The organism is Oryzomicrobium terrae (assembly GCF_008274805.1).
In the GTDB taxonomy this organism is placed as follows: Bacteria; Pseudomonadota; Gammaproteobacteria; order Burkholderiales; family Rhodocyclaceae; genus Oryzomicrobium; species Oryzomicrobium terrae.
The window spans coordinates 1,574,363-1,631,286 of sequence record NZ_CP022579.1; the positions used below are offsets into that span (position 1 = coordinate 1,574,363).

Sequence of the window (56,924 nt, forward strand, 5' to 3'; positions counted from 1 at the left end):
TCGCCTTGTCCCTGACCCGGAGTATCTCCGGGGCATGGGCGGCCGAACGCCGGGAGGCCGGCGCGCCCCTGGGTATCGCCGGGGCCCGTCACCTGCTGGCCCGCACCGGCTTTGGCGGTCGCCCGGCCGATGTCGCCGCTTACGCCAAGCTGACCCGGTTGGCGGCCGTCGAACGCCTGCTGGCGGATACACCGACGTCGCCGCTGCGTGCTCCGCCGGCCGCGGCGCTGGACTACTTTTCGCCCCAGCGCCTCAAGGAAATGCGCGAGGAAGACCGCAAGGCCTTCCAGCAGGAGCGTTTTCGCGTCGGCGCCGAACTGCGCGCCTGGTGGCTGCAGGAGATGGTCGAGGCCGAAGCCCCCCGGGCCCTGGTCGAGCGGCTGACCCTGTTCTGGCACAACCATTTCGTTTCCAGTGACCAGAAGGTGCATGCCCACGCCCTGATGGCCCGGCAGAACCTGCTGCTGCGCGAGAACGCCCTGGGTAATTTCGCCGACCTGCTCCACGCCGTAGGCAAGGATCCGGCCATGCTGGTGTACCTGGACGGCGCCCAGAATCGGCGCGAAAACCCCAACGAGAATTTCGCCCGGGAGGTGATGGAGCTGTTCACCCTGGGCCGCGGCCACTACCAGGAAACCGACATCCGCGAGGCTGCCCGGGCCTTTACCGGTTGGAGCCTGGAGCCCGACAGCGGTGCCTTCCGCTGGCGCCCCGCCTTTCACGATACGGGTAGCAAGACGGTGCTTGGCCGCAGCGGCAATTTCAACGGCGACCAGGTGCTCGACATCCTGCTCGCCCAGCCGGCTTGTGCCGACTTCATTGCTGCCAAGCTGTGGCAGGAATTCGTGGCGCCGCCCCGGGACGATCCGGCCGAGGCGCGAGAGATCCAGCGTCTTGCCGAGGTGCTGCGCCGCAGCGGCTACGATCTGCGCCAAACCCTGCGCGCGCTGCTCCTCTCCGAGGCTTTCTGGGCACCGCGGAACCGGGGTGTGCTGGTCAAGTCGCCGGTGGACCTGGTGGTGGGCACGGTGCGCAGCCTGGACGTGACCGTACCCGACGCCCTGCCGCTGGCCTTCATCGTGCGCAACCTGGGCCAGGACCTGTTCGCTCCGCCCAACGTGCGCGGCTGGTCCGGCGGCGAGGCCTGGATCAATTCCTCCACCCTGCTGGCGCGCAAGGCCTTTCTTGAGCGGCTGCTGCGCGGCGAGGACTACGTGGAACCCTTGCGCCGCTTCGACGGCCAGGACGCCCGCTTCGACGAGGCGACGCCGCTGATGAAACGGCGCACCGCCCAATTGCGCGAGGCCTTCGGCCAGGTTGGCGGGCGCATGGACGGGGAGGCCCGCTTCCGCCTGGTGGCGGCCTGGTCGGCGATCCGGGTCGATAGCCGCCGCCTGCTCACCCGCTTTCCCGAGCGCGCCCAGCTCGAAGCCGCCCTGCTGGCCTTGCCGCCAGTCAATGCCGCCGCGGCCGGCACCATGACCGGGGATGGCCCAGGGCTGGCCCTGATCCGCACCCTGGCCCTGGATCCGGCCTACCAACTGACCTAGGAAGCCCGCCATGGACCGCCGCACCTTTCTCTTCGGCCTGGGCGCCGCCGGGCTGACCGTCCTGAACGCCACGGCCCATGCGGCTCCCCAGGCAGGCATCGCCAAGAGGGCCGCCAATGCTGGGGCTCTGGGCCTGGTCCCGGGAACGCCGCGCTACGGGCGGCTCCTGGTCCTGGTCGAACTCAAGGGCGGCAACGACGGCCTCAACACCGTGGTGCCCTATGCCGATCCTCGCTACGCCGCCCTGCGCCCCCGGCTCGCCCTCAAGCGCGAGCAGGTGCTGCCCCTGAGCGAGAGCATCGGACTGCACAACGCCCTGGAGGCCCTCCTGCCCCTGTGGCAGGCCCGGCAATTGGCGGTGGTGCAAGGCGTCGGCTACCCGGACCCGGATCTGTCCCACTTCCGCTCCATCGACATCTGGGAAACCGCCTCCAGCGCCCATGAAACCCGCAGCGACGGCTGGCTGGCCCGTACCTTCGCCACGGCGCCGGTGCCTGCCGCCTTCGCCGCCGACGGCGTGGTGCTCGGCGCTGCCGACATGGGGCCGTTCGAGGGGCCGGGCAGCCGGGCCATCGCCCTGGCCAACGCCGACCAGTTTCTGCGCCAGGCCCGTCTTGCTCAGCCCGGTGGCGAGGCTGCCCGGGCCAATCCGGCACTCGCCCACTTGCTCAAGGTCGAGCAGGACGTCAGCGCCGCCGCCAGCCACCTGGCCGGCGCCGTCACGGCCAGCCGCTTGGCTACCGTCTTCCCCGGCGGTCCCTTCGGCCAGGCGGTGAAAACCGCCTGCCAACTGGTTGCCAGCAATGCCGGGGTGGCCTGCCTGCGCCTGACCCTGAACGGCTTCGACACCCACCAGAACCAGCTCGGCGCCCAGGCCGGCCTGCTCAAGCAGCTCGGGGAGGGGCTCGCCGCCTTGCAGGCGGGCCTGAGCGAACTCAACCATTGGAACGATACCCTGGTGCTGACCTACGCCGAATTCGGCCGTCGCCCCAAGGAAAACCAGTCCGGCGGCACCGATCATGGCACCGCCGCGCCCCATTTCGTCCTCGGCGGCCGGGTCGCCGGCGGGCTCTACGGCGCCGCTCCGGCCCTGGATCGCCTCGACGGCAACGGCAACCTGCCGTTCGCCGTGGATTTCCGCCAGCTTTACGCCACCGCCCTGGACAACTGGTGGGGCATTCCCTCCCGGGACATTCTGGGTGGCCGTTTCGCCCCGCTGCCGCTACTCGCCTGAATTGGCGCCGTTCTCCGGGCGGCGCGCCGGAGTGCGGCGGGGGAGGGCACGGGGTACAATCCGCCCCCATGAAACTGCTTGCCCTGGATACCACCACCGAGGCCGGCTCCTGCGCGCTCTGGCTCGATGGCCGGGTGATCGAGCGGGACTGCCCGGCCGGTCGTTCCCATTCCGAAACCCTGCTGCCCCTGGTGCGCGAGTTGCTGGGCGAAGTCGGGGTGGCCTTTGCCGACCTGGATGCGATCGCCTACGGTGCCGGTCCCGGGGCGTTTACCGGTCTGCGCGTGGCCTGTGCCGTGGCCCAGGGGCTGGCGGTGCCCTTCGACCTGCCGGTGGTACCGGTGGGATCCCTGCTCACCCTGGCCACCGCCTGTGCGGCGGCCAGCGGAGCCGGGCAGGTGCTGGCGCTGCTCGATGCGCGCATGAACGAGGTATACGTCGGGCGCTACCGGCGCAATGCGGAGGGCGGGCTCGAACCCCTAAACGACGATCGGGTCTGCGCTCCGGACCAGGTGGCGCTGCCCGACCCGGCGACGGGCTGGGTGAGCACCGGCAACGCGCCGGGCGCCTACCCGGTCCTGGCCGAGCGCCTGGCGGCCCTGGGCATCGTCCATCACGCGGCCTTGCCAGGTGCCGCCACCGTGGCCCGGCTGGCGGCCGCCCGGCTGGCGGCGACGACGCCCGAGCAGTGGCCGTCACTATTCGATGCCGCCCTGGCCGCGCCGGTGTACGTGCGCGACAAGGTGGCCTTTACCGTGGCCGAACGTCTCGCCCAAGGGGGTAAGGCGTGACCGATCGGGCCGCTCTGGCCGCCGAAACCCGGCTGCTCGCGCCGATGGGCGAGGCCGATCTGGACGCGGTGCTGGCCATCGAAACTGCCGCCGCGGCCTTTCCCTGGCTGCGGGGCCATTTTGCCGATTCGCTCAAAGCCGGCTACAGCGGCTGGGTGCTGCGGCTCGGCGGCGAGATTGTCGGCTTTGCCATGGTCATGGCGGCGGTAGACGAGGCCCACCTGCTCAACATTGCCGTTGCTCCGGCACTGCACCGGCGCGGCCTGGGCCGCTGGCTGCTGATCAAGGTGATGGACGCGGCCCGCCAGGCGGGCCTGTTCTCGATGCTGCTCGAAGTGCGCCCCTCCAATCTTGGGGCCGTGGCCCTGTACCAGGACCTGGGATTCGTCGAGATCGGCCGGCGCAAGGGCTACTACCCAGCGGCCGACGGTCGTGAGGATGCCATCGTGATGCAGCGCGCCCTGGTGGAGACCCAGGCATGAAACCCGTTCTGCTCAGCCGCGAGGCCTTGCTTGCCGAAATGGGCATTTCCCCGGTGTGGGTGCCGCGCCAAGGCGACGGCGCCGATACGGCGGCGTCGCCTGCCGACGAGGCCACCCAGGCGGCGCTCCAGGCCACGCCCGAGATGGCCGCTCCCGCCCCGGCGGCGCCCTCGCGCGCCACACCGCCTGCGGCGGCCCGGGGAACTGGAGGACCGGCCACGGTTGCTGAAATTCCGCCGGGCCTGTCCTGGCCCGAACTGCGCCAGACGATTGCCGCCTGCCGGGCCTGCGGCCTGTGCGAACAGCGCACCCAGACCGTACCCGGGGTGGGAGACGAGCAGGCCGACTGGCTGTTCATTGGCGAGGGCCCGGGCGCCGACGAGGACGCCCAGGGCGAGCCCTTCGTCGGCCAGGCCGGCAAGCTGCTCGATGCCATGCTGGCGGCCATCGACCTGAAGCGCGGCGACGACGTCTACATCGCCAACGCGGTGAAGTGCCGTCCGCCCGGCAACCGTACCCCGGAACCGGCGGAAATGGCGGCCTGCCGGCCGTTCCTCACCCGCCAGATCGAGCTGCTCCAGCCCAAGCTGCTGGTGCTGCTCGGCCGTGCCGCCGCCGACAGCGTGCTCGGCCTGGAAAAGCCCCTGGCCGCCCTGCGCGGCCGGGTGCACGAGTACCAGGGCATTCCCGTGGTGGTGACCTATCATCCGGCCTATCTGCTGCGCAACCTGCCGGAAAAGGCCAAGGCCTGGGAAGACCTGCTGTTCGCCCGGCGCACCATGGCCAAGCTGAAATCCGGCGGTTGAACGGCCCGACGGGCGTGCGCAGCGCCTTCCCCCCACTTGCAGGATTGCCATGGCGCCCCTACCTTGGGTGTAGCCTAGGCCGATGTCCTGAGGCGGCTGTGGTTTTGCGTTGTCCTGCCGCCCGCCATTCTTTTCCGGAGGTTCCATGCCTGCTCGCCTGATCGCCCTCATCCTCGTTGCCGTCTCCCTGCTCTCGGGCTGCGGCTACAACCAGTTCCAGACCCTGGACGAGCAGTCCAAGGCCGCCTGGTCCGAAGTCGTCAACCAGTACCAGCGCCGCGCCGACCTGGTGCCCAACCTGGTCAACACGGTGAAGGGCTACGCCTCCCACGAGAAGGAGGTGCTGACCCAGGTGACCGAGGCCCGGGCCAAGGTGGGCAGCCTCCAGGTGACGCCGGAACTGGCCAACAACCCGGAAGCCCTGGCCAAGTTCCAGCAAGCCCAGGGGGAACTGTCCTCGGCCCTGTCGCGCTTGCTGGTGGTGTCCGAGAACTACCCGCAACTGAAGGCCGACGCCGCTTTCCGCGATCTGCAGGCCCAGCTCGAAGGCACCGAGAACCGCATTGCCGTGGCGCGTAACCGCTATATCCAGTCGGTGCAGGCCTACAACACGGCGGTGCGCACCTTCCCCAACAATCTCACCGCCATGGCCTTCGGCTATCAGCCCAAGGCCAATTTCAGCGTCGAGAACGAGAAAGCCATTTCCACGGCGCCGACGGTCAATTTCGGCGCGCCGGCTCCTACTCCCGCTCCGGCGGCCCCGGCCAAGGCGCCGGGAACGGCACCGGCCTCGGGCTACTGAGTTGTCCGCTCCGGCCATGGTCGCTTGCCCCGGCCCTGCAGTGGGTTTTTTGAGAGGGGGGCGCCAAACCCCGCGCCAGTACTTGATCTTGGCGTGGTGCCTTCTGATCGCCGCATTCTGCCTCGCTCTCCCGGCAGGGGCCGTGGAGAACGAGGCGGGGCGCGGCCTTGCGGCCATCCCCCCGTTGACGGCCCGGGTTACCGATACCACCGGCAGCCTGTCGGCGGAGCGCCGCCAGGCCCTGGAAGCCCGGCTGGCCGGTTTCGAGAAGGACAAGGGCGCCCAGATCGCCGTGCTGATCGTGCCCACCACCCAGCCCGAGGCCATCGAGCAATATTCGCTGCGCGTTGCCGAGGCCTGGAAGCTGGGCCGCGTCAAGGTGGATGACGGCCTGTTGCTGGTGGTGGCGAAAAACGACCGGCGCTTGCGCATCGAGGTGGGCTACGGCCTGGAGGGCGTGGTGCCCGATGCCATCGCCAAGCGCATCATCAGCGAGGTGATCGCGCCCAAGCTGGCGGCCGGGGATTTTCCCGGGGGTATCGACGCCGGGGTGGAGGCCCTGATCAAGGCCGTTTCCGGCGAGCCGCTGCCGGCGGTGGCCGCGCCGCAGCCGGGGCCGGGCAGCGAGGGCGATCTGGAATCGCTGTTCGTGCTGGTGATGATCATGGCCCTGGCCGTCGGCCAGGTGCTGCGGGCGATGTTCGGTCGCCTGTTCGGCTCTGCCGCGGTGGGGGGGGTGACCGGGGTGCTGGCCATGCTGATCGCCGGCAGTCTGGGCATCGCGCTGCTGGCCGGCGGGGTGGCCTTCGTCTTTTCCCTGCTGGGCTTGAGCCCGGCCATGCTCGGCGGCCTGGGCGGGGGCGGCTCCCGGGGCGGCGGCAATGGCGGCTTTTCCGGAGGCGGCGGCCGCTTCGGCGGCGGCGGCGCCTCGGGAGGATGGTGAGGTGACGGTGTTGCGCGTACTCAAACATCTGCTCTTGCCCGGTTGGTGGGGCAGGCGCTGTTTTCCCGCTGCCAGCCTGGCGCGCATCGAGGCGGCCATTGCTGATTCCGAAGCCCGGCATGGCGGCGAACTGCGCTTTGTCGTCGAGACGGCCCTGCCGCTGGCCTACCTGCGCCAAGGGGCGGCCGGCAGTCACGAGCGGGCCGTCGATCTGTTTGCCCAGTTGCGGGTGTGGGATACGGAAGCCAATACCGGCATCCTCATCTACGTGCTGCTGGCCGACCGCCGGGTGGAGATCGTGGCCGACCGGGGCATCCACGCCAAGGTCGGCGAAGCCGCCTGGCAGCGCTTGTGCCGGCAGATGAGCGACGACTTTCGCCAGGGCAACTACGAGTCCGGCGCCTTGGCCGCGCTGGCCGAGGTGACCCGCCTGCTCGAAACCCACGTGCCGCCGCCGGCCGACAATCCCAACGAACTGCCGGACCGGCCGTTGCTGCTCGATTAGGCGGGATTAGGTTGGATTAGGCGGCAAACCGGGCATCCAGCTGCCGGGACCCCCGGCCACTGGGTGGGCGGCCTCGCCGCCGGCCGTAATCAGGCCGGGATATCCGCCGGGGTGGTATAGCCCAGAGCTTCTTCCGCCCAGGCCAAGGCCGCCTGATTGGTCGCGCGCAGGGTCGTGGCGTCCAATCCCAGTTGGCCGGCCAGTGTCGTGGCCCGTTCCACCTGGCCCTTTTCCACCGCCAGGGCCAGCATCAGGTAGCGGGCGTAGGGGCCGGTGTTGTGCAGTAGCACCTCGCTCACCGTTTCCGGCAGACGCAGCCGTTCGAGGATCTGGGACAGGGGTGTGGCCAGCAGCAGCTCGAAGAGGGAGAGCAAGCCGACCAGGAACAATTCGTCGCAGACGGCCCGTGCCTGGCTGCCGGCCGCCACGGTTTCGAGGAAACGGGCGCGCACCAGGGCCACCTCGAGCAGGGCTTCGTCCCGGTCCCGGGTCTGGCCGACGCGGAACATGGAAACGCTCAGCCAGCGGTAGAGCCGGTCCCGTCCCAGTACCAGGATGGCTTGCTCCAGGCTGGCCACCGGACTGGACAGCCCGGCCGCCGGCGAATTGGCCAGGCCCAGCAGCTTGAGGGCCACGCCTGGGTCCTTCTTGGCGATGGCGCCCAGTTCGGCCGGGTCGGAATCGCTGCGCAGCAGATTGAGCATCTCGATCAGCACCAGCCGGCTCTGGTCGAGCCGGCTTTGCTGCTCGTCGGCATCCGGGGTGGTGAGGAAATCCCCCAGGCAGTACTCGAAGCCCCACTTGGCGATCATGCGCCGCTCGGGCCAGGAATGGACTGCCTCCGCCGCCAGTTGCAGGCCCGCCCGGCAGGCCTTGAGCCCCCGGGCGAGCTGCTCGAAGGTCTGAAGGGGAAGATCCTGAAGGGAGAGGAAGACCAGGTCCGCATTGGCCGCCAGGGGCAGGGTAGCCGGCTCCAGGTCGAGCCCGGTCAGGGCGATGCGGCTGCCGCTGGCGTGCAACCGGCGAAAAACCTCGCTGGCGGCCGCGCTGGCGAGAAAGCCGCTGGCTTCGGCGCGCAGGTCGAACAAGAAGTAGCTGTGGGGGGCCGCCAGGGGAAGGTATTCGTCCTGTAGTACGGCATCGGCCGTAATCGGAATGACCGCCAGACGGCGCTGGGCGAAGTTGCCGATCTCGGCTGCCGCGAGGGCCGATAGCAAGGCCGAGGAGGCGCCGGGGGCCTGGAGGGAGCGGTAGGAGAAACGGTAGCCGTAGAGCCGGTTGCGGGCATCGACCACTTCTTCCCGGTGCAATAGGGCCTCGGCGGCTTGGCGGCGGGCGAGGGCAGCGTGGTCTGGAGCGGCCGCGGGGGCAGGTTGAGCGGGGGCGGGCGGCGTGACTGGGGTGGTGGCGTCGTTGCTCTGACGCTTGAAAAATCGACTGAAAACCATGGATTCCCTGGGCGAGGTGAATAACGGCCGGCGTCTGGTGCGCCGTATATGATCACCTGCTAATTTTCCAGGAAACATGCCGCTTCCGGGAGGAACTATGACGCACCGGGTGCCACCGTTCCCCCCGGATAGACCCGTGGGCTTAAGCCATCAACTGGCGCAGCACGTAGGGCAGGATGCCGCCGTGGCGGTAGTAGTCCACCTCGATCGGCGTGTCGATGCGGCAGGTGACGGCAATCTCCCGCCCCGTGCCGTCGGCGCAGGTGATGCGCAGGCCCAGGGTCTGCTGGGGCTGGAGGGTGTCGTCCAGGTCAACGATGTCGAAGGTTTCGGTACCGTCTAGGCCCAGGGACTGGATGCTGTCCTGGCCCTGGAATTGCAGCGGCAGCACGCCCATGCCCACCAGGTTGGCCCGGTGGATGCGCTCGAAGCTTCGGGCCACCACCATCTTCACCCCGAGCAGTTGGGTGCCCTTGGCCGCCCAGTCCCGGGACGAGCCGGTGCCGTATTCCTCCCCGGCCAGCACGATGGTCGGGATGCCGCGCTGCAGGTAGGCGCTGGCGGCCTCGAACACCGAGGTCTGCCGGCCGTCGAGCAGGGTGTAGCCCCCTTCGACCCGGCTACCGTCCGCCTTGGGCGGCAGCATCAGGTTCTTCACCCGCACGTTGGCGAAGGTGCCGCGCACCATCACGTCGTGGTTGCCGCGGCGGGAACCGTAGGAGTTGAAGTTGAGGGGCGTCACCCCCTGGCCTTGCAGCCACTGGCCCGCCGGGGTGGCGGCCTTGAACGAGCCGGCCGGCGAGATGTGGTCGGTGGTCACCGAGTCCCCCAGCAGCAGCAAGGGCTTGGCTCCGGCGATGCCCTGGATCGTGCCCGGCTGCATGGAAAAGCCGTCGAAGAAGGGCGGCCGGGCGATGTAGGTGGAGGCCGGCCAGCCATAGACCTGACCGGAGGGGGCGGGCACCGCGTTCCACAGGTCGTGGTCCTTGGTGAAGTCGGCATAGAGCCGCTGGTAGGTGGCCGGGTCCTGGGCGTAGGGCAGCACGGCGTTGATCTCGTCGCTGCTCGGCCAGATGTCGCGCAGGTACACCGGCTGGCCGTCGCGGCCCGTGCCCAGGGGTTCCGCGGTCAGGTCCACGTTGGCCCGCCCGGCGATGGCGAAGGCCACCACCAGGGGCGGCGAGGCCAGGTAGTTGGCGCGGATGCTGGGGTGGATGCGGGCCTCGAAGTTGCGGTTGCCCGAGAGCACGGCGGCGGCCACCACGTCGTTGCCGGCGATGGCCTCATTGAACTCCGGCGCCAGGTCACCGGAGTTGCCGATGCAGGTGGTGCAGCCGTAACCGGCCAGGGCGAAGCCCAGCTTGGCCAGGGGTTCCAGCAGGCCGGCCTTTTCCAGGTACGCGGTGACCACTCGGGAGCCGGGGGCCAGGGAGGTCTTGATGTGGGGCTGGACCGTCAGGCCCTTGTCCACCGCCTTCTTGGCCAGCAGACCGGCGGCGATCAGCACCGCCGGGTTGGAGGTGTTGGTGCAGGAGGTGATGGCGGCGATCAGCACGTCGCCGTGGTGCAGGCTGACGCCGGGCATGGCCGTGGCTACGGTCTCGCCCAGGGCCTGGGCGCTCTTGCCGAAGCCGTTGTCGGCCACCGGGGCGGAAAACAGCCGGTCGAAGGTGCGGCCCATCTCGGGCAGGGGGATGCGGTCCTGGGGCCGCTTGGGCCCGGCCAGGGACGGCACCACGGTGGCCAGGTCCAGGGTGAGCACCTGGGAATAGTCGATCTGGCCGGCCCGGGGAATGCCGAACAGGTCCTGGGCGCGGAAGTAGCCTTCGAACAGGTCGGCTTCCTCGTCGCTGCGGCCGGTGTTGCGCAGGAAGGCCACGGTCTTCTCATCCGGGGGGAAGAAGCCCATGGTGGCGCCGTATTCCGGGGCCATGTTGGCGATGGTGGCCCGGTCGGTGACCGACAGGCTGGCGGTGCCCTCGCCGAAGAATTCGACGAACTTGCCCACCACCTTGGCCCGGCGCAGCAGTTCGGTGAGGGTCAGCACCAGGTCGGTGGCGGTGACGCCTTCGTTGAGCTTGCCTTGCAGTTCCACGCCGACCACATCCGGGGTGAGGAAGTACACCGGCTGGCCGAGCATGGCGGCTTCGGCCTCGATGCCGCCGACGCCCCAGCCGACCACGCCGACGCCGTTGATCATGGTGGTATGGGAATCGGTGCCCACCAGGGTGTCGGGGAAATACACCCCGTCCTTGCCGCGCACGCCGCGGAACAGGTATTCCAGGTTCACCTGGTGCACGATGCCGATGCCGGGGGGCACCACCTTGAAGGTGTCGAAGGCCTGCATGCCCCACTTCATGAACTGGTAGCGCTCGCCGTTGCGCTGGAATTCGTATTGCATGTTGCGCACCAGGGCGTCCGGGGTGCCATAGACGTCCACCTGCACCGAGTGATCCACCACCAGGTCCACCGGCACCAGGGGCTCGATGCGCTTGGGGTCGCGGCCCAGGTCGGCGGCCACGTTGCGCATGGCGGCAAGGTCGCAGAGCAGGGGAACACCGGTGAAGTCCTGCAGAACCACCCGGGCGACGACGAACGGAATCTCGTCGCTGCGGGGCGCATAGGCACCCCAGTTGGCCAGCTGGGCGACGTGCTCGCCGGTCACCTTGTTGCCGTCACACTGGCGCAACACGGCTTCAAGCACGATACGGATCGACACCGGCAAACGGGATATTGCGGGAAATCCGGAGGCGGCCAGGGCGGGGAGAGAGTAAAATTCGCCGCTTCGGCCCGCCGGGGTCGAAAAGCGTTGCCGGGTGGTTGCGTAAGGGTTCGGCTGGGTCATGACAACTCCTTGAGGACTGTCGCAGGATCGGCTCCGTGGCTTGGAGGCACCTGATTGATCTTAGTCCGACCCGGTGTTGCCTGTCGGGTTCCGCCGCTGGTGCGTTGCAACGCACCGGCCGGCTTCGATCTCCCCCAAAGAATGCCAGTGTTTTTTTGCGCTTTTTTGGCGTCCGACGTTCACACCCTAACGCTAAAAAGCTATCATATATAAGACTTGGGTCCGCCTTGGCGGATGCCAGGGAGTTTGGACCTTCTCGTGTGAGGATTGAGCCGTGCTGGAAACCTATCGTGCCCACGTGGCCGAGCGCGCTGCGCTTGGCATTCCGCCCCTGCCGCTGACGGCGAAGCAGACCGAAGAACTGATCGCGCTGCTGAAGAACCCGCCCAAGGGCGAAGAGCAGGCCCTGGTTGAGCTCATCACCCACCGCGTGCCGGCCGGCGTGGATGACGCCGCCAAGGTCAAGGCCGCCTTCCTGGCCAAGGTCGCCAAAGGCGAAGAATCCTGCGCCCTGGTGTCCCGCGCCAAGGCCACCGAACTGCTGGGCACCATGCTCGGCGGCTTCAACATCAAGCCCCTGATCGACCTGCTCGGCGACGCCGAAGTGGGCGGCGTGGCGGCCGAGGGCCTGAAGAAGACCCTGCTGGTGTTCGACTACTTCCACGACGTGGCCGAGCTGGCCAAGTCCGGCAACGCCAACGCCAAGGCCGTGCTGCAGTCCTGGGCCGATGGCGAGTGGTTCACCTCCCGCCCCGAAGTGCCGGCTTCCCAGAAGCTCACCGTTTTCAAGGTCACCGGCGAAACCAACACCGACGACCTGTCCCCGGCCCCGGATGCCTGGTCCCGCCCGGACATCCCGCTGCACGCCCTAGCCATGCTGAAGAACCCGCGCCCGGGCATCACCCCGGAAGAAGCCGGCGTGCGCGGCCCGGTCAAGTTCCTCGAAGAACTGCGCGCCAAGGGCAACCTGGTTGCCTACGTGGGTGACGTGGTCGGCACCGGCTCCTCCCGCAAGTCCGCCACCAACTCGGTGCTGTGGTTCACCGGCGAAGACATCCCCTTCGTCCCGAATAAGCGCTTCGGCGGCGTCTGCCTGGGTTCCAAGATCGCCCCGATCTTCTTCAACACCATGGAAGACGCCGGCGCCCTGCCGATCGAAATCGACGCCGGCCAGATGGACATGGGCGACGAGATCGAGCTGAAGGTCGATCACGCCAGCGGTAAGGTCACCGCCCTCAAGAACGGTGCCGTGATCGCCGAATCCCAGCTCAAGACCCTGGTGATCCTGGACGAAGTGCGCGCCGGCGGCCGCATCCCCCTGATCATCGGCCGTGGCCTCACCGCCAAGGCCCGCGAGGCCCTGGGCCTGGCCCCCTCCACCCTGTTCCGCCTGCCCCAGAACCCGGCCGATTCCGGCAAGGGTTTCTCCCTGGCGCAGAAGATGGTCGGCCGCGCCTGTGGCCTGCCGGAAGGCCAGGGCATCCGCCCGGGTACCTACTGCGAACCGAAGATGACCACCGTCGGTTCCCAGGACACCACCGGCCCCATGACCCGCGACGAACTGAAGGACCTGGCTTGCCTGGGCTTCTCCGCCGACATGGTGATGCAGTCCTTCTGCCACACCGCCGCCTACCCGAAGCTGGTGGACGTGCGCATGCACCGCGAGCTGCCGTCCTTCATCAGCACCCGCGGCGGCGTCGCCCTGCGTCCGGGTGACGGCGTGATCCACTCCTGGCTGAACCGCCTGCTGCTGCCGGACACCGTCGGCACCGGCGGTGACTCCCACACCCGTTTCCCGATCGGCATCTCCTTCCCGGCCGGCTCCGGTCTGGTGGCCTTCGCCGCCGCTACCGGCGTGATGCCCCTGGATATGCCCGAATCCGTGCTGGTGCGCTTCAAGGGCAAGATGCAGCCCGGCGTCACCCTGCGTGACCTGGTCAATGCCATTCCCCTGTACGCCATCCGCCAGGGCCTGCTGACCGTCGAGAAGAAGGGCAAGAAGAACATCTTCTCCGGCCGCATCCTGGAAATCGAAGGTCTGCCCGACCTGAAGGTGGAACAGGCCTTCGAACTGACCGACGCTTCCGCCGAGCGCTCCGCCGCCGGCTGCACGGTGCACCTCAACAAGGAACCGATCGTCGAGTACATGAACTCGAACATCACCTTGATGAAGTGGATGATCGCCAACGGCTACCAGGATGCCCGCACCCTGAAGCGCCGCATCAAGGCCATGGAAGAGTGGATCGCCAAGGGCGAGCTGCTCAAGGCCGACGCCGATGCCGAATACGCCGCCGTGATCGAGATCGACCTGGCCGACATCAAGGAGCCCATCGTCGCCTGCCCGAACGACCCGGACGACGTGAAACTGCTGTCCGAAGTCGCCGGCGACAAGATCGACGAAGTGTTCATCGGCTCGTGCATGACCAACATCGGCCACTTCCGCGCCGCGGGCAAGGTGCTGGATGGCAAGTCCGACATCCCGACCCGTCTGTGGATCGCCCCGCCGACCAAGATGGACGCCATGATCCTCAACGAGGAAGGCTACTACTCGGTTCTCGGCAAGTCCGGCGCCCGCATGGAAATGCCCGGCTGCTCCCTGTGCATGGGCAACCAGGCGCAGATCCGCAAGGGTTCCACCGCCATGTCCACCTCCACCCGGAACTTCCCGAACCGGCTGGGCATCGACACCCGGGTTTACCTGGGTTCCGCCGAACTGGCGGCTGTCTGCGCCCTGCTCGGCAAGATCCCGAGTGTGGCCGAGTACATGGAGCAGGTGAACGTGGTCAACCAGAAGGCTGCCGATATCTACCGCTACATGAACTTCGACCAGATCGCCGAGTTCAAGGACGTGGCCGATACCGTCACGCTCTGACGATGCAGGAATAAAACCAAAGGAAGTAGCGAGGAGGGAACGGCTCCGCCCACAAGGCGGGGCCGTTTTTTTTTGCGCCTGTTGCAGGATGGGGCGGTGGCAGCACATATCCGAACAGGCGCTTCGATGCACGTGCAGCATCGCCAGGCAGCCCCTCAGTTTGCCGTTCTGAGTGGCCGACTTGCCGAATTGCCTGGCATCGATGGGCCGCGGTGTGAATATTTGCCTGGGTGTGTCAATTTATCGTCAGGAATCGCTCAAGTTTCTCCTGCAGCGAACGCTATAACGATAAGAGGCTGGCATAAGGCCGGTTCGATTCTGGAGACTCCCATGACGATTTCCCTTCCTACGGGCAGTGCCGCTGCCGCCACTGCTTCGCAATCGAGCAAAGCGGCCCAGCCGTTACCTGCGGCAGGAGCCGACAAGGCCAAGGCCAGCGGTGACTCCCAGGTGAAAAGTGCTGAAGCGTCTGCCCGCAGCGCCTTGAATGTGCAGATTTTGCAGTCGTCCTTGGAAGTGTCGATCCAGGCAGGGGATAAATCCCAGGCCCTGCTGTTCCGTTCGGCCATCGACAAGATCAATGAAGCGCTTGCTCCGGATCTGGGGCCCGATGCCCTGCAAGGTGCCATGAGCCAGGATAATTCTCCGGAGGCAACCGCCGGCCGTATCGTTGCCTTGTCCACTGGCTTTTTTGACGCCTACGCCGCCCAGCATCCGGGTGAAGATCCCGAGACCTTGGCGCGGAACTTCGTGGACCTGATCCGTGGCGGCTTCGAGAAGGGGTTTGGCGAAGCCAAGGAACTGCTCAAGGGATTGGGGGTGCTGAGCGGCGATATCGAGAGCGGCATCATGAAAACCTACGACCTGGTGCATAAGGGGCTGGACGATTTCCTTGGCGCCAAGCTTGCTCCGCCGGCCGCGAGCGATACCGCGTCCCCGGGTGGCGATAAAGCGACCGCCGCATCGTCCTGAGACGTTCTTATGCCTCATGCCCCCGCAGTGGATAACCGCGGAGGACTGCTGGGGGAGTTAGCCCGCATACATCCAGTTGCGGGTCAGGGGCAGGGAGCTGGCGTGGCCGTAAGGCGTCGCGAGGATCTGGTGGATGGCCATCCAGCCATGGCGAAAGCCGTGGGCACAACCGGCCAGGTAGACGCGCCAGATGCGGTAGCGCTTTTCGCCGGCGATGCGACGGATGGCTTCGGCGTTGGCCTCGAAGCGCTGCGCCCAGTGGTCCAGGGTCAGCGCGTAATGGCGGCGCAGGTTTTCCACGTCTGCAGTTTCCAGGCCGGCGGCTTCCAGTTCGCGCAGTGCCAGTGAGATGTGCGGTAGTTCCCCGTTGGGAAAGACATAGCGGTCGATGAATCGGCCGCCCCCCCAGGGAGTTTCTCCCGATTCGGGATCAGTGGACGTGATGCCGTGGTTGAGCACGATGCCGTCATCCTTGAGCAGATGGCGCAGGGTGGTGAAGTAGCCGCGCAGGTGTTTGAGGCCGACGTGCTCGAACATGCCGATGCTGGTGATGCGGTCGAACTTGCCCGTCATGTCCCGGTAGTCGGTGAGATGCACCTCGCAGCGATTGGCCAGGCCGGCCCTGGCAATGCGCTCCTTGGCTAGCTCGTATTGCTGCTGTGACAGGGTGATGCCCACGGCTGTGGCGCCATATTTTTCCACGGCCCGCAGGATCAGGGCGCCCCAGCCACAACCGATGTCGAGCAGGCGATCGCCGGGACGGAGGCGGATCTTGGTCAGGATGTGGTCGAGCTTGGCGACCTGGGCTGCTTCCAGGGTGTCGTTCGGACGATTGAAATAGGCGCAGGAATAGATCATTTCCTGGTCCAGCCACAGGCGATAGAAGTCGTTGGCCACGTCGTAGTGGTAGGCGATGGCATCGGCGTCGACCTTGCGTGAGTGGCGCACCATGTGGCGGATACGGCCGTAGCGACCGGTCGGTGCAAGGGCATGGCTGGCAAGCCGCGTCGCGCCGTCGATCAGCGTATGGAGTGGGCCTTCCACGTCGATATGGCCCTCGACATAGGCCTCGCCCAAGCGGTCCAGGCTGGGGCGGAGCAGGCGGGTGAGGCCAATGCTGTCGCGGATGTGCAGGGTGACGCCGGGGTCGTGGCCGAGGGCGAAGCGGGTGCCATCCCACAACGAAATCGCCAGAGGCAGATCGTAGCGGGTGAGGCGTTGGACGAAGTCAGGAAGCCGGTTGCGCCAAAACATGGACTGCTACCTCCCCGGAGCGGCAATGGGCAGCCAGCAACTAGCTGCTCAAAAAGGCGGGTAAAAAGCCTATGACGCCTAGTCTGCCGGTGAAGTTGCAACTTCGTCAGGAGCGGGGCTTGGTGTGTACCAGGCGGTGGGCAGGGCATTAGCCCAGCCCCAGCGTTCCACCAGCGCCGCAAATTGACCGTTCACGGGGGCCTGCAACAGCAGGGGGGCTCCGCTGATGGGGTGGTGCAAGCGGGTTTCCACGCAGTGCAGGAGCAGGCGGTGAGCGCCGTAATGCTCCTGGATCATGCGGTTGTGGCGGCCCTTGCCGTAGCGGGAGTCGCCGATGATCGGGTGGGCAATGTGCTTCATGTGGCGGCGCAGTTGGTGGCGCCGCCCGGTTAGCGGAGATAGGGCGACCAAGGCGTAGCGGCTGGTAGGGTAGCGGTCCACTGCAATCGGCACTTCGATAGTCGCCAGGCGTCGGTAGCGCGTGACAGCGGCTTGAACCGTTGCGCCGTTGGCTATGCCGGCTTCGGTATTGCGAGCGGTGTCGGGAGGTGCCTCGCCATCGTCCTGGCGTTCTAGGGGGTGGTCGATTTCCCCGCTTTCGGCGGGGTGGCCGCGCACCACGGCCAGGTAGGTTTTTTCTACGGCTTGGGTAGCGAAAGATTCGCTCATGGTGCGGCAATCCTCTGCCGACAGGGCAAACAGTAAAATTCCCGACGTGCCTTTGTCGAGGCGGTGCACCGGCCAGACTTTGCGGCCGATCTGGTCGCGCAGCATCTGCACGGCGAAGCGGGTTTCGTGAAAGTCGAGGAAGCTGCGGTGGGTGAGCAGGCCGGGGGGCTTGTCGATGGCGACCAGCGCGTCGTCCTGATAGAGGATGGTAAGACTCACGGCAAGGGCTGGTTCAACAGGTGCCGATGCGCTTGCCGGTCATGCGCTGCTGTACTTCGCCCAAGCCTTCTATGCTTGGCGAAAAGCGCATCTTGCTCTGCAGGTCGAAGCTTTCCGCTGCAACCGTACCGGTTGCAGAACCCGTCATGCTCTGGCCCCCTGTCTTGCAGGCCAGGTCGTAGGAAAACTTGCCGCCGCTATTCTTGACGTTACTCACTGTGCACGGGTTCTTGGGGTCGTTGGGCGCAATATGGCGGTTTTCCGCGATGTCCTTGGCCGTCAGGCAGCGCTTCAACGTTTGCGCCGGTATGGCGGTCATGCCCCCGGGGGCGGAAATTTCCATGCGAAATTCCCATAACCCCGGCTGAACCACCGGATCGGCTGCCTGCGCGGAGGCGAATGGAAGCAGGAGCGCTAAAGCCGGCAGGGCAAGGCGGTGAAAGGTAGGGCGGGGCATGGGAGTTTCCTCAGGTGACAGGGGAGGGGCGGGAGGTCCGGTCGGCAATTTTACGACGGGAGGCTTGCCGGTTCGGGCAATAAAAAAGGGCTGCCGGATTTTCCGGCAGCCCTTTTCGCAGTCGCAGGCTCGATTACTTGAGCATGTCGGCCACAGCGGCGCGCTCGCCTTCGAGCTCGTCGAGGGTCTTCTGGATCTTTTCCTTGGAGTAGGCGTCGATTTCCAGGCCTTCGATGACCTTGAAGGAACCGCCCTTGCACTCGCAGGGGAAGCCGAACACCACACCTTCGGGGATACCGTAGCTGTTGCCGGCGGGAGCGGGTACGCCCATGGTGACCCAGTCGTCGGAGCCGAGGGCCCAGTCGTGCATGTGGTCGATGGCGGCGTTGGCGGCAGAGGCGGCAGAAGACAGGCCGCGGGCGTCGATGATGGCGGCGCCGCGCTTGCCCACGGTGGGCAGGAACACATCGTTGTTCCAGACAGCGTCGTTCACCAGGGCCTTGACGTTGTCGCCGTTGGAGGTGGCGAAACGGTAATCGGCGTACATGGTGGGGGAGTGGTTGCCCCAGACCACCATCTGCTTGAAGGAGGACACTGGACGGCCGGTCTTGGCGGACAGCTGGGACAGGGCGCGGTTATGATCCAGGCGCAGCATGCCGTGGTAGTTGTTCGGGTTGGTGCGGCCGACTTTGATGGCGGCGGCGCGGGCGATGTAGGCATTGGTGTTGCAGGGGTTGCCTACCACCAGGACCTTCACGTTTTCATTGGCGTTTTCGGCGATAGCCTTGCCCTGAACGGTGAAGATGGCGCCATTGGCGGTCAACAGATCGGCGCGCTCCATGCCGGGGCCGCGGGGGCGGGCGCCCACGAGCAGGCAGTAGTCGGCGTCCTTGAAGGCCACGTTCGGGTCGTCGGTCGCGACCACACCGGCGAGCAGCGGGAAGGCACAGTCTTCCAGTTCCATGATGACGCCCTGGACGGCCTTCTGAGCCTGGGGCAGATCGAGGAGTTGAAGAATGACGGGTTGGTCCTTACCGAGCATTTCGCCGCTGGCAATGCGGAACAGCAGGCTGTAACCGATCTGGCCGGCGGCGCCAGTGACGGCGACGCGAACGGGGGCTTTGGACATAGTGCGACTCCTGTTAAGGCTGTCTATAAAAAGTACTGCGTACGGTTGCTGTTGCTGCGTCCCTAGCCGGCAGGATGGCTCCTGGAGGGGGCGGGGCATCAGGGGAGGGCATTTTGCACTTCCTGGGGCCGGCCGTCGACCCGGGTACGGTGAGGGCTTTTGAGCCGAACAATATTAGGAATTAAGTGCTGATAAGTCAATGACCTATCATATGTCTTATATAAGATGTAAGAATAAAGTTTTAGAATAGACGTTCCTAACAATTTATGTTCAAATACCCGCCCATGAATCGCACGCCTGCTGCATCTCCGACTTTCTCGCCGCTCTACCGGCAGATCAAGGAGCTGATGATGAAAAGCCTGGAAGCCGGAGAATGGCATCCGGGCGATGCCATCCCCAGCGAAACCGAGCTGGCGTCGCGCTTTAACGTGAGCCAGGGGACGGTGCGCAAGGCTATCGATGAGATGGCAGCAGAGAATCTGCTGGTGCGTCGCCAGGGTAAGGGTACCTTTGTCGCGACCCATGCCGATCCCCGCGCGTTTTTCCGTTTCTTGCGCCTGGTGCCGATCGAGGGGGGCTTGCAGCCCCACGACAGCGAGCCGCTTGACTGCATTCGCGTCAAGGCTGGTGTCGATGCCGCCCGTGTTCTCGATCTCGAACACGGCGCGCCGGTGACCATCGTGCATCGCCTGCTTCGCTTTGAGGGCGAGCCGGTGGTAGTCGATGAAATCTATCTTCCCGGGGAGTTGTTCCCCGATCTCACTCTGGACGTTCTCCAGTCCAGCGATAAATCCCTCTATAGCCTGTTCGAGTCCCGTTACGGGGTACGCATGCTCCGTGCCGAGGAGCGCATCCGCGCTGTGGCTGCCGAGCGTGGCGTGGCTGAGCGGCTTCAGGTTCCGGAGGGTAGCCCCTTGCTTCTGGTCGAGCGCGTCACCTACACCTATGGCAACAAGCCGGTGGAGTGGCGGCGCGGCTTCTATTCGACCCAGAAGCACGTGTACCTCAACGAATTGAATTGATGGGTCGGGTGCAGGCGGGCGGTCGTCAGGACAGAGGTTTGTCGGGAAGGATATAATTTTCGTCTTACCTAAGTCCGGTAGGACGGGTTGGGCCGCTGTTTCAGCGGGGAGTCTAAATGCAGCAAAGCGGGTCGGGCGGTCTGACCCGGAAGTGCCGGAAGTTTCGGTGTTTCAAGATTCGGCCGCGCTTAGTTGAGGGAAGAAGATACATGGCTGAGCTCACCATGAAGAAGAAACGTCCAAAGAACTTGGACCTCCTGTCGATCAAGCAGCCGCTTCCGGCTGTGCTGTCGATTCTCCATCGCGTCAGCGGTGCGGGCCTGTTCCTGTTCCTGCCGGTGCTGCTGTGGTTGTTCCAAAGCAGTCTTGCATCGCCTGATTCCTTCGCCATGGTGAAGGGGTTGGCCGGGAATATCGTCGTCAAGGTGGTGCTGCTCGGTCTGCTGTGGGCCTATTGCCATCATTTCTGCGCCGGTATCCGCTATCTGCTGCTCGACGGTCACATCGGCATCGAGAAGGAAGCCGCTCGGATGACCAGCAAAATCTCTTTTGCCGTCAGCCTCGTGGCCACGGCGATCCTCGGGGGGGCGCTGCTGTGGTAAATCGTATCGTTGTTGGGGCTGGTTACGGCCTGCGCGACTGGATTGCCCAGCGCGCCACTGCGGTCATCATGGCCGTCTATACCGTCATTCTGCTGGTGGCTGTCGTCGCCAATGGCGGTAGCACTTTTGAAGCCTGGCACGCTCTGTTTGCCAACGGTTTCATGAAGTTCGCCACCTTCCTGGCGCTTCTGTCCCTCTTCTACCACGCCTGGATCGGCGTGCGCGACATCTTCATGGACTACATCAAGCCGACCGGTCTGCGCCTCGGTCTGATGGTGGTCTTGATCGCCGCCCTGGTGGGCTATGCCGGCTGGGCCGCCCAGATTCTGTGGAGACTGTAAGTGAATATTCCCGTTCATAAGTACGATGCAGTGATCGTCGGTGCCGGTGGTGCCGGCCTGCGCGCTGCCATCCAGCTGTCCGAAGCCGGTCTCAAAACCGCCGTGCTGTCCAAAGTCTTCCCGACCCGCTCCCACACCGTGGCAGCTCAGGGTGGGGTGGCTGCATCCCTCGGCAACTCCGAGGAAGATCACTGGCACTGGCACATGTACGACACCGTCAAGGGGTCCGACTGGCTCGGCGACCAGGACGCCATCGAGTTCATGTGCCGCAAGGCCAATGAAGTGGTGGTCGAGCTTGAGCACTACGGCATGCCTTTCGACCGTCTGGACAACGGCAAGATCTATCAGCGCCCCTTCGGTGGCCACATGTCCAACTTTGGCGAGCGCCCCGTACGTCGCTCCTGTGCCGCGGCCGACCGTACCGGTCACGCCATGCTGCACGCCATGTACCAGCGCAACGTCAAGGCCAACACCCAGTTCTTCGTCGAATGGATGGCCCTGGACCTGATCCGCGATGTGGATGGCACCGTGCTCGGCGTCACCGCCCTGGAAATGGAAACCGGCGAAGTCCACATCTTCCACGCCAAGGCGACCCTGTTCGCCACCGGCGGCGCCGGCCGTATCTTCTACAGCTCCACCAACGCCTTCATCAACACCGGCGACGGTGTCGGCATGGCGGCGCGTGCCGGCATCCCGCTCGAAGACATGGAGTTCTGGCAGTTCCACCCGACCGGCGTGGCCGGCGCCGGCGTGCTGATCACCGAAGGCGTGCGTGGCGAAGGCGGTATTCTGCGCAACTCCTCCGGCGAGCGTTTCATGGAACGCTACGCACCGAATGCCAAGGATCTGGCCTCCCGCGACGTGGTGTCCCGCGCCATGGCCACGGAAATCAAGGAAGGTCGCGGCTGCGGTCCCAACAAGGATTTCGTGCTGCTCGACATCACTCACCTGGAACCGGCCACTATCATGAAGCGCCTGCCCGGCATTCGTGAAATTGCCATCCAGTTCGCCGGTGTTGATCCGATCAAGACCCCGATTCCGGTGGTGCCGACCTGTCACTACCAGATGGGCGGTATCCCCACCAACTACTCCGGTCGTGTGGTGGTTCCCCAGGGCGGCGACTACAACGTGGCCGTGCCCGGCTTCTATGCTGCTGGCGAATGCGCCTGCGCTTCGGTGCACGGTGCCAACCGCCTCGGTACCAACTCCTTGCTCGACCTGCTGGTGTTCGGCAAGTCCTCCGGCGAGACCATGGTCGAGGACATCAAGGCCATGCCTGCGTCGCACCGCGAACTGCCTAAGGATGCGGCCGACGTGTCCTTGGCCCGGATCGCCCGCCTCGATTCGCAGAAGTCCGGCGAAAACGTGCATGAAGCTCGCCTCGCCATGCAGCGCACCATGCAGGATCACGCCGGTGTGTTCCGCTTCAAGGACATGCTGGCCAAGGGGGTGGAAAAGATCGCCGAGGTGGAAGAGCGGGTCAAACGTACCGAGATCAAGGATAAGTCCAAGGTCTGGAATACCGCCCGTACCGAAGCTCTGGAACTGGAAAACCTGATCGAGGTTGCCAAGGCCACCATGGTCTCCGCCAATGGCCGTACCGAATCCCGCGGCGCCCACGTGCGCGACGACGCAGTGGATACCCCGGAACATCCCGATGGCCGCAACGACCAGGAATGGCTGAAGCACACCCTATGGCATCGCGACGGCAACCGTCTCGACTACAAGCCGGTGAACATGAAGCCCCTGACGGTCGAGACGATCGCCCTGAAGAAGCGCGCCTACTAAGGAGTTCCAGATAAATGGCTACCGTGAAGTTTTCTATCTACCGCTACGATCCGGACAAGGACGACAAGCCGTACATGCAGGACATTTCGGTGGAACTGGATTCCACCGATCGCAAGCTCCTGGATGCCATGGTCAAGCTGAAGGCCCTGGACGATACCCTGGCTTTCCGTCGCTCCTGCCGTGAAGGTGTGTGCGGTTCCGACGCCATGAACATCAATGGCAAGAACGGCCTGGCCTGTCTGACCGATATCGACAGCCTGGCCCAGCCGATCGTGCTGCGGCCGCTGCCGGGTCTGCCGGTGGTTCGCGATCTGATCGTGGACATGACGCAGTTCTTCAAGCAATACCACTCGATCAAGCCCTATCTGATCAACAACGATCCGGCTCCGGAGCGCGAGCGGCTGCAATCCCCGGAAGACCGGGAAGAACTGAACGGGCTGTATGAGTGCATCCTGTGCGCCTGCTGCTCCACGTCCTGCCCGTCGTTCTGGTGGAACCCGGACAAGTTCGTCGGCCCTGCCGGTCTGTTGGCGGCCTACCGCTTCCTGGCCGATACCCGCGACCAGGCAACCAACGAGCGTCTCGACAATCTTGAAGACCCGTACCGTCTGTTCCGCTGCCACACCATCATGAACTGCGTCGATGTCTGCCCGAAGGGTCTCAACCCGACCAAGGCCATCGGCAAGATCAAGGACATGATGGTTCAGCGGATGGTCTGATCGGACGAATCACGTGAGTCTTACGCAAGAGGAACTGAATCGTCTGCGCTGGCGCTGCGTTCGCCGCGGCCTGCTTGAAGTCGACATCACGCTGGAAAGATTTCTCGACGAGAAATTCTCCAGCCTGAACGACGAGCAGGTCCAGGTGTTCGTGGAATTGGCAGACATGGACGATCACGAGCTCTGGGGGCTGATCAACGGCACCCTGGAGCCGGCAACACCGCAAGAGGCCGAAGTACTGGCCATGTTGCGCAAGTAGGAGAAAGCGGAAAGGAGCGGTGCCGTATCGCGGCACCGCTCCCCTTCGCAGGGTGCAGTGCAGACTTCCTAACAGGGACAGAAACATGAGCGAACGCAAGGCTATTCTCACGATTGAAGGCAAGGACCCGGTCGAATTTCCCATCATGTCGCCGACCCACGGCAACGACACGATCGACATTCGCACCCTCGGCGGCAAAACCGGGTTTTTCACCTACGACTCCGGTTTTCTTTCCACTGCTAGCTGCAAATCCAAGATCACCTTCATCGACGGTGACAAGGGTGAGTTGCTGTACCGCGGCTACCCCATCGAGCAGCTGGCCGAAAACTGCAACTTCCTCGAAGTCGCCTATCTGCTGAAGAACGGCGAACTGCCCAACAAGAAAGAAAAGGAACAGTTCGAGTCCACCATCAAGAGCCACACGATGGTGCACGAGCAACTGGCCAAGTTCTTCAGCGGCTTCCGTCGCGATGCACACCCGATGGCCGTGATGGTCGGCGTGGTGGGTGCCCTGTCCGCCTTCTACCACGAAGCAATGGACTTCTCTGACGCCGAGCACCGTAGCATCAGCTTCAACCGCCTGGTCGCCAAGCTGCCCACCATCGTGGCCATGGCGTACAAGTACAACACCGGGCAGCCGTTCATGTATCCCCGCAACGACCTGGGCTACACCGCCAACTTCATGCACATGATGTTCGGTACGCCCTGCGAGGAGTACAAGCCGAACCCCGTGCTGGTCCGCGCTCTGGACATCATCTTCACCCTGCACGCTGACCACGAGCAGAATGCTTCCACCTCCACGGTGCGTCTGGCCGGCTCTTCCGGTGCCAACCCCTTTGCCTGTATCGCCGCTGGTATCGCCTGCCTGTGGGGTCCGGCTCACGGCGGTGCCAACGAGGCCTGCCTGAACATGCTGGAAGAGATCGGCGACGTGTCCCGCGTGCCCGAGTTCATCGCCCGCGCCAAGGACAAGAACGATCCCTTCAAGCTGATGGGCTTCGGTCACCGCGTCTATAAGAACTTCGACCCGCGCGCCAAGCTGATGCGCAAGGTGTGCAACGAAGTGCTGACCGAACTCGGCCTGGAAAACGATCGCCTGTTCAAGCTGGCAATGGAACTGGAAAAGATCGCTCTGGAAGATCCGTACTTCGTCGAGAAGAAGCTCTACCCGAACGTGGACTTCTACTCCGGCATCGTGCAGAAGGCCCTCGGCATCCCGACCTCCATGTTCACCTGCATCTTCGCCCTGGCTCGGACCGTGGGCTGGATGACCCAGTGGGAAGAGATGATCACCGATCCGGAATACAAGATCGGCCGGCCGCGCCAGCTGTACGTCGGCGCTGCCAAGCGCGACGTGGTGCCGCTCGACAAGCGTGCATAACTAAAGGGGCGCCCGTCGCCCCTTTTTTACAAACACTCTGCCCGGCATCCCCCAAGGCACCCGTGTGCTGTGAGGATGGATGAGCGGGACGGAGTGCAAGACTCAAGCAAGACTGACGCACACCAAGGTGATCGCCATGATGATGGAGATGTTTGGCAATTCCTACCTCTTCGGCGGCAATGCGCCGTTCGTCGAGGAACTGTATGAAAACTACCTGGACAATCCGGCGTCCGTGCCCGACGAGTGGCGCGACTACTTCGACAAGCTGGTGCAAATGCCCGGCTTCGTCAGCCGCGATGTCCCCCACGCCCCCGTGCTGGCCGCTTTCGCCGACATGGGCAAGCAAACCTACCAGCGCGCTGGTGGTGCCCAGGTTGATGAGAAGAAGCAGGTCGCTGCACTGCAGCTGATCAATGCCTACCGCTTCCTCGGCAACCGCTGGGCTCAACTCGACCCGCTCAAGCGCCACGAGCGCCCCGAGCTGCAAGAGCTGGAGCCTGCCCACTATGGCTTCACCGAAGGTGACCTGAACAAGAGCTTCAATAGCGGCTCCTTCGCCGCTGTGGGCGATCAGGCCACCCTCAAGGACATTCTCGATGCCGCCAAGGAGACTTATTGTTCTTCCATCGGCGTGGAGTACATGCACCTCACCGCTACCCAGGAAAAGCGTTGGATCCAGGCCCGTCTCGAGCCGATCCGCGGCAAGGGCCAGTATTCCGCCGAGCACAAGAAGCGTCTGCTGGAGCGTCTGACCGCCGCCGAAACCCTGGAGCGCTACCTGCACACCCGCTACGTCGGCCAGAAGCGCTTCTCCCTGGAAGGTGGCGACAGCCTGATCGTGGCTATGGACGAACTGCTCAACGTGGGTGGTTCCAAGGGCGTTGAGGAAATCGTCATCGGCATGGCCCACCGCGGCCGTTTGAACGTGCTGGTGAACACCCTGGGCAAGGCGCCTTCCATGCTCTTCGCCGAGTTCGAAGGCAAGAAGGCTTCCGACCTGTCCTCCGGCGACGTCAAGTACCACAATGGCTTCTCGTCCGACGTCGGCACCCCGGGCGGTCCGGTCCACCTGACCCTGGCCTTCAACCCGTCCCACCTGGAAATCGTGAACCCGGTGGTCGAGGGGTCGGTCTATGCCCGCCAGCGCCGCCGCGGCGCCGAAGGCAAGGACAAGGTCGTGCCGGTGCTGATCCATGGCGATGCCGCCGTGGCTGGCCAGGGCGTGAACCAGGAGATGCTCAACTTCTCCCAGACCCGCGGTTACGGTACGGGCGGCACGGTGCACATCATCGTGAACAACCAGATCGGCTTTACCACCTCCGATCCTCGCGACCTGCGCTCCTCCCTGTACTGCACCGACGTGTTCAAGATGGTCGAATCCCCCATCTTCCACGTCAATGGCGACGACCCCGAGGCCGTGGCCCTGGTGACCCAGCTGGCCCTGGAATTCCGTCAGGAATTCAAGAAGGACGTGGTCATCGACATCATCTGCTTCCGCAAGCTCGGCCACAACGAGCAGGACGAGCCGATGGTGACCCAGCCCCTGATGTACAAGAAGGTCCAGGCGCACCCCGGTACCCGCAAGCTGTATGCCGAAAAGCTGCAGACCCAGGGCGTCATCGCCGAAGGTGATGCGGACCAGATGATCAAGGACTACCGCGCAGCCCTGGACGAAGGCCGTCTGGTGCACAACCCGGTGCTGGCCGACTTCAAGCGCGAGTTCGCCAACGACTGGACCCCTTACCAGACCAAGAAGTACCTGGAAAACGCCGATACCTCGGTGCCCCAGACCGAGCTCAAGCGTCTGGCGAAGGCCCTCACCACCATCCCGGCCAACTTCACCCTGCACTCCCGTGTGCAGAAGATCGTCGAGGATCGTCGCGCCATGGGCGAGGGTAAGCTGCCGGTGGATTGGGGTATGGGTGAAAACCTCGCCTACGCGACCCTGCTTGCCCAGGGCTTCGGCGTGCGCCTGTCCGGCGAGGACGTCGGTCGCGGCACTTTCTTCCACCGTCACGCCGTGTTCCACGACCAGAACCGGGAACGCTGGGACGCCGGCATCTACCTGCCGCTCGCCCACCTGCAGGAAAAGCAGGGCTACTTCCAGTGCTTCGATTCCGTGCTGTCCGAAGAAGCCGTGTTGGCGTTCGAATACGGCTATGCCACTGCTGAACCCAACGAGCTGGTGGTCTGGGAAGGCCAGTTCGGCGACTTCGCCAACGGTGCCCAAGTGGTGATCGACCAGTTCCTCTGCTCCGGCGAGGCTAAGTGGGGTCGTCTGTGCGGTCTGGTGATGCTGCTGCCCCACGGCTATGAAGGCCAGGGTCCGGAGCACTCCTCGGCCCGCCTCGAGCGCTACCTGCAGCTGTCCGCCGAGCAGAACTGGGAAGTCTGCGTGCCCTCCACCCCGGCTCAGATCTTCCACCTGCTGCGTCGCCAGATGGTACGCAAGCAGCGTAAGCCGCTGGTGGTGATGTCGCCCAAGTCTCTGCTGCGCCACAAGGAAGCCATTTCCACTCTGGCCGAGTTGTCCAAGGGCAAGTTCCAGCCGCTCATCGGTGAAACCGACGCCAGCATCGATCCGAAGAAGGTGACCCGCGTGGTGGCCTGCTCCGGCAAGATCTACTACGAACTGCTGGCTGCCCGTCGCGAGCGTAAGCTGAACAACGTCGCCCTGATCCGTGTGGAACAGCTGTACCCGTTCCCCGACGCCCAGTACGCGGCCGAGTTGAAGAAGTACCCCAAGGCCAAAGAAGTGGTGTGGTGCCAGGAAGAGCCCACCAACCAAGGCGCTTGGTACTCCACCCTGCACCACTTCGAGCGCGGCCTGCAGTCCGGCCAATCGTTGTACCTGGCGGCTCGTCCCGCGGCGGCAGCGCCGGCGGTGGGCTACTTGGCCAAGCACAACGAGCAGCAAAAGGCCGTGATCGACGCCGCTCTCGGCAAACTCAAGTAAGCGACAGAACTCTTTCGGGATGACTCGGAGAAAAAAATGATTATTGACGTCAAAGTTCCGCAACTCTCGGAATCCGTTTCCGAAGCGACCCTGGTTTCCTGGCACAAGAAGGAAGGCGAAGCGGTTGCCCGCGACGAGAACCTGATCGACATCGAAACCGACAAGGTCGTGCTCGAACTGCCTGCTCCGGATGCCGGCGTTATCGTGAAACTGATCAAGGGTAACGGCGACACCGTCGTATCCGGTGAAGTGATCGCCCAGATCGACACCGAAGCCAAGGCCGGCGCTGCCGCTCCTGCCGCCAAGGCCGAAGTCCCTGCTGCCAAGGCTGCTCCCGTGGCCGCCGCTCCGGCGGCTTCCGCCCCGGCCGCCGCCGGTGTGGCCATGCCGGCCGCACGCAAGATCCTTGACGAGAAGGGCATCGCCGCCGGCGACGTGACCGGCACCGGCCGTGGTGGCCGTGTCACCAAGGAAGACGCCCTGGGCGCCCAGGCCAAGCCTGCCGCTGGCCCGGTGGTCGCGGCTGCTGCCAAGTCTGCGCTGCCGACCCCGCCGGTGGCTGTGAACCTGGGCGATCGCCCGGAGCAGCGCGTGCCGATGACCCGCCTGCGTGCCCGCATCGCCGAGCGTCTGCTGCAGTCCAAGAACGACAACGCCATCCTGACCACCTTCAACGAGGTGAACATGGCGCCAGTGATGTCCCTGCGCAAGCAGTACGGCGAGAAGTTCGAGAAAGAGCATGGCGTGCGTCTGGGCTTCATGGGCTTCTTCGTCAAGGCTGCCGTGGCTGCCCTGAAGAAGTATCCGATCCTGAACGCCTCCGTGGACGGTAACGACATCGTCTATCACGGCTACATCGACATCGGTATCGCCGTGGGTTCTCCCCGTGGCCTGGTGGTGCCGATCATTCGTGACGCCGACCAGATGTCCATCGCCGACATCGAGAAAAAGATTGCCGAGTTCGGCCAGAAGGCCAAGGACGGCAAGCTGTCCATCGAAGAACTGTCCGGTGGCACCTTCTCCATCTCCAACGGCGGTGTGTTCGGCTCCATGCTCTCCACCCCCATCATCAACCCGCCCCAGTCCGCGATCCTCGGCATCCACGCCACCAAGGACCGGGCCGTGGTCGAGAATGGTCAAGTGGTGGTGCGTCCGATCAACTACCTGGCCATGTCCTATGACCACCGGATCATCGACGGCCGTGAAGCCGTGCTGGGTCTGGTGACCATGAAGGAAGCCCTGGAAGATCCGGCCCGCCTGCTGCTCGGCGTCTAAGCCCTAGCCGTTCAACCGCATCAACGCAGAGACCGCAGGGGCTCGGGGCCAGAGAAACCAAGCTCTGACTCCGGGTGCCGGCGGTCTCGGCGCATCACGAGGTACCTTACATGTCCAAACAATTCGACGTTCTCGTCATCGGCGGCGGCCCCGGCGGCTATGTGGCCGCCATCCGCGCCGCCCAGCTCGGCTTTTCCGTGGCCTGCTGCGAATCCAATCCCTACGCCGATCCCAAGGGCGAGCCCCGTCTCGGCGGTACCTGCCTGAACGTGGGCTGCATCCCCTCCAAGGCGCTGCTGCATACCTCCCACCTGTTCGAGGAAGCCGGCCACTCCTTCGCCGACCAGGGCATCACCGTGGGCACGCCGAAGATCGACGTGGCCAAGATGATGGGCCGTAAGTCCGGCGTGGTGACCCAGCTCACCTCCGGTATCAAGGGCCTGTTCAAGAAGAACAAGGTCACCCAGCTCAACGGCCACGGCAGCTTCGTCGGTCAGGGCGCCGCCGGTTGGCAGGTCAAGGTGGGCGACGAGGTGGTCGAGGCCAAGCAGGTCATCATCGCCACCGGTTCCAAGGCGCGCCATCTGCCCACCATTCCGGTGGACAACAAGATCGTCTGCGACAACATTGGTGCTCTGGAAATCGACAGCGTGCCGAAGAAGCTGGCCATCATCGGCGCCGGCGTGATCGGTCTGGAAATGGGCTCCGTGTGGCGCCGCCTGGGTTCCGAAGTGACCATCCTTGAAGCCATGCCCGACTTCCTCGCCGCTGCCGACCAGGACGTGGCCAAGGAAGCCCTCAAGGTGTTCACCAAGCAAGGTCTGAACATCAACCTGGGCGTCAAGATCGGCGACGTCAAGGTGACCAAGAAGGGCGTGTCCATCGCCTACACCGACAAGGAAGGCAAGGCCCAGAAGCTCGACGCTGACCGCCTGATCGTCTCCGTCGGCCGCATCCCCAACACCGACGGCCTGAATGCCGACAAGGTGGGCGTGAAGCTCGACGAGCGCGGCTTCGTCCAGGTGGATGGCCACTGCCAGACCGGCGTTGCCGGCATCTGGGCGGTGGGCGACGTGGTGCGTGGCCCGATGCTGGCCCACAAGGCCATGGAAGAGGGCGTGATGGTCGCCGAGCTGATGGCGGGCCAGGCCGGTCACTGCAACTTCGACACCGTTCCCTGGGTCATCTACACCAGCCCGGAAATCGCCTGGGTCGGCAAGACCGAGCAGCAGCTCAAGGCCGAAGGCGTGGCCTACAAGGTCGGTAAGATCCCGTTCCTGGCCAACGGCCGGGCCCTGGGCATGGGTGACCCCACCGGCTTCGTCAAGATGCTGGCCTGCGCTCAGACCGACCGCATCCTGGGCGTGCACATCATCGGCGCCAACGCCTCCGAGCTGATCTCGGAAGGTGTGGTGGCCATGGAGTTCGGCGCTGCCTCCGAAGACCTGGCCCGCATCTGCCACGCCCACCCGACCCTGTCGGAAGCGGTGCACGAAGCGGCCCTGGCCTGCGACAAGCGTCCGCTGCACTTCTAACGCTGCGATACGCTCCCGGCGTTTCTGCTCGGGGGTAAACGAACATCGGGCGGATACCCAGGTATCCGCCCGATGTTCGTTTACAGGCCCTTCAGTGTTGCTTGGCTGTTGCCTATTTGCTATCAGCCTTGCGCCGTGCTGTGGCATGGGATGTGGCCATCTGCTTGGGTTTGGTTGCCACCTTGGCGTCTCCCGCGCCTTGATTGGTCATTTTGCCGGGCTTCCCCTTTGGATTGGCTGGAGGCATCGCTTTCGTGGTGGCCGGCTTGCGGGGGCGAGGCGCTGCTCCCTTGCCTGGGGCAACCTTGACCGGAGGCACGGCGGTCGCGGAGTCGGTGGCCGGTTTGCTTACCGGCTTGGTGCGCCGGGTCACGGAAGTGGCTTTGACAGTTGCGGATGCCTGGGCTGCCGGCGCCGTGCTCTGTTCCGCAGGCATGGATATTTTGCCGACCGGAGCCGGCAGCGGTACCGCTTCGCCCAGTTCCTGGGCAAGGCGCGCCAGGCGGCGCAGGAACGTATCCCCCAGGTCGCCGCGGGCCTCGGCCAGGGTGTAGGCGGTGGCCAGGGCGCGGCGTCGTTCTTCCCGGCTGGCGAGCAGGCGGGGGAGAGCGGCCAGGGCCCGTTCCTCGTCGAGCAGGACCAGGAAGGCCTGGCGCTTTACCGCCGCCTTGAGATGGGCGAGGGTGGGGCGCTCGGGCAAGCCAGCTTCGTGGATGCGTTCGCGTAGCAAGTTGAAGGGGCGCTCGTCGAAGCCGCCTAGGTCGGGCTTGGTGAACAGGATGGCCCGCACCAGCCCTTCCAGGGGCGTGCCGTGCTCGAAGGAGCCCTCCAGGGCGTGGCGCTTGAGGCGGCGGAATTCCTCTTCCATCCAGCTGTGAGCCTGTTCCGGGCGGCGGCTGGCGTAGGAGCCCATGCCCACCAGGGCCTTTAGCATCGGCGATTCGTAGATCAACTGGAAGAGCTTTTCCTGGAGCGAATCCCGGCTGTCCCGGTAAGCGTCCCAGGCGGCCTCGATCTGGGCCGACACCTGCTTTTCCAGGCCGACGAAGGGGTTATCCTCCGCCGCCGGGCGGCGCTGGTGATGCACTAGGCCGGCCAGGGGGCGCAGGGGCCAGAGCAGCGGGTTGGCGTCGGAGAACCACCAGCGCTCGGCCCGGGCCGGGTTGAAGTTGCGGCTGGCTTCGGCGGTGATCTCGTTGCTCAGGCTCTTCACCACCGGGGATGCGAAGCTGTCGTAGAGGCCCTGGTTGGCCACGGCGACCCGCTTGACCACCTCGAAGGCCTCCTCATCGTCCCGCCCGTCGTCCAGGGCCAGGATGTCGTCCAGAGTGCGCGGTGCGAAGCGCACCAGGTAGCGGCCCTGGACGTATTCGCGGCCCGGCATTTCCGGGTGGGTGTCCTCGATGATCGCCTCGTACAGCCCCGGGGGCAGGGTGTCGATCAATTCCAGGGTGCCCACCAGTTTGTCGGTTTCCTTGCGCGCCACGGTGGCGGACACGAAGATGCCCAGGTGGCCGATCTGCTCGTGCAGGCAATAGACGATGGTCTGCTCGTTGAGGCGGATGTCGTCCACGCTCTCGTAGAGGTCGGGAATCCAGTTGAGTGCTTGCTGGGGCGGGGTGATGTTGTCGCCCCAAGAGGCGAAGACGATGATCGGCGAGCGGATGTTGCGCAGATCGATGCGGGTGCCGCCGTCGCTGGTGACCACCTGGCCGGTGCTCAGCCGGTTGCCGACGAACAGGTTTTGGGTGATCCATTCCATCTCCTGCTTGTTGAGCAGGTAGTGGCCGCCCCACCAGCGTTCGAATTCGAGGAAGCGCTCCCGTTCCGAATCCACCTTGGCGAACAGGTTGTAGAGCTTGCTCCAGTAGGTGTTGGCCGGGTTGAGCTGCTCGAAGTTGTTCACCAGGTAGGCGCCGTCGAAGCGGCCGTTGCCCAGGTCGCCGGCCAGGGAGGCCAGCCAGGTGCCGCCGAGCAGGCCGCCGGAATAGCGCATCGGGTTCTTGCCGCGCACCCCGGCCCAGTACGAGACGGGGGAGCCGGCCAGCAGGATCGGCCCCACCAGGGTGGGCGCCGCCGCTGCCAGCATCATCAGGGCCCAGCCGCCCTGGCAGTTGCCGATGACGAAGGGCTTGCCCTCGGCGTCCGGGTGCAGGGCGTTAACTTTTTGCAGGAAGGCGATTTCGGCCCGGGCCACGCATTCGATGGTCTGCCCCGGCTCCGGGGTGGGGAAGAACATCACGAAGTAGCAGGGATGGCCCTGGCGCAGGGCAATGCCGATTTCGCTGTCGATCTTGAAACCACCAATGCCCGGCCCGTGACCGGCCCGGGGGTCGATGACGACAAAGGGGCGCTTGGCCGGGTCGGTGGCCGGGCAGTCGGCGGGGGGATGGATGCGGGCCAGGGCGTAGTTGGCCGGCTGGGGCAGGGTGCGGCCGTCCATCACGATGTCGTAGTCGAACACCAATACCGGTGGCTTGCCCGACCGGGCGTGGGCCAGGTACTGGTTGCCCCGCTCGCGCAGCACATCCAGGGTCAGAATCTGGCGCTGCCAGCGATCGTTGCAATACTCAAGGGATGCGGCCAGGGTGCGGGAACCGGCGGCGATGGCGTGTTGCAGGCTGGAGAGACTGCTAGCAAACAGCATGGGGGACCTCCTGTCGGGAGAAGTGATCCATGGCGGGGATATTTTTGCTTGTGTTGCAGTGCAGCATAGAACTCGACCGGACCGTTTGGCAAGGTCGGCCGATTTTTCATCGCCTCTTCACCACGTAGCCGTTGGGCCCCAGCGCCGCCTTCGTCTAAACTTCCACGTTTTCCCGCTGCCCTCGCAGCACCGGCCCTGGCCTTTTGCTGCCGGCGTAACCGTTTTCTCCCTTTACCATGCCTCACCGAATTCTTCAGGTTTCCGAACGGGGAATGCTCGACCGCTACGAGCAACTCCTTACCAGCAAGGGTTTCACGGCGGACCCGGCGCAGCGCACCGCCGCCGAGCGGCTGCAGCAGCTCTACACCGAACTGCTTGAGTTCAAGGCCACCCGCCGTACCCGTTTGCGCAAGATGCTGCATTCCCGCCTGGCGGTACCCCGGGGTGTTTATTTCTGGGGTGGGGTGGGGCGTGGCAAGAGCTTCCTGATGGATTGTTTCTTCGAGTCGGTGCCCTACCAGCGCAAGCGGCGTATTCACTTCCATGCCTTCATGCAGCAGGTGCATCGGGAGCTGGAAACCCTCAAGGGCGAAGCTGACCCCTTGGAGAAAGTGGCGGCACGCATTGCCTCGGCCACCCGACTGCTCTGTTTCGACGAGTTTCACGTCTCGGACATTGCCGACGCGATGATTCTGGGGCGCCTCCTTACCGGGCTTTTTTCCCGGGGCGTGGTACTGGTGATGACCTCCAACTACCCGCCGGAGAAGCTCTACCCGAATGGTCTGCAGCGTGCCAATTTCTTGCCGACCATCGCCTTGCTGCAGGAAAAGCTCGACGTCCTCGAAGTGGAGGCGGGGATCGACTACCGGCTGCGCGCCCTGACCCAGGTCGATATCTTCCACGTGCCGGCCGATGCGCAAAGCGAGGAGCGTCTGGCAGAGGCCTTCAAATCCCTGGCAGGCGAGCCGGGCAAAAAGGGGGGCGCCATCGAAGTCCTGGGCCGGGAAATTCCGACCAAGCGGCGCGCCAACGGGGTCATCTGGTTCGATTTCGAGGCCCTCTGTGGCGGTCCTCGCTCTCAGAACGATTACCTGGAATTGGCGCGGGGCTATCACACGGTGCTGCTCTCCGGCATTCCCCGTCTGAGCGCGGCCCAAGCCAACGAGGCGCGGCGCTTCACCTGGCTGGTGGACGTGCTCTACGATCACCGGGTCAAGCTGGTGGCCACCGCCGAGTGCGAACCTGAGCAGCTTTACACGTCCGGAACCCATGCCAGCGAGTTCTTCCGAACCGTCAGCCGCCTGACCGAGATGCGCTCCAAGGAATACCTGGCCTTGCCCCATTTGTTGGGCAGCTAGGCCTGCTGCCGGCCTGCCCGGGACGTAACATTCCGATACAACTCCGCTATGGGCGGGATACGTCCCGTCCCTAATCTGCAGGCTCCAGATTCGTTTTCAAACGAGGAGCCCACCATGAAAAACTCGCTTCGTCCCCTGATCCTGGCCCTTTCTCTCGGCGCCCTGTCCCTGAGCGCCGCCGCCGGTGCCATGCCTGCTGGCCCCGGGTGTGCCCCGCGGGGACACTTCCAACCGGTGTTCAGCGAGTTGCATGACCGGCTGAAATTGACACCGGAGCAGGAAACCCTGTGGGCCAAGGCAGAAAGCGTCACCAAGGCCAGCCGCGCGGACTCCCGCCAGCAGCATGAGGCCAAGCGCGGTGAACTGAAAAAGTCCCTTGCGGCAGGGGATGCCGATCTGCGCGCCCTGGCCCGTCAGCAAGACGAGGAGATGGCTACCGGGCAAAAGCGTATGCAGGCGGTGCGTGATCAGTGGCTGTCGGTTTACGACAGCCTGGATGCTGGTCAGAAGCGCCAGGTGCAGACCTTCCTGGCGGAGCGCCTGGAGTCCCGCGATGGCCCGGGCAAAGGGCGCCCCCACATGGGGCCGCGCCGCCCCGGCGGCGACGGAGCACCGCCCGCTTCCCAGTCTCCGGCGGCACGCTGAGGAGAGATCATGGCCGGAACCGCCCGCGTCCTGATCGTCGATGACGATGAACAGATCCGCGATCTGCTCTGTACCTACCTGGCTGGCTTCAACCTGGAAACCCAAGGGGTCGGCGATGGCCAGGCGATGCGGGCAGCTCTGGCCGCCGCCGCCTTTGATCTGGTGGTGCTCGATGTGATGCTGCCAGGGGAGGATGGTCTCACCCTGTGCCGTCAACTGCGCCAGACGTCGCGCCTGCCGGTGGTCATGCTCACGGCCCGGGGCGAGGCCAGCGACCGCATCGTCGGCCTCGAACTGGGAGCCGACGATTATGTGGTGAAGCCCTTCGAACCCCGGGAACTGGTCGCCCGCATTCGCACCGTGCTGCGCCGTGCCCGGCCCGACGGTGCTGGCACGCCGGCCGTGAACGGTGCGGCGGCCAAGGAGGAGGGCGCCAACGAGAAGCGGGAAGAAATCCACTTTGCCGGTTGGCGCTTGCATCGGGTGTTGCGCCAGTTGGTGTCGCCCGAAGGGGTGGTCGTGCCCCTGTCCAATGCCGAATTCCGCTTGCTCTGGGTTTTCCTCGAACGGCCGCGGCGTGTCCTGTCCCGCGACCAGTTGCTGGACGCGGCCCGGGGCCGGACCATGGAGGCCTTTGACCGCAGCATCGACCTGCTCGTCTCCCGGCTGCGCCAAAAGCTTGGCGAGGACCCGCGCGATCCCCGCCTGATCAAGACCGTGCGGGGCGAGGGGTATCTGTTTGCCAGCCCCGTTGGTGACTCGGCCGCGGAATCGGGAGGAGGACGGTGATCCGTCAGGCCTGGTTGCGTTTGCGCCAGCGCCGCTGGCTGCCCCAGACCTTGTTCGGGCAACTGTTTGCCGTCCTTCTGGCGGGTATTCTGGTCAGCCATCTCTTTCTCTCCCTGCTCATCTTCAGCGTCTTCGACCAATTCCGCACACCTCCGGCGGGGCCGCCAGGCCCGCCACCACCGGCTGTTTCAGCGTTTGGCCCGCCCGGGCCGCCGGGGGGGCCGCCGGAACGCCAGGGGAAGGAGGCTGTTCATCGCCCTCCTCACCGAGGACCGCAACCCTTACGTCATCTGGGCTTCTGGCTGGGGATGCTGGCCCAGATCGGCGCCCTGGCCCTGGGCGCCTGGTTCGGCGCCCGTACCCTGGCGCGACCGATCCAGCGTCTGGGGGACGCCGCCACACGCCTGGCTGAAAACCTGGAAAGTCCGCCGCTGCCCCTGGATGGAACGCTGGAAGCCCGCCAGGCGGCGGAAGCTTTCAATCGCATGCAGCAGCGCATCCGGCGCCAACTGGAGGAGCGCAACCGCTTCCTGGCGGCGGTTTCCCACGACCTGCGCACGCCCCTGACCCGCATGCAGCTGCGCGCCGAGCGCATCGACGATGCGGAGTTGAAGGCCCAGTTGCGCCACGACATGGGTGAAATGGCCTCCATGCTCGACGCCACGCTGCAGACGCTGCGCGACCATGCCCAGAGCGAGGTTCCCGTACGCCTGAATGTGACAGCCCTGGTCCATTCCCTGGTCGATGACATGGCCGAGGTGGGGCAGCCGGTTTCCGTTTCCGGTGAGGCCGGCCAGGTAATGGCACGACCGGTGGCCTTGCGCCGCTGCCTGGCCAATCTGCTGGAAAACGCAGTGCGCTACGGCGGCCGGGCCCGGGCGGTGCTGAGCAATTCGGACCGGGGCGTGCGCATCGAGATCGAGGATGATGGCCCGGGTATCCCCGAGGCCATGCTCGAACAGGTTTTTGAACCGTTCTATCGCCTGGAATCCTCCCGCAATCGGGCCACCGGGGGGGTGGGGCTGGGCCTGTCCATTGCCCGGGAAGTGGCACGCCAGCACGGTGGCGACCTGACGTTGCGTAATCGGCCAGAGGGGGGCTTGAGTGCGTGCCTGCTGTTGCCCCAGGCGGTCGAGGTGTAAGGCAACCGGTTGCCGGGCGGTTTCCGGGGCGCCAAGATAGACTCCGGTCGCGCCAGTCGAGCGGGTTCCTCCGCATCCGGACGCCATCTTTCGCCTTTTCATTTCCTCGGGAGCCCCTGCCATGGCTCGTTTGCTCACCCTCATCGTTGCCTTGCTGGCCTCCGCCCTGGTGGCCTTCCCGGCGGTTGCCCAGCAGGAGGTGGAGATCATCCCCCTGCAACATCGTTTTCCCGATGAGGTGATCCCCCAGTTGCGGCCCTTCGTTGAATCGGGCGGGGTGCTCCAGGGGGCCAACAATCAGCTGATCCTGCGGGCATCCCGGCGCAACCGGGACGAGATCAAGCGCTTGCTGGCCAGCCTGGACCGGCCGCTGCGTCGCCTCGTCATTCAGGTCAGCCGCGAGCGTCAGGAAAGCAGCGTGCGCCAGGATGCCGGGGCGTCCGGCACGGTGGTGCTGGGCGATGGTACGGTCAAGCTCACCGAGCCGCGGCGCCTGTCGGGCGGTGCTTCGGTAAGCTTGGGGTCGGCGGGCAGTGCGTCCCGCCTGACCGGCAGTGCCGCCGATGTTCGCGCCAGCCGCAGCGAGCGCAGCGTACAGACCGTGCAGGTGGTGGAAGGCGGCCAGGCGTTCATCCAGGTTGGCCAATCCATTCCCATCCCCTTGACCCAGGTGGTGGTTGGTCCTGCCGGCACGGTGGTGTCCCAATCCATGGTCTGGCAAGACTTGGGGCAGGGCTTTTATGCCGAGCCCCGGGTTGCTGGCGACCGGGTGACCCTGGAAATCAGTCCTCAGGCCAGTCGCCCCGGTGCTTATGGTCCAGGCAGCGCCCAGGTGGAGCGCCTGTCCACCACCGTCTCAGGGCGGTTGGGTGAGTGGATCCAGGTAGGGGGCTCCGGGCAGGAAAGCAGTGGCCGGGAACGGGTCAATGCCTCGGTTTCGGCCCGGGATAGCCGGGATGGCGGGGCCATCTGGCTCAAGGTGGACGAACTGCCCTGATCCGGCTGATTTGCAGGGCGCTGCCAGCGCCGTGTCAGCGCGAGCAAACCCGGTTGCCACCGGCCTGATGGGCGATCAGGAGGGCTTCGTCGGCCCGGGCCAGCACGGTTTCCTGGGTGTCGGCGGGCCAGAACTCGGTGACGCCCCCGGACAGGACGACGGGCTTGCCGGCAACCGGTCGGGACATGGCGTATTGGCGGATGCGCTCCAGGCCGCCGCTGCCTTCAAGCAGACCGACACCGGGCATCAGCACCAGGAACGAGGCATCGCCCCAGGGGGCCATGGCGTCGGAGTCGCGCAGGCTTTGCTGGAGCCGTTTGCCGACCTCCCGGGGGACTTCTTCCTCCAGCGTGGGTGCCGGGGAGGCGGGGGGCGGGTCGATGTCGAGCAATCCCAGACAGAAATCGCTGCCGTAGCGGCGGGCCCGAGCGATCTCACCCGTGAGGATGCGTTCGGCCAAGGCGCTGGATACCCGATCCACCGACATGTCCACCAGGCTGACGAAGACGCCGCCCAATCCCTCGCCGTGCCCCTGCACCGGCAGGGCGCGAATCCGTACCCAGCGTTTGGCGCCCCCCTCGACGCCGAGCCGAGCAAAGCGCTCTTCGGCGGGCTGACCCGTGGCCAGTACCTGATGCACCGGGTTGCGCTCGGCCGCAACGGGCTGGCCGCGCTCATCGAACAGGGTCCATTCGGGCGGGGGGAGGGGCCACACCAAGTCCGAGGCGGTGCGCCCCAGAATGTCGAGGCCCGGGCGATTGGCATGCACGATCCGCCCGTCACGGGCGTCGAAGAGTAGAGCACCCACCCCGAGAGATTCGAGCAGGGTGCTGTAATCGCCCACCCTGTGGATGTGGAGCGTGCTGATTTGGCTGAGGGAAGAAGACGGAAGCATGATGGCAAACCCAACCGACGACCTTTTCACTGTAGAAGTCGCCTGGGAGTGGGGCAAGCACGCCGGGTAGGGCCGAAGGGACTACTCGCCATGCTAGAATCGCCAGCTTTTTCCCACCTTTTTACGCCATTCCGATGCGCTACCTTTCCACCCGCGGCCAGGCCGCCGAGCCTTCCTTCTGCGACATCCTCCTGGGCGGCCTGGCGCCGGATGGCGGCTTGTATCTGCCGGAAGAGACGCCCCGGGTGACCCGGGCCGAACTGGATGTCTGGCGCCAGCTGTCCTATGCGGACCTGGCCTTCGCCATCCTGTCCAAGTTCATCACCGACATTCCGGCGGACGACCTGAAGGCCATCTGCCACAAGACCTACACCGCCGACGTCTATCGCTACACCCGCAACGGCGGTGCTGCGGCCGAGATCACCCCGCTGACCAAGCTGGAAGAGGGCTTCTACCTGCAGGAACTGTCCAACGGTCCGACCCTGGCCTTCAAGGACATGGCCATGCAACTGCTCGGCAACCTGTTCGAGTACGTGCTGGCCAAGCGCGGCGAGGAGATCAACATCCTCGGCGCCACCTCCGGCGACACCGGTTCCGCCGCCGAATACGCCATGCGCGGCAAGAAGGGCGTCAAGGTGTTCATGCTCTCGCCCCACGGCAAGATGAGTGCCTTCCAGCGCGCCCAGATGTACTCGCTCCAGGACGCCAACATCTTCAACATCGCCGTGCGCGGCATGTTCGACGACGCTCAGGACATCGTGAAGGCTGTTTCCAACGACGCCGCCTTCAAGGCGAAGTACAAGATCGGTGCGGTCAACTCGATCAACTGGGCCCGGGTCGCCGCCCAGATCGTCTATTACTTCAAGGGCTACTTCGCTGCCACCGCCAACAATGACCAGCAGGTGGCCTTCTGCGTGCCCTCGGGTAACTTCGGCAATATCTGCGCCGGCCACATCGCCCGCCAGATGGGCCTGCCGATCGCCAAGCTGGTGTTGGCCACCAACGAGAACAACGTGCTCGACGAGTTTTTCCGCACCGGCGTCTACCGGCCGCGCAAGACCGCCGAGACCTTCGTCACTTCCAGCCCGTCCATGGACATCTCCAAGGCCTCCAACTTCGAGCGCTTCGTCTTCGACCTGGTGGGCCGCGACGCCGCCGTGGTGCGCGAGTTGTGGGCCAAGGTGGATGCGGGCGGCGCCTTCGACCTGAACGGCACGCCCTACATGGACAAGCTGGCCGGCTTCGCCTTCGTCTCCGGCGCCAGCAGCCACGCCGACCGGCTGGCCACCATCCGCGACGTGTGGCAAAAGCACGGCGTGATGATCGACACCCACACCGCCGACGGCGTCAAGGTGGCTCGGGAGCACCGGCAGGCCGGCGTTCCCATGGTGGTACTGGAAACCGCACAGCCAGCCAAGTTCGCCGAGACCATCGAAGAAGCCCTGGGCCGCGCCCCGGTGGTGCCGGAAGGCCTGCAAGGGCTGGAAAAGCTGCCCCAGCGTGTGGAGGTGATGAACGCGGACCTGGAGGCCATCAAGCGCTACATGGTGGAAAACCTGGCCTGAACAGGGGGCGGCACTTGCCCCGTTTGAGCGGATTTTCCCTGAGAAACCCGCTCAAACCTTGATTAGCAAAGGATAAGCCCGCTATACTAGCGGGCTTATCTGTTTTTTCACCTTGCCCGACCGTACACGCATGGCGGCGGGCTTTGATCCACAAGGAGAGTTCATGCGCCATTACGAAATCGTCTTCATCGTCCATCCGGACCAGTCCGAACAGGTCCCGGCGATGATCGAGCGCTACAAGTCGCTCGTTACCTCCCAGAATGGTCTGCTGCACCGCCTGGAAGACTGGGGCCGCCGCCAGATGGCTTACCCGATCCAGAAGGTCCACAAGGCCCACTATGTGCTCATGAACATCGAGTGCAATGGCGAGACCCTGGCCGAACTCGAGCACGCCTTCAAGTTCAACGACGCCGTGCTGCGCCACCTGACCGTGAAGATGAAGCACGCGGTCACCACGGCTTCCCCGATGATGAAGGAAGAGAAGTCCAAGAACCTGCTGAACGGCGAAAAGGCCGAGGGCGCTGCCCCCGCCGAAGTCGCTGCCCAGCCGGCCGCCTAAGCATTCAAGCAGGAACGTTGTCGGACACCGCTTCCACGCCCAACTCCGCTGCGGCTAACCGCCTCGACTTCGCCGGCAGCCTTTCCGAAAAGAAAGCGCTGCGCTATACCCCCGCCGGGGTGCCGGTAGTCGAAGGACGTGTGACCCACGCTTCGGAACAAACCGAAGCCGGCCTCAAGCGCAAGGTGGAGTGCGAAATCGGTGTAGTGGCCTTGGGCGATGCAGCAAAACTGCTGAACGCCGCCCAGCCCGGGCAGGAACTCCGGATCACCGGATTCCTCGCCGCCAGGAGCCGCAACAGCCGACAGCCCGTCCTGCATGTGATCACGATCGAATTTTTGGAAGGAAACGAAAATGGCCAGACCCTTTGGCAAGCGTAACGACGACAAGAACAAGAAGCGGCCCCAGCGCGGCGGCCTGTTCAAGCGTCGCAAGTACTGCCGCTTCACCGCGGAAAAAGTTGAACAGATCGACTACAAAGACGTTGAAGTGCTGAAGGACTTCATCGCCGAAAACGCCAAGATCATGCCCGCCCGCCTGACCGGCACCAAGGCCGGCTACCAGCGCCAGCTGTCGCTCGCCATCAAGCGCGCCCGCTTCCTGGCCCTGATGCCCTACACCGACAACCACGCTTAATCGGGAGAACGAACCATGCAAATCATTCTGCTCGAAAAGGTCGTAAACCTCGGCAACCTCGGCGACGTGGTCAAGGTCAAGGACGGCTACGCCCGTAACTACCTGATCCCCAACGGCGTTGCCCGCCGTGCCACCCCGGACGCCCTGGCCCAGTTCGAAACCAAGCGCGCCGAGCTGGAAAAGGCTGCCGCTGAGAAGCTGGCTGCCGCTCAAGCCGTGGGTGAGAAGCTCGCCGGTCTGATGGTCCAGATCTCCCGCAAGGCCGGTGTCGATGGCCGTCTGTTCGGTTCCGTCACCAACCACGACGTCGCCGAAGGCCTGCAAGCCCAGGGCTTCGCTGTGGAAAAGCTGATGGTGCGGATGCCGGAAGGCGCCCTCAAGACCATCGGTGACTTCCCGGTGGACATCGCTCTGCACACCGACGTGGTGGTGCAGGTGACTGTCTCCGTGCTCGGCGAACACTAAGTCCGTCTGGCGGCGCCTTCAGGCGCCAGGAAACATCGCTTCGGCGAAAAAATGCCGCTCAGTGCACACTGAGCGGCATTTTTCTTTTGAGTTTGCCACCGCTGGTGAAGTGGGTGCCGCCGTGGCCGACAGCATTTCCGGGGGAGCCTTGCCGTGGCCGACACATTAGGCTGGAGCGCAGGCCGGTGCGCTCGTAACCTGCCGCACCAACCGCTCAGGCGTCGTCGCGGCGCACCTGCCGGTGCCGGTCGAGCCAATATGCCCAGACCACCAGGATCCATTGGGCTTGGGCGCTCCAGGCCAGGGCGGTGACGTCCCCCGGGGGAGGGCCGAAGGTGTTGCTCAGTTGGATGATGACAAGCAGCGCCACCAGGCCGACCACGCCCCAGCGCCCGGCCGCATCCCGTGCCCGGGTGGCGCCCAGGTAGAACGTGAGGCCCAGGGCGAACAGGACGAATTCCGCCGCCAAGGTCAGGGGGAGGGACGACCACCAGGCAAAGCCGAGCAAGGGGCTGCTGCCGGGGTACAGGGGCAAGTCCGGGTAATGCACGAGCAGGTCGAGCAGCCAGTGGCTCAGCACCGCCGCGCCGAGCACCAGTGCGTCGCCACCGCGGCGGCGCCAGGCGTAGTGGCCGCCACTCAGCAGCAGGGCCCAGCCGAGTACGGCCAGCAGGCTGTGGGAAACCGGGTAGTGCTCGAATTGCAACGGCTGCCCGGGCGTCAGCCCGGGGGCAATCCGTACCGATTCGACACCGAGCAGCAATAGGGTGGGCCAAAGCAGGTCGAGGAACTGGGCGGCCACGAACAGGGTGCCCAGGGAAACCCGGGGGGCAGCAGCCTTGGCGCCGAGACCGACGCCGAAATGGGCAAGAAACATGGAGCGATCCGAGAAAGGAAGGGGGCGGCGGGAGTGTTTTTGTTGCGACGCAACATAATATTCTAAATGATTTTCCGCCACCGTTCTGTCAGCAAGCCGCGCGCAGAAGGATTGCTGTCGCCACGCCGACTCCGGAGCGACGACGGCAAGGCTAAGGGCTCCGGCTCGGGGTAAAATCCCGTTCCTGCCGTTTTCTGATTGCCGTTGTGAACAGCCCTTCCCGCTCCTTCAGTCGCAAGTCCGACGCATCCGCCAACCTTGACCCCGCCCTGGCCCAGCTGCGGGTGCCGCCCCATTCCCTGGAGGCGGAGCAGTCCTTGCTCGGTGGCTTGCTCCTCGACAACCAGGCCTGGGACAAGATCGGCGACAAGGTCAACGAAAGCGACTTCTACCGGGACGAGCACCGCCGCATCTTCCGCCACATCGCCAAGCTGATGGAAAAGGCCAAGCCGGCCGACGTGGTGACGGTGTTCGAATCCATCGAGGCGGCGGGCGAGTCCGAGCAGACCGGCGGCCTGGCCTACCTGGGCGAACTGGCGGCCAATACCCCGTCCGCCGCCAACATCGGTCGCTACGCCGAAATCGTCCGGGAGCGGGCGGTGCTGCGCAAGCTGGTCAGCGTCGGCGACGAAATTTCCACGTCGGCCCTCAACCCCATGGGCAAGGATCCCAAGACCCTGCTCGACGAGGCCGAGGCCAAGGTGTTCGCCATTGCCGAGGCCGGCAACCGCCACCAGCAGGGCTTCGTGCACATCAACCCCCTGCTCAACCAGGTGGTGACCCGCATCGAGGAACTGCACGACCGGGAGAATCCTTCCGAAATCACCGGCGTGGCTTCCGGCTTCATCGACCTGGACAACAAGACCTCGGGTCTCCAGCCCGGCGACCTGATCATCGTCGCCGGCCGTCCCTCCATGGGTAAGACCGCCTTCGCCCTCAACATCGCCGAGTACGTGGCGGTGGAAACGCGCCTGCCGGTGGGGGTGTTCTCCATGGAAATGGGCGGCGCCCAGCTGGCCCAGCGGATGCTGGCTTCGGTGGGCCGCCTCGATTCGCACCGCCTGCGCACCGGCCGCATCACCGACGACGAGTGGGGCAAGTTCACCTACGCCCTGGGCAAGATGCACGAGGCGCCGCTGTACATCGACGAGACCGGCGGCCTCAACCCTATCGACCTGCGCGCCCGGGCGCGTCGCCTGCACCGCCAGTACGGCAAGCTCGGCCTGATCGTGATCGACTACATCCAGCTGATGTCCTCGGCCCGCCAGGCCGACAACCGGGCCAACGAAGTGTCGGAGATCTCGCGTTCGATCAAGTCCCTGGCCAAGGAACTGGAAGTGCCGATCATTGCGCTTTCCCAGCTTTCCCGTAAGGTGGAAGAGCGCACCGACAAGCGCCCGATGATGTCCGACTTGCGCGAATCCGGCGCCATCGAACAGGATGCCGACGTGATCCTGATGATGTACCGGGAGGAGTACTACAAGCCCGATACCCCGGACAAGGGCATCGCCGAGGTGATCATCGGCAAGCAGCGTAACGGCCCCACCGGCACTGTGCGCCTGGCCTGGCAGGGCGAGTACACCCGCTTCGGCAACCTGGCCCAGGGCGGCTTCCGCGATTCGGAAAACTGATCCCTGATCCGCATCGCGGCGACTGCTGTCCGCGCACACCAACGGCCCGGCTTTGTCCGGGCCGTTTTTCTTTTGTCGGCGACCGACCGCTGCCTCAAGACCCGCGCCGATAAAGGCGCTCCAGCCATGGGGTTTGGAACGCCGCGCCAGTCGTGGCGTTCCGCAGGGCATGCCTGGAACGCTAGATCTGGCGCGGGGAAGCGCGGGGTGGTCTTTTGCTTCGTGTGACGCGGCCGTGGCGCGCACTGCGTCCGGGGGACGTCGATCGCCGCCGGCTCGGCCGGTAAGCGAATCGGCGCCGGGAATACACCCCGGGTATGCCCCAGGGAGTGCGGAACTAGGCGCCCGCCGGGTGCATCGGCGAGCGGAGGGACGCCCGGGGGTAACTCCGGGCCCGGGGCGAAAGGCGCAGGCGATGGATGCAGAAGCGCTGCTGCCGGTCGCTCCAGCTCCCCTCGGCCAGCCAGCCGGCAGCGTGGGCCAGGGCGCAAAAGTCGTCCCGGGAATACTTGTAGGAATTCTCGGTATGGATCGTCTCGCCGGCGGCAAAGTCGAAATGCCGGCCACACAGGCGCACCCGCTGCGGCCGGCGGCTGACCAGGTGCATCTCGATGCGCCCCAGGTCGGCCCGGTAGCGCGCCTCGTGGCGGAAGCCGGCGAGGGCGAAGTCGGCCCCCAGTTCTCGATTGATGCGGGCCAGCAGGTTGAGGTTGAAGGCTGCCGTGACCCCCCGGGTGTCGTCGTAGGCCGGCAGCAGGGCGGCCGGGTCCCGGGTGCAGTCGGTGCCGATCAGCATCAGGGCGTCCGCTCCCAGGGCCCCGGCCATCAGGCGCAGGAAGGCGATGGCGCCGGCGGGGGACAGGTTGCCGATGGTGGAGCCGGGGAAGAAACCAAGGCGCGGCCGCTCCGGCGCCTGCAAATCGTCGGGCAGGGCGAAGGGCTGGGTGAAGTCGGCCAGCAATGGCGCGATGCGCAGGCCCGAGAATTCCCGGGCCAGGGTCCGGGCCGATTCCCACAGGAATTCCTCGGCCAGATCGAGGGGCACGTAGGCGTGGGGAGCGGCCAGGGCGCGCAGCAGCAGCGGCGTCTTGCGGCTGGAGCCGCTGCCGATTTCCACCACCACGGCGCCCGGTCCCACCGGGCGGGCCATGTCATCGACGTGGGCTTCGAGGAGGCTGATCTCGGTGCGGGTCGGGTAGTACTCGGGCAGATGGGTGATCTCCTCGAACAGCTCGGAGCCGCGCCGGTCGTACAGCCAGGCGCTGGAAATCCGTTTCTGCGGTTGGGCCAGCCCTTCGAGCACGTTCGCGGCAAAGGCGGCAGTGGCCGCCGTGACGGTGCCCGGGGGCGGGAGGGCGTGGGGCGCGTTCATGCCGCGTCCTCGGCCAGGCGCAGGCCGGCAAACTGCCAGCGCTGGTGGGGGTAGAAGAAGTTGCGGTAGGTGGCGCGCAGGTGGCCGGCTGGGGTGGCGCAGGAGCCGCCGCGCAGCACGAACTGGTTGCACATGAACTTGCCGTTGTATTCGCCGATGGCCCCCGCCGCCGGGCGGAAGCCCGGGTAGGCGACGAAGGGGCTGGCGCTCCATTCCCAGACGTCGCCGTACATCTGTGCGGGAGCGCTGGCGGCGCCGGCCGGTTCGGCCTGTGGGCCTAGTGCGCCTTGTGCCGCTGGCGTGGCCAGGGGATGCAGGGCGCCGCTGTCGGCGAAATTGCCGGCGATGGGCAATTCCCGGGCGGCTACTTCCCATTCGTACTCGCTGGGCAGGCGTTTGCCGGCCCAGCGGGCGTAGGCGTCGGCCTCGTAGAAGCTGACGTGGGCCACCGGTGCCGCCGGGTCGAGGGCCTGCACGCCGGCCAGGGTCATGGCCCGGGGCGGTTCGTCCGCCGGGTTTTCCCAGTACAGCGGCGCCGTCCAGCCGTCGCCCTGGACCGTCTTCCAGCCATCCGAGAGCCACAGGGCCGGCGTGCGGTAGCCGCCATCGGCGATGAAGTCGCACCACTCGGCATTGCTCACCGGGCGCGCGGCCAGGCGAAAGGGGCGCAGCAGCACCGCATGGCGTGGCCCCTCGCAGTCGAAGGCAAAGCCGGGGGCGGTGGCGCTGTCGTGGCCGACTTCGTAACGACCGCCCGGGTAGGCGATCCAGGCCGGCGGGGAGGGGGCCGTCGACGCTCGCGCCGCGGCCTCGGCGCGCGGGCGGTAGGCCGGGCGCAGCGGATTCTGGGCGAAGAGGTGGAGGAGATCGGTGAGCAGCAATTCCTGGTGCTGTTGCTCATGATGCAGGCCAAGCACCAGGCGCGCCGCCAGCCCTTCGGCAAGGGGCGTGCCCAGCAGCCGGGCCATGGCGTCGTCCACATGGGCGCGGTACTCCAGCACCTCGGCGAGAGAGGGGCGGGTCAGCAGTCCCCGCCGGTGGCGCGGATGGCGGGCCCCGACGCTGTCGTAGTAGGAGTTGAACAGGTAGCGGTAGCGGGCGTCGTAGCCGCGGTAGGCGGGGGCCGCGCCGGCCAGGACGAATTCCTCGAAGAACCAGGTGGTGTGCGCCAGATGCCACTTGGCCGGGCTGGCGTCGTCCATGGACTGGACGGTGGCATCCGCATCGGACAGGCCCTCGGCCAGGGCGAGGGTGCGGGCGCGCACCGCGGCGTAGCGGGCTGCCAGGTCACAGCCGGAAGCATCGGCGGGCGCGGGCATCATCGACATCCTTCCTGCGACGGCGGAACGGCTTTTCACCTTAGGCGAGCCCAAGGGCTTTTGCCAGGCGCCCGTTGGAAGCGGGCAGCGTCATATCCCGGTAACAACGGCAGGCCACTCTCGACCCGTTGCAGGTCGACGGTGTGAATCGTTTAAATCCGAGGTCGCGATGGCTGAGACGATATTCTGCTACTGCTGCAGGCTGAAGCATCCCAAGGACCAGATGCGTCTGTACCCGACCAAGCGCGGGCCGCGTTGGCGCTGCCTGCGCAGCATCGAGGGCGCGAGCCGGAGCATCGCCGAGCGCGATGCGTTCGGCCAGCAGCAGACGGTGATCAACAGCGAACAGGCGCGCCTCCACGCGCAGTACTCCCTGCGCCTGCGCCACAGCGACGTCGCCCGGTAGCCCCGGCACCCGTCGCCGCCGGGAGTCCGGCTTGCCTGGATGGGGCGTCAGGTGGCCGGGCCTTGTTCCAAGGGCCGGTGGCCGCTGTGGACATTGCCCCTTGCCGCCGGGAAATCGCCGCTCACCCGACCGCTTTTCTTCAGGGGCTGGGCGAAGGTCCGCGCCAATAAAGGCGTTTCGAGGTGGTCGCCTGAAGAGCCGCGCCAATACTCGTTCTTCAGAGGGCATGCCTCAAACCCCGCGACTGGCGCGGGGTTCGGCCATATCGAAAACTACGGTTGGGAAAAATCAGCCCTGGGCAGGCTTCCAGCCCGGGTGGGCGAAGTAGTTGCCATAGGCCTGTAAGGCCTTCACCACCTTGACGGCGCCGTCGTGGCGGGCTGTGCCTTCCTGGCCTTGCATGACCTCGGCGCCAGCCAGCAGATCGGCGATCACCAGGTGGAGCATGGCATCGGCCTCGGCGTCGAGCTTGCAATGTTCCACGGCGTAGGCCACTTCCTTGTTCACCGTGGTGGCCAGGGCGGCGTAGTCGGCGTCGCTGAAGCGCTCCTGGTGGATCCGGGGCAGGGCGCGAACCATGGCGCCGTTGATGCGCCCCATGGCGCCGCGCAAGGGGGCATCGGTCTGCCATTTCTTGCCGGCGTTGAGGTGCAGCGAGGCCGGCGCTTCGGCGCTGCCGTGGTCGTGGGAATGGCCGTGGGCCTGCGCCTGGACGGCAGGGGAGAGGGCGAACAGGGCGGCCAGGAGCAGGGGCGTGGCGGGTAGTTTCATCGTGAGGTCTCTCGCAGAGGTGAAGGGCCGGGGCCTGGATCGGGGCCGCGGAAGAAATACCCGAGCATTTTTGTCGGCTACTGCTTAAACCAACCTTAAGCCAAGGGGCTGGATTTGATGCCGATCATAAAAGCCCGCTAGTGCGGATTCCCTGCCTGGTGCGCGGTCCAGGGGGAAGGCGATGCCCCCTGAAGAGGGTGTTTCCGGAGGAACCTAAATTTCATAGCCTGGCCTAACAACCGGCACAAAATCTGTTCTCACGGGATCGCTGCCACCGAATCAGTGCACGGTGCCGGTCACGGTTCCTGTCCTGGAGCAAGCCATGGCGCAACGCGTGTTGGTGACTGCCGGAGCCTCCGGAATTGGGCGCGAGATTGCCCGGGCGTTTGCCGCGGGCGGCGCCCGGGTCTTCGTGTGCGACATCGACGCCCAGGCGCTCACGGTGCTCACCGGTGAAATCCCTGGCGTGACAGTCGGCATCTGCGACGTGTCGAAGCGGGCCGAGGTCGAGCGCATGGTGGCGGACTGCGCACAGGCCCTGGGCGGCCTCGACGTGCTGGTCAACAACGCGGGCATCGCCGGCCCGACCGCGCCGGTCGAGACGATGGACCCGGATGCGTGGGAAAAGGTCATGCAGGTGGACCTGACCGGAACCTTCAACGTCACCCGCTGCGCCATTCCCCACCTGAAGCAGTCCAGCGCCGGGGTCATCATCACCATGTCATCGGTGGCCGGGCGTTTCGGCTACGCCAACCGCAGCCCGTATTGCACGGCCAAATGGGGGCTGATCGGATTCACCAAGACGCTGGCCATCGAGCTGGGCGAATACGGGATTCGCGCCAATGCCATCCTGCCGGGGGCGGTGGACGGACCACGCATCCAGCGGGTGTTTGAAGGCCGTGCCCAGGTGAGCGGCCGGCCCCTGGAGCAGATCAAGCAGGAGGCGATGGCCGTCCAGTCGCTCAAACGAATGGTCGATCCGAAGGACATTGCCGCATTGGCGGTATTCCTGGCCTCGGATGCCGCCAAGTCGATCTCCGGCCAGATGCTGCCGATCGACAACGACATGCAGCAGGCCAGCTGATCCCGCCACGATTCAAGGAGGCCAATGATGAACACGACGACCGCAACGACCGCAACGGCTGCGGAGCCTGTCCTGCAGCATCTCGACCAGCTGCTCCCCGACCTCGAGGCTTTCTACAAGGACGTGCCGCGCACCCCGAGTTGTCGATGCAGGAGACGCGCACGGCCGAACGGGTGGCGGAGCGGCTGCGCGCCGCCGGATATGAAGTGACGACGGGGATCGGGAAGACCGGCGTGGTGGGCCTGCTGCGCAACGGCGAGGGCCCGACCGTGATGTTGCGCGCCGACATGGACGCCCTGCCGGTCGAGGAGGCGACCGGCCTCGACTACGCCAGCAAGGAGAGGGCCAAGGACCGGGAAGGCAATACGGTGCCGGTGGGGCACATGTGCGGGCACGACATGCACGTCGCCTGGCTCGTGGGGGCGACAGCCCTGTTCGCCCAGGCCAAGCCGGCCTGGCGGGGAACGCTGATGGCGGTCTTCCAGCCCGGGGAAGAGACCGCGGAAGGGGCGCAGGCCATGATCGACGACGGCCTCTTCACGCGCTTTCCCAAACCGGCGGTCGTCCTTGGACAGCACGTCATGGTGGGGCCGGCCGGCGCCGTGGCCGGGCGCACCGGCGCCATCACGTCAGCGGCGGACAGCCTGCAGATCCGCCTGTTCGGCCGGGGCGCCCATGGATCGATGCCCCAGGCCAGCATCGATCCGGTGGTGATGGCGGCTGCGACGGTGATGCGCCTGCAAACCGTGGTGTCTCGTGAAGTCGCCGCGGCGGAGGCCGCCGTGGTTACGGTGGGGGCATTGCAGGCGGGTACTAAGGAGAATGTCATCCCCGACGAAGCCATCATCAAACTGAACGTCCGGACATTCGACGAGGGGGTGCGCAAGCGGGTGCTGGCGGCGATCGAACGGATCGTCAATGCCGAAGCCGCCGCATCGGGCGCCCCGCGGCCGCCGGAAATCACGACGCTCGATCACTATCCGCTCAACGTCAATGACGTGGAGGCGAGCAAGCGGGTGGTCGAGGCGTTTCGCCGGCACTTTCCCGCCGAGCGGGTCCGGCAAACCGGGCCGGCCCCGGCCAGCGAGGATTTCGGATCGTTCGGCACCGAGTGGCACGTCCCTTCCGTCTTCTGGTTTGTCGGCGGCACCGATCCCGAGGTCTATGCCGAAGCCATGAAGGCGGGGCGGCTCAACGAGCTGCCGGTCAACCACAGCCCGCTCTTCGCGCCGGTCATCCACCCGACGCTGCGGACGGGGGTCGAGAGCCTGGTGGTTGCCGCGCAGGCATGGTTTTCGGAGCAACAGGCGCCCGCGTAAGCCCGCGTGATCGCCGGGTCGTCCCGGCCAGCGGCTTCATCGGGCGCCTTGGGGAGAACCTGCGATGTCGCTTCTGCTTGTCCTCGATCTTGCCGGTACCTTCGTTTTCGCCCTCAGCGGCGCCACCGCCGGCGTGGAGCGGCGGCTCGACTTGTTCGGCATCCTGGTGCTCTCCTTCGTCGCCGGAAACTTCGGCGGCATTACCCGCGACCTCATGATCGGCGCGGTGCCGCCGGCCGGGATCGGCGACTGGCGCTATCTGGCAGTGTCGCTGCTGGCGGGGGTGATCACCTTCTACCGCTATGGGGCGGTGGATCGGCTGCGCTCCCCCGTCCTCTTGTTCGATGCGGCGGGGCTTGCGCTCTTCGCCGTTTCGGGGGCGCACAAGGCCCTCGTGTTCGGGCTCAATCCCCTCATGGCGGCGTTGCTCGGCATGCTCACGGGCATTGGCGGCGGCATGGTGCGCGACGTTCTGCTGGCCAATGTGCCCACCGTCCTGCGCGCCGACATTTACGCCACGGCCGCGCTGGCCGGTGCGGCCGTGGTGGTGGTGGGCGAGCTGCTGAAGCTCCCCCCCACCGCCACGACCATCGTCGGCGCATTGCTGTGCTTCGGCCTACGCCTCATGGCCCTGCGCCGCGGCTGGCATCTGCCGGTTGCCCGGCCCGAACGGTCGCCCGACCAACAACAGTCCCGGGATTAGACGTGCGCCAGTCATCCCCGTTTCCCGGGGAGCAGCGCACCCTATCGGGTCGTCCTGATAGGGGGCTCGGACGGGGGGGCGATTGACGGAAGAGGCTGGACACCCGCTACGCCGACGCAGGCGTGCAGAACCCGGGGCAGGAACTGCGCTTCAGAAATTTTGGAGGGATGCCCTTAGGCCCCTTCGGCGTACTCGATCACCAGTTGGGGGCTGGAGACACCGTTGTATTCATTGACGGTGAGGCGGTAGGCGGCGCGGATGCGGTCGCCGGCGTCGTCGGTGGAGTTGAAGCGGATCGCTTCCAGCCGGGTGTTGCCCTTGCGCAGGGTCAGCTTGAGGTGCTTCTCCTTGAGCACGCGGCGCTGTTCCACCACGAACTCGTCCTGGAACAGGGGTGGGGGGAAGCCCTGGCCCCACACCTCGCCTTCGAGCAGGCGGGCCACGTCCAGGTTGAAGAAGCCGGAATCCAGGCCGCCGTCGGTTTCCAGGGTGCGGGTCAGCTCGGCCTCGGTCAGCCATTCGTCGGCCACCCGGGCGAACTGGTCGCGGAACTCGTCGAAGCGTTCCTCGGGAATGGTGGCGCCGGCCGCCATGGCGTGGCCGCCGAATTTGATCAGCAGACCCGGGGCGCGCTTGGAGACGAGGTCCAGGGCGTCGCGCAGGTGGAAGCCGGGGATGGAGCGCCCGGAGCCCTTGATTTCGCCATTCTCGCCCCGGGCGAAGGCGAACACCGGGCGGTGGATGCGGTCCTTGATGCGCGAGGCCAGGATGCCCACCACGCCCTGGTGCCAGTCCGGGTCGAACAGGGCCAGGGCGGCGGGGATGGCGGTGCCTTCACCGCCCTCCAGACTGCCGGCTTCCAGCTCGGCCAGCCGCTCCAGGGCCTGCTCCTGCATGCCGGCCTCGATCTCGCGCCGTTCCCGGTTGAGCTTGTCCAGCTCCTGGGCGATGTTCAGCGCCCGGCCCGGGTCGTCGGTGATCAGGCATTCGATGCCCAGGCTCATGTCCGAAAGACGCCCGGCGGCGTTGAGCCGGGGGCCGACGACGAAGCCCAGGTCGAAGGCGGACAGGCGGTTGAGTTCGCGGCCGGCGGCCGAGAACAGGGCGCGGATGCCGGCGCACAGCTTGCCCTGGCGCATGCGGGCCAGGCCCTGGGCCACCAGGATGCGGTTGTTGCGGTCGAGCTTGACCACGTCGGCCACGGTGCCCAGGGCCACCAGGTCGAGCAGGTTGCCGAAGTTGGGCTCGGGCCGGTCGACGAAGAAGCCCCGGTTGCGCAGCTCGGCGCGCAGGGCCAGCAGCACGTAGAACATCACCCCGACCCCGGCCAGGTTCTTGGAGGGGAAGTCGCAGCCCGGCTGGTTGGGGTTCACGATCACCTCGGCCTCGGGCAGGGTCTCCCCCGGCAGGTGGTGGTCGGTGATCAGGGTGGCGATGCCCAGCTCCCGGGCCCGCTCAACCCCGGCGATGCTGGCGATGCCGTTGTCCACGGTGACCAGCAGGTCCGGGTTGCGCTCGGCGGCCAGGTCGACGATCTCCGGCGACAGGCCGTAACCCAGGGTGAAGCGGTTGGGCACCAGGTAATCCACAGTGCCGCCCAGGCTGCGCAGGCCGCGCACCGCCACGGCGCAGGCGGTGGCGCCGTCGCAGTCGTAGTCGGCCACGATCAGGATGCGGGCCTCGGCCTCCAGGGCGTCGGCCAGCAGCGCGGCGGCGTCTTCGGCGCCCTTCAGGGCTTTCGGCGGCAGCAGCCCGGCCAGGCCGTAGTCCAGGTCGCCCTTGGCGGCCACCCCCCGGGCGGCGTAGATCCGCGCCAGCAGCGGGTGCAAGCCCGATTGTTCGAGGCTCCAGACGAGTTTTTCGGAAACGGGGCGGGTGACGATGCGGGTCATGGCGTGGGGTGTCGGGGCGGAGCCTGGGGCGGGATGTAGCGCGGCTGGGTAATGGGAATGGCGGTGGTGCTGGTGGTGCTGGTAGTGGGCGGCAGAGGCGGGCGGATCAGGCACCCGGTCCTTCCGGGTTGAGGTCTACGCCCTCGGCCTGCCAGGGGGCGGCGTAGGCGGCTAGGGCGGCGGTAGGCAGGGGGCGGCGCCAGAATTTCCAGCGGTCGCCGGGAACCAGGGTCCAGCTCACCGTGGCCCGGGTGGCGGGCACGGTCAGGGTCAGGCCGGTGAGCCGGCCGGCCCACAGGGCGGCCAGGGCCGGGGCCAGCCAGGCGGCCTCCACGGCGGGTAGGGCGCGGCGCCAGGCGTCCCGGTCCTGGTACAGGGCGGAGTCGAACAGGCTCTCCAGCACCACCAGCCCCCGGCCGGCCGCGGATGTGGTGTCGGCGGCGGGCAGGGCGGAAAAGCCCGCGGGCAGGGCGGCTGCCCGGGCCGGACCGGCCAGGCCCCGGGCCAGGGGGGAGTCGGCCCAGAGGTGGGAGAGGGGGGCATCGGTGGCGGCGGCGGAAAAATCCGGCATCGCCGGCAGGCCGTAGCCCCACAGCCACAGGCTGTTGACCGGCAGGTGGCCGGCCTCCTCGCGGCGGGCGTTGGCCGGGTGGGTGTGCAGCACCATCTGGGCGTCGCTCACCACCCGGGTCAGGATCGGCGGCAGGTCGGCGGCGGGCTGGCGGCCGTCGAGGCGGCGGCCGGCCACCGCCGACAGGGGCAGCACCGGCGGCAGGCCGAGGGTGGCATCGAGCAGGGTCTGGGGCAGCCAGGCGTACCAGCGGTCGGGGGCCGGGGCGGCGATGCGGATGCCGTCCGGGGCGAAGTAGTCGTTGAGCCCGGCCACCAGGGCCTGGGCATCGGCGTCGTCCAGGGGGAATTGGCGGGCGTCGGCCACCACCACCTGCTGCTGGACGAAGCGCAGGTGCACCGGGTCGGCGCAGACCCAGGCGCCCGGGGCTGCGCCGGCCGGGGGCAGGGGGGGGGCTTCGCCGGCCAGGCGGGCGGCGGCGGGGCTGGTGGCGCTGGCAGAAGCATTGCCCGTCTGGATCCCCATCCGCTTGGCCAGCACTTCTTCCCAGCCCGGAGCCCGCTCCCGGGGATGGGGCGCTACCTGGCACCGGCCGCGGGCCAGCATCGTGCCGAGCGCCGGTAGGCTCAGGTCGGCGTAGATGGCGGTGTCGCGCCGGTCGGGCCAGAACAGGTCGGGAACGAGGATTTCCAGGTGCATAGAGGGAAGGACGGCGGAGTTTCTGCGGGGGACTATGTATGGCGTGCGGGTGGGCAGAGTCGGTACGCCCTTGGCCCGTATTGGCGTACAGCGCCACGGTGGGAGGGGCGCGATGTGCACCCGCAAGTGCGTGGCCGGGTGGCCCGGGGGGAGCGCCGGAGTGTAGCATAGCGCCTTGCCTCGGCCGACCCGGCCGGCGGCCCCGGGCTCGGGGGCGGTGTGGCGCCCTGGCGGGCATCGCCGCCGGCTGCGCAACTCTCTCTGGCCCGACATAACTCAACCCGCTGCCAACCACTATTTTCGCTGTGTCCTCTCTCCCCTACGAGTTGCTCATCGGCCTGCGCTACACCCGGGCCAAGAAGCGCGGCGCCCGGCGCAACCGGTTCGTGTCGTTCATTTCCGCCATTTCCATGGCCGGCATCGCCCTCGGGGTGGCCGCCCTGATCGTGGTGCTGTCGGTGATGAACGGTTTTCAGAAGGAGCTGCGCGAGCGCATCCTCGGCGTGGCGTCCCACATCCAGATCGAAGGCATGGACGGCCAGCTGCCGGACTGGCCCCGGGTGCTGGAAGAGGCCCGCCGCCATCCCGATGTGAAGGGGGCGGCGCCTTTCGTCCAGGCCCAGTCGATGCTGACCTTCGGCGACGAGGTGCGGGGGGTGGTGATCCGCGGCGTGCTGCCGGACATGGAAAACCAGGTGGCGGATTTCGGCAGCCACATCAAGAGTGGCGCCCTGGCCGACCTCAAGCCCGGCGAGTTCGGCATCGTGCTCGGCAGCGAGGTGGCCCGGGCCCTGCGCGTCTTCGTCGGCGACAAGGTGACGGTGATCGCGCCGCAAGGCTCGGTGACCCCGGCCGGGGTGGTGCCGCGGCTGAAGACCTTCAAGGTGGTGGGCATCTTCGAGGTGGGCATGTTCGAGTACGACTCGGGCCTGGCCTTGATCAACTTGCAGGACGCCCAGACCCTGTACCGGCTGGGGGACAACGTCTCCGGCGTACGCCTCAAGCTCGACGACCTGTTCCAGGCGCCCCGGGTGGCCCGGGAGGTGGCCCGGATGATTCGCGCCGACGCCTACCTGACCGACTGGACCCGCAGCCACGCCAACTTCTTCCGCGCCGTGCAGATCGAGAAGAACATGATGTTCATCATCCTGTCCCTGATCGTCGCCGTGGCCGCCTTCAACATCGTGTCGACCCTGGTCATGGCGGTCACCGACAAGCAGGCGGACATCGCCATTCTGCGCACCCTGGGGGCGTCGCCACGCAGCATCATGGCCATCTTCATGGTCCAGGGCGTGCTGATCGGCGCCGTCGGTCTGGCCATCGGCGTCGCCGGCGGCGTGGCCTTGGCCCTCAATATCGACGTGGTGGTGCCCTTCATCGAGCGGATTACCGGCGTCCAGTTCCTCTCCCGGGAGGTGTATTACATCTCTCAACTGCCTTCAGACTTGCAATGGGGCGACGTGATCACCGTTACCACCGTGGCCTTCGTCCTGGGCATCGTCGCCACCCTGTATCCCAGCTACCGGGCGTCCCGGGTCAACCCGGCGGAGGCGCTGCGTTATGAGTGAAACCGTGCTCCCTTCTTCCCCTACCGTCGCCCATGTTCCCGCCGAGGCGGTGATCGAGGCCCGCGGCCTGTCCAAGACCTTCAACGATGGCAAGCTGGCGGTGCCGGTGCTGAGCGGCATCGACCTGACCGTGGCCCCGGGGGAAACCCTGGCCATCG

51 protein-coding genes (2 of these 51 running past the window's edge) are annotated in these 56,924 nt (G+C 66.0%); 37 read left to right on the plus strand and 14 right to left on the minus strand.

Translation table 11 applies throughout. The features are described from left to right. The 8 genes from OTERR_RS07295 to OTERR_RS07330 form a co-directional block, all read left to right on the plus strand. Positions 1-1,550: the 3' portion of a DUF1800 domain-containing protein gene (locus OTERR_RS07295; protein ID WP_223116019.1), read on the plus strand. It extends 103 nt beyond the left edge of the window; 1,550 of the gene's 1,653 nt are visible here — the last part of the coding sequence; the start codon falls outside the window, past its left edge; it ends in the stop codon at positions 1,548-1,550. Between the two features lie 10 nt (positions 1,551-1,560). Continuing rightward, positions 1,561-2,784: a DUF1501 domain-containing protein gene (locus OTERR_RS07300; RefSeq protein WP_149425307.1), complete on the plus strand. Its 1,224-nt coding sequence runs from the start codon at positions 1,561-1,563 to the stop codon at positions 2,782-2,784. A gap of 68 nt (positions 2,785-2,852) precedes the next feature. Beyond that, positions 2,853-3,575 carry a tRNA (adenosine(37)-N6)-threonylcarbamoyltransferase complex dimerization subunit type 1 TsaB gene (gene tsaB, locus OTERR_RS07305; RefSeq protein ID WP_149425308.1) on the plus strand — a complete coding sequence of 241 codons (723 nt, stop codon included), beginning with the start codon at positions 2,853-2,855 and terminating at the stop codon, positions 3,573-3,575. Further along, positions 3,572-4,057 (plus strand): ribosomal protein S18-alanine N-acetyltransferase, encoded by a 486-nt coding sequence (gene rimI, locus OTERR_RS07310; RefSeq protein WP_246154389.1) that lies wholly within the window; start codon positions 3,572-3,574, stop codon positions 4,055-4,057. The genes tsaB and rimI overlap by 4 nt, the downstream gene beginning before the upstream one ends. Then, positions 4,054-4,863 carry a uracil-DNA glycosylase gene (locus OTERR_RS07315; protein WP_149425309.1) on the plus strand — a complete coding sequence of 270 codons (810 nt, stop codon included), beginning with the start codon at positions 4,054-4,056 and terminating at the stop codon, positions 4,861-4,863. The genes rimI and OTERR_RS07315 overlap by 4 nt, the downstream gene beginning before the upstream one ends. Positions 4,864-5,008: 145 nt before the next feature. Further along, the gene (locus OTERR_RS07320) at positions 5,009-5,665 is read left to right on the plus strand and encodes a LemA family protein (RefSeq protein WP_149425310.1); all 657 of its coding nucleotides are present in this window, start codon (positions 5,009-5,011) and stop codon (positions 5,663-5,665) included. Between the two features lie 88 nt (positions 5,666-5,753). Continuing rightward, positions 5,754-6,608 carry a TPM domain-containing protein gene (locus OTERR_RS07325; RefSeq protein ID WP_246154390.1) on the plus strand — a complete coding sequence of 285 codons (855 nt, stop codon included), beginning with the start codon at positions 5,754-5,756 and terminating at the stop codon, positions 6,606-6,608. 1 nt (position 6,609) lies between these two features. Continuing rightward, the gene (locus OTERR_RS07330) at positions 6,610-7,113 is read left to right on the plus strand and encodes a TPM domain-containing protein (RefSeq protein ID WP_054620662.1); all 504 of its coding nucleotides are present in this window, start codon (positions 6,610-6,612) and stop codon (positions 7,111-7,113) included. An 89-nt stretch (positions 7,114-7,202) separates the two neighbouring features. Here the strand turns inward: OTERR_RS07330 and OTERR_RS07335 are convergent, their stop codons facing one another. Continuing rightward, positions 7,203-8,561, minus strand: a complete 1,359-nt coding sequence (locus OTERR_RS07335; protein ID WP_187775327.1) for an EAL and HDOD domain-containing protein — start codon at positions 8,559-8,561, stop codon at positions 7,203-7,205. 142 nt (positions 8,562-8,703) lie between these two features. Further along, on the minus strand, positions 8,704-11,406 hold the full coding sequence (gene acnA, locus OTERR_RS07340; RefSeq protein WP_149425312.1) for an aconitate hydratase AcnA: 2,703 nt from the start codon (positions 11,404-11,406) through the stop codon (positions 8,704-8,706). Between the two features lie 274 nt (positions 11,407-11,680). On the opposite strand from acnA, the gene OTERR_RS07345 reads away from it, so the two are divergent. Together OTERR_RS07345 and OTERR_RS07350 are read left to right on the plus strand one after the other, a co-directional pair. After that, positions 11,681-14,278 (plus strand): bifunctional aconitate hydratase 2/2-methylisocitrate dehydratase, encoded by a 2,598-nt coding sequence (locus tag OTERR_RS07345; protein ID WP_149425313.1) that lies wholly within the window; start codon positions 11,681-11,683, stop codon positions 14,276-14,278. 330 nt (positions 14,279-14,608) lie between these two features. Next, positions 14,609-15,250, plus strand: coding sequence for a DUF5610 domain-containing protein (locus OTERR_RS07350; protein ID WP_149425314.1), 642 nt, complete (start codon positions 14,609-14,611; stop codon positions 15,248-15,250). A 57-nt stretch (positions 15,251-15,307) separates the two neighbouring features. Here the strand turns inward: OTERR_RS07350 and OTERR_RS07355 are convergent, their stop codons facing one another. The 4 genes from OTERR_RS07355 to OTERR_RS07370 form a co-directional block, all read right to left on the minus strand. Further along, on the minus strand, positions 15,308-16,504 hold the full coding sequence (locus OTERR_RS07355; RefSeq protein ID WP_149425315.1) for an SAM-dependent methyltransferase: 1,197 nt from the start codon (positions 16,502-16,504) through the stop codon (positions 15,308-15,310). Positions 16,505-16,582: 78 nt separating this feature from the next. Beyond that, a complete protein-coding gene (locus OTERR_RS07360) occupies positions 16,583-17,392 on the minus strand; it encodes a pseudouridine synthase (protein ID WP_149425316.1) in 810 nt (269 codons plus the stop codon). Between the two features lie 13 nt (positions 17,393-17,405). Beyond that, positions 17,406-17,849 carry a DUF3617 domain-containing protein gene (locus OTERR_RS07365; protein ID WP_149425317.1) on the minus strand — a complete coding sequence of 148 codons (444 nt, stop codon included), beginning with the start codon at positions 17,847-17,849 and terminating at the stop codon, positions 17,406-17,408. A 133-nt stretch (positions 17,850-17,982) separates the two neighbouring features. Then, a complete protein-coding gene (locus OTERR_RS07370) occupies positions 17,983-18,978 on the minus strand; it encodes a malate dehydrogenase (RefSeq protein ID WP_149425318.1) in 996 nt (331 codons plus the stop codon). Between the two features lie 284 nt (positions 18,979-19,262). Between OTERR_RS07370 and OTERR_RS07375 the strand changes: the two genes are divergently transcribed. The 10 genes from OTERR_RS07375 (at position 19,263) to lpdA (ending at position 30,856) form a co-directional block, all read left to right on the plus strand. Further along, positions 19,263-20,000 carry a GntR family transcriptional regulator gene (locus OTERR_RS07375; RefSeq protein ID WP_054620731.1) on the plus strand — a complete coding sequence of 246 codons (738 nt, stop codon included), beginning with the start codon at positions 19,263-19,265 and terminating at the stop codon, positions 19,998-20,000. A gap of 209 nt (positions 20,001-20,209) precedes the next feature. After that, positions 20,210-20,602, plus strand: a complete 393-nt coding sequence (gene sdhC / locus OTERR_RS07380; RefSeq protein ID WP_054620671.1) for a succinate dehydrogenase, cytochrome b556 subunit — start codon at positions 20,210-20,212, stop codon at positions 20,600-20,602. After that, entirely contained in the window at positions 20,596-20,943 is a 348-nt protein-coding gene (gene sdhD, locus OTERR_RS07385) for a succinate dehydrogenase, hydrophobic membrane anchor protein (protein WP_149425319.1), read from the plus strand. Before sdhC ends, sdhD begins: the two co-directional genes overlap by 7 nt. Beyond that, positions 20,944-22,731 (plus strand): succinate dehydrogenase flavoprotein subunit, encoded by a 1,788-nt coding sequence (sdhA, locus tag OTERR_RS07390; RefSeq protein WP_149425320.1) that lies wholly within the window; start codon positions 20,944-20,946, stop codon positions 22,729-22,731. A gap of 14 nt (positions 22,732-22,745) precedes the next feature. Then, positions 22,746-23,450 (plus strand): succinate dehydrogenase iron-sulfur subunit, encoded by a 705-nt coding sequence (locus OTERR_RS07395; protein ID WP_054620674.1) that lies wholly within the window; start codon positions 22,746-22,748, stop codon positions 23,448-23,450. 13 nt (positions 23,451-23,463) lie between these two features. Continuing rightward, on the plus strand, positions 23,464-23,709 hold the full coding sequence (locus OTERR_RS07400) for an FAD assembly factor SdhE (RefSeq protein ID WP_054620675.1): 246 nt from the start codon (positions 23,464-23,466) through the stop codon (positions 23,707-23,709). 85 nt (positions 23,710-23,794) lie between these two features. Beyond that, positions 23,795-25,090, plus strand: a complete 1,296-nt coding sequence (gene gltA, locus OTERR_RS07405; RefSeq protein ID WP_054620676.1) for a citrate synthase — start codon at positions 23,795-23,797, stop codon at positions 25,088-25,090. Between the two features lie 136 nt (positions 25,091-25,226). Then, positions 25,227-28,046 (plus strand): 2-oxoglutarate dehydrogenase E1 component, encoded by a 2,820-nt coding sequence (locus tag OTERR_RS07410; RefSeq protein WP_187775328.1) that lies wholly within the window; start codon positions 25,227-25,229, stop codon positions 28,044-28,046. 36 nt (positions 28,047-28,082) lie between these two features. After that, positions 28,083-29,321: a 2-oxoglutarate dehydrogenase complex dihydrolipoyllysine-residue succinyltransferase gene (gene odhB / locus OTERR_RS07415; RefSeq protein WP_149425321.1), complete on the plus strand. Its 1,239-nt coding sequence runs from the start codon at positions 28,083-28,085 to the stop codon at positions 29,319-29,321. A gap of 110 nt (positions 29,322-29,431) precedes the next feature. Continuing rightward, positions 29,432-30,856 carry a dihydrolipoyl dehydrogenase gene (gene lpdA, locus OTERR_RS07420; protein WP_149425322.1) on the plus strand — a complete coding sequence of 475 codons (1,425 nt, stop codon included), beginning with the start codon at positions 29,432-29,434 and terminating at the stop codon, positions 30,854-30,856. 112 nt (positions 30,857-30,968) lie between these two features. On the opposite strand, the gene OTERR_RS07425 is transcribed toward lpdA, so the two are convergent. Further along, complete coding sequence (locus OTERR_RS07425; RefSeq protein WP_149425323.1) at positions 30,969-33,503, minus strand: DUF3141 domain-containing protein; 2,535 nt, start codon at positions 33,501-33,503, stop codon at positions 30,969-30,971. Positions 33,504-33,739: 236 nt separating this feature from the next. Between OTERR_RS07425 and zapE the strand changes: the two genes are divergently transcribed. The 5 genes from zapE (at position 33,740) to OTERR_RS07450 (ending at position 38,434) form a co-directional block, all read left to right on the plus strand. After that, positions 33,740-34,861 carry a cell division protein ZapE gene (gene zapE / locus OTERR_RS07430; protein ID WP_054620679.1) on the plus strand — a complete coding sequence of 374 codons (1,122 nt, stop codon included), beginning with the start codon at positions 33,740-33,742 and terminating at the stop codon, positions 34,859-34,861. 114 nt (positions 34,862-34,975) lie between these two features. Beyond that, positions 34,976-35,506 carry a Spy/CpxP family protein refolding chaperone gene (locus OTERR_RS07435; RefSeq protein WP_187775329.1) on the plus strand — a complete coding sequence of 177 codons (531 nt, stop codon included), beginning with the start codon at positions 34,976-34,978 and terminating at the stop codon, positions 35,504-35,506. 9 nt (positions 35,507-35,515) lie between these two features. Next, positions 35,516-36,295 carry a response regulator gene (locus tag OTERR_RS07440; RefSeq protein ID WP_149425325.1) on the plus strand — a complete coding sequence of 260 codons (780 nt, stop codon included), beginning with the start codon at positions 35,516-35,518 and terminating at the stop codon, positions 36,293-36,295. 308 nt (positions 36,296-36,603) lie between these two features. After that, complete coding sequence (locus tag OTERR_RS07445) at positions 36,604-37,437, plus strand: ATP-binding protein (RefSeq protein ID WP_246154392.1); 834 nt, start codon at positions 36,604-36,606, stop codon at positions 37,435-37,437. Positions 37,438-37,558: 121 nt separating this feature from the next. Then, positions 37,559-38,434, plus strand: a complete 876-nt coding sequence (locus tag OTERR_RS07450; RefSeq protein WP_149425326.1) for a secretin N-terminal domain-containing protein — start codon at positions 37,559-37,561, stop codon at positions 38,432-38,434. Positions 38,435-38,468: 34 nt separating this feature from the next. Here OTERR_RS07450 and OTERR_RS07455 read toward each other — a convergent pair whose 3' ends face one another. Beyond that, positions 38,469-39,329: a PAS domain-containing protein gene (locus tag OTERR_RS07455; protein WP_149425327.1), complete on the minus strand. Its 861-nt coding sequence runs from the start codon at positions 39,327-39,329 to the stop codon at positions 38,469-38,471. A gap of 134 nt (positions 39,330-39,463) precedes the next feature. On the opposite strand from OTERR_RS07455, the gene thrC reads away from it, so the two are divergent. From thrC to rplI, 5 genes are all read left to right on the plus strand, one after another. Next, entirely contained in the window at positions 39,464-40,894 is a 1,431-nt protein-coding gene (gene thrC, locus OTERR_RS07460) for a threonine synthase (protein ID WP_149425328.1), read from the plus strand. Between the two features lie 163 nt (positions 40,895-41,057). Beyond that, the gene (gene rpsF, locus OTERR_RS07465; RefSeq protein WP_054620685.1) at positions 41,058-41,453 is read left to right on the plus strand and encodes a 30S ribosomal protein S6; all 396 of its coding nucleotides are present in this window, start codon (positions 41,058-41,060) and stop codon (positions 41,451-41,453) included. Positions 41,454-41,470: 17 nt separating this feature from the next. Beyond that, the gene (priB, locus tag OTERR_RS07470) at positions 41,471-41,833 is read left to right on the plus strand and encodes a primosomal replication protein N (protein ID WP_149425329.1); all 363 of its coding nucleotides are present in this window, start codon (positions 41,471-41,473) and stop codon (positions 41,831-41,833) included. Continuing rightward, a complete protein-coding gene (rpsR, locus tag OTERR_RS07475) occupies positions 41,808-42,089 on the plus strand; it encodes a 30S ribosomal protein S18 (protein WP_054620686.1) in 282 nt (93 codons plus the stop codon). The genes priB and rpsR overlap by 26 nt, the downstream gene beginning before the upstream one ends. Positions 42,090-42,104: 15 nt before the next feature. After that, positions 42,105-42,554 carry a 50S ribosomal protein L9 gene (gene rplI / locus OTERR_RS07480; RefSeq protein WP_054620687.1) on the plus strand — a complete coding sequence of 150 codons (450 nt, stop codon included), beginning with the start codon at positions 42,105-42,107 and terminating at the stop codon, positions 42,552-42,554. 214 nt (positions 42,555-42,768) lie between these two features. Here the strand turns inward: rplI and OTERR_RS07485 are convergent, their stop codons facing one another. Beyond that, positions 42,769-43,431 carry a metal-dependent hydrolase gene (locus OTERR_RS07485; RefSeq protein WP_054620688.1) on the minus strand — a complete coding sequence of 221 codons (663 nt, stop codon included), beginning with the start codon at positions 43,429-43,431 and terminating at the stop codon, positions 42,769-42,771. Between the two features lie 206 nt (positions 43,432-43,637). On the opposite strand from OTERR_RS07485, the gene dnaB reads away from it, so the two are divergent. Beyond that, on the plus strand, positions 43,638-45,062 hold the full coding sequence (gene dnaB / locus OTERR_RS07490; protein ID WP_425466027.1) for a replicative DNA helicase: 1,425 nt from the start codon (positions 43,638-43,640) through the stop codon (positions 45,060-45,062). Between the two features lie 337 nt (positions 45,063-45,399). On the opposite strand, the gene egtD is transcribed toward dnaB, so the two are convergent. Together egtD and egtB are read right to left on the minus strand one after the other, a co-directional pair. Then, positions 45,400-46,434: an L-histidine N(alpha)-methyltransferase gene (egtD, locus tag OTERR_RS07495; protein WP_149425331.1), complete on the minus strand. Its 1,035-nt coding sequence runs from the start codon at positions 46,432-46,434 to the stop codon at positions 45,400-45,402. Continuing rightward, complete coding sequence (egtB, locus tag OTERR_RS07500; RefSeq protein ID WP_149425332.1) at positions 46,431-47,753, minus strand: ergothioneine biosynthesis protein EgtB; 1,323 nt, start codon at positions 47,751-47,753, stop codon at positions 46,431-46,433. The genes egtD and egtB overlap by 4 nt, the downstream gene beginning before the upstream one ends. 169 nt (positions 47,754-47,922) lie before the next feature. Here egtB and OTERR_RS07505 point away from each other — a divergent pair, with 169 nt between their 5' ends. Next, positions 47,923-48,159 carry a hypothetical protein gene (locus tag OTERR_RS07505; protein WP_054620691.1) on the plus strand — a complete coding sequence of 79 codons (237 nt, stop codon included), beginning with the start codon at positions 47,923-47,925 and terminating at the stop codon, positions 48,157-48,159. 288 nt (positions 48,160-48,447) lie between these two features. On the opposite strand, the gene OTERR_RS07510 is transcribed toward OTERR_RS07505, so the two are convergent. Next, a complete protein-coding gene (locus OTERR_RS07510; RefSeq protein ID WP_149425333.1) occupies positions 48,448-48,930 on the minus strand; it encodes a hypothetical protein in 483 nt (160 codons plus the stop codon). A 322-nt stretch (positions 48,931-49,252) separates the two neighbouring features. Here OTERR_RS07510 and OTERR_RS07515 point away from each other — a divergent pair, with 322 nt between their 5' ends. The 3 genes from OTERR_RS07515 (at position 49,253) to OTERR_RS07525 (ending at position 52,036) form a co-directional block, all read left to right on the plus strand. Continuing rightward, complete coding sequence (locus tag OTERR_RS07515) at positions 49,253-50,014, plus strand: SDR family oxidoreductase (RefSeq protein WP_149425334.1); 762 nt, start codon at positions 49,253-49,255, stop codon at positions 50,012-50,014. A gap of 146 nt (positions 50,015-50,160) precedes the next feature. Further along, the gene (locus OTERR_RS07520) at positions 50,161-51,333 is read left to right on the plus strand and encodes an amidohydrolase (RefSeq protein WP_149425335.1); all 1,173 of its coding nucleotides are present in this window, start codon (positions 50,161-50,163) and stop codon (positions 51,331-51,333) included. A 64-nt stretch (positions 51,334-51,397) separates the two neighbouring features. After that, the gene (locus OTERR_RS07525) at positions 51,398-52,036 is read left to right on the plus strand and encodes a trimeric intracellular cation channel family protein (protein ID WP_149425336.1); all 639 of its coding nucleotides are present in this window, start codon (positions 51,398-51,400) and stop codon (positions 52,034-52,036) included. 173 nt (positions 52,037-52,209) lie between these two features. Here the strand turns inward: OTERR_RS07525 and recJ are convergent, their stop codons facing one another. Next, a complete protein-coding gene (recJ, locus tag OTERR_RS07530; RefSeq protein WP_149426471.1) occupies positions 52,210-53,928 on the minus strand; it encodes a single-stranded-DNA-specific exonuclease RecJ in 1,719 nt (572 codons plus the stop codon). Between the two features lie 106 nt (positions 53,929-54,034). Beyond that, a complete protein-coding gene (locus OTERR_RS07535; protein ID WP_149425337.1) occupies positions 54,035-55,198 on the minus strand; it encodes a hypothetical protein in 1,164 nt (387 codons plus the stop codon). Positions 55,199-55,503: 305 nt separating this feature from the next. On the opposite strand from OTERR_RS07535, the gene OTERR_RS07540 reads away from it, so the two are divergent. Further along, a complete protein-coding gene (locus tag OTERR_RS07540) occupies positions 55,504-56,766 on the plus strand; it encodes a lipoprotein-releasing ABC transporter permease subunit (RefSeq protein ID WP_054620697.1) in 1,263 nt (420 codons plus the stop codon). Next, a protein-coding gene (gene lolD, locus OTERR_RS07545; protein WP_149425338.1) for a lipoprotein-releasing ABC transporter ATP-binding protein LolD crosses the window boundary here: on the plus strand, positions 56,759-56,924 show its beginning. 554 nt of this gene lie beyond the right edge of the window; only the first 166 of its 720 coding nucleotides appear in the window; it begins with the start codon at positions 56,759-56,761; the stop codon falls past the right edge of the window. Before OTERR_RS07540 ends, lolD begins: the two co-directional genes overlap by 8 nt.

Bases quoted from the DNA above. Each gene is read 5' to 3' on its own strand.
- OTERR_RS07300 (WP_149425307.1), top strand. From the start codon at position 1,561: ATGGACCGCCGCACCTTTCTCTTCGGCCTGGGCGCCGCCGGGCTGACC.
- tsaB (WP_149425308.1), top strand. From the start codon at position 2,853: ATGAAACTGCTTGCCCTGGATACCACCACCGAGGCCGGCTCCTGCGCG.
- OTERR_RS07315 (WP_149425309.1), top strand. From the start codon at position 4,054: ATGAAACCCGTTCTGCTCAGCCGCGAGGCCTTGCTTGCCGAAATGGGC.
- OTERR_RS07320 (WP_149425310.1), top strand. From the start codon at position 5,009: ATGCCTGCTCGCCTGATCGCCCTCATCCTCGTTGCCGTCTCCCTGCTC.
- OTERR_RS07335 (WP_187775327.1), bottom strand. From the start codon at position 8,561: ATGGTTTTCAGTCGATTTTTCAAGCGTCAGAGCAACGACGCCACCACC.
- acnA (WP_149425312.1), bottom strand. From the start codon at position 11,406: ATGACCCAGCCGAACCCTTACGCAACCACCCGGCAACGCTTTTCGACC.
- OTERR_RS07350 (WP_149425314.1), top strand. From the start codon at position 14,609: ATGACGATTTCCCTTCCTACGGGCAGTGCCGCTGCCGCCACTGCTTCG.
- OTERR_RS07355 (WP_149425315.1), bottom strand. From the start codon at position 16,504: ATGTTTTGGCGCAACCGGCTTCCTGACTTCGTCCAACGCCTCACCCGC.
- OTERR_RS07365 (WP_149425317.1), bottom strand. From the start codon at position 17,849: ATGCCCCGCCCTACCTTTCACCGCCTTGCCCTGCCGGCTTTAGCGCTC.
- OTERR_RS07370 (WP_149425318.1), bottom strand. From the start codon at position 18,978: ATGTCCAAAGCCCCCGTTCGCGTCGCCGTCACTGGCGCCGCCGGCCAG.
- OTERR_RS07375 (WP_054620731.1), top strand. From the start codon at position 19,263: ATGAATCGCACGCCTGCTGCATCTCCGACTTTCTCGCCGCTCTACCGG.
- sdhC (WP_054620671.1), top strand. From the start codon at position 20,210: ATGGCTGAGCTCACCATGAAGAAGAAACGTCCAAAGAACTTGGACCTC.
- OTERR_RS07395 (WP_054620674.1), top strand. From the start codon at position 22,746: ATGGCTACCGTGAAGTTTTCTATCTACCGCTACGATCCGGACAAGGAC.
- gltA (WP_054620676.1), top strand. From the start codon at position 23,795: ATGAGCGAACGCAAGGCTATTCTCACGATTGAAGGCAAGGACCCGGTC.
- OTERR_RS07410 (WP_187775328.1), top strand. From the start codon at position 25,227: ATGATGATGGAGATGTTTGGCAATTCCTACCTCTTCGGCGGCAATGCG.
- odhB (WP_149425321.1), top strand. From the start codon at position 28,083: ATGATTATTGACGTCAAAGTTCCGCAACTCTCGGAATCCGTTTCCGAA.
- lpdA (WP_149425322.1), top strand. From the start codon at position 29,432: ATGTCCAAACAATTCGACGTTCTCGTCATCGGCGGCGGCCCCGGCGGC.
- OTERR_RS07425 (WP_149425323.1), bottom strand. From the start codon at position 33,503: ATGCTGTTTGCTAGCAGTCTCTCCAGCCTGCAACACGCCATCGCCGCC.
- zapE (WP_054620679.1), top strand. From the start codon at position 33,740: ATGCCTCACCGAATTCTTCAGGTTTCCGAACGGGGAATGCTCGACCGC.
- OTERR_RS07435 (WP_187775329.1), top strand. From the start codon at position 34,976: ATGAAAAACTCGCTTCGTCCCCTGATCCTGGCCCTTTCTCTCGGCGCC.
- OTERR_RS07440 (WP_149425325.1), top strand. From the start codon at position 35,516: ATGGCCGGAACCGCCCGCGTCCTGATCGTCGATGACGATGAACAGATC.
- OTERR_RS07445 (WP_246154392.1), top strand. From the start codon at position 36,604: ATGCTGGCCCAGATCGGCGCCCTGGCCCTGGGCGCCTGGTTCGGCGCC.
- OTERR_RS07450 (WP_149425326.1), top strand. From the start codon at position 37,559: ATGGCTCGTTTGCTCACCCTCATCGTTGCCTTGCTGGCCTCCGCCCTG.
- OTERR_RS07455 (WP_149425327.1), bottom strand. From the start codon at position 39,329: ATGCTTCCGTCTTCTTCCCTCAGCCAAATCAGCACGCTCCACATCCAC.
- thrC (WP_149425328.1), top strand. From the start codon at position 39,464: ATGCGCTACCTTTCCACCCGCGGCCAGGCCGCCGAGCCTTCCTTCTGC.
- rpsF (WP_054620685.1), top strand. From the start codon at position 41,058: ATGCGCCATTACGAAATCGTCTTCATCGTCCATCCGGACCAGTCCGAA.
- rpsR (WP_054620686.1), top strand. From the start codon at position 41,808: ATGGCCAGACCCTTTGGCAAGCGTAACGACGACAAGAACAAGAAGCGG.
- rplI (WP_054620687.1), top strand. From the start codon at position 42,105: ATGCAAATCATTCTGCTCGAAAAGGTCGTAAACCTCGGCAACCTCGGC.
- OTERR_RS07485 (WP_054620688.1), bottom strand. From the start codon at position 43,431: ATGTTTCTTGCCCATTTCGGCGTCGGTCTCGGCGCCAAGGCTGCTGCC.
- egtD (WP_149425331.1), bottom strand. From the start codon at position 46,434: ATGAACGCGCCCCACGCCCTCCCGCCCCCGGGCACCGTCACGGCGGCC.
- egtB (WP_149425332.1), bottom strand. From the start codon at position 47,753: ATGCCCGCGCCCGCCGATGCTTCCGGCTGTGACCTGGCAGCCCGCTAC.
- OTERR_RS07505 (WP_054620691.1), top strand. From the start codon at position 47,923: ATGGCTGAGACGATATTCTGCTACTGCTGCAGGCTGAAGCATCCCAAG.
- OTERR_RS07510 (WP_149425333.1), bottom strand. From the start codon at position 48,930: ATGAAACTACCCGCCACGCCCCTGCTCCTGGCCGCCCTGTTCGCCCTC.
- OTERR_RS07515 (WP_149425334.1), top strand. From the start codon at position 49,253: ATGGCGCAACGCGTGTTGGTGACTGCCGGAGCCTCCGGAATTGGGCGC.
- OTERR_RS07520 (WP_149425335.1), top strand. From the start codon at position 50,161: ATGCAGGAGACGCGCACGGCCGAACGGGTGGCGGAGCGGCTGCGCGCC.
- OTERR_RS07525 (WP_149425336.1), top strand. From the start codon at position 51,398: ATGTCGCTTCTGCTTGTCCTCGATCTTGCCGGTACCTTCGTTTTCGCC.
- recJ (WP_149426471.1), bottom strand. From the start codon at position 53,928: ATGACCCGCATCGTCACCCGCCCCGTTTCCGAAAAACTCGTCTGGAGC.
- OTERR_RS07535 (WP_149425337.1), bottom strand. From the start codon at position 55,198: ATGCACCTGGAAATCCTCGTTCCCGACCTGTTCTGGCCCGACCGGCGC.